Annotated in this window: 52 protein-coding genes, 5 tRNA genes and 1 pseudogene (1 of these 58 cut by a window edge); 11 read left to right on the forward strand and 47 right to left on the reverse strand. The window is 72.3% G+C overall.

Annotation, left to right across the window (positions count from 1 at the left end; all coding sequences use genetic code 11):
* From lepB (ACZ4VL_RS13025) to proS, 9 genes are all read right to left on the reverse strand, one after another.
* Window positions 1-138 carry the 5' end (the start) of a signal peptidase I gene (gene lepB / locus ACZ4VL_RS13025; protein WP_468199133.1) on the reverse strand. The gene continues 1005 nt to the left of window position 1, outside the view, so only the first 138 of its 1143 coding nucleotides appear in the window; it begins with the start codon at window positions 136-138; the stop codon falls past the left edge of the window.
* Window positions 131-904, reverse strand: a complete 774-nt coding sequence (lepB, locus tag ACZ4VL_RS13030) for a signal peptidase I (protein WP_468199135.1) — start codon at window positions 902-904, stop codon at window positions 131-133. The genes lepB (ACZ4VL_RS13025) and lepB (ACZ4VL_RS13030) overlap by 8 nt, the downstream gene beginning before the upstream one ends.
* A gap of 43 nt (window positions 905-947) precedes the next feature.
* On the reverse strand, window positions 948-1298 hold the full coding sequence (gene rplS / locus ACZ4VL_RS13035; RefSeq protein ID WP_468199137.1) for a 50S ribosomal protein L19: 351 nt from the start codon (window positions 1296-1298) through the stop codon (window positions 948-950).
* A 133-nt stretch (window positions 1299-1431) separates the two neighbouring features.
* Window positions 1432-2253: a tRNA (guanosine(37)-N1)-methyltransferase TrmD gene (trmD, locus tag ACZ4VL_RS13040; protein WP_468199140.1), complete on the reverse strand. Its 822-nt coding sequence runs from the start codon at window positions 2251-2253 to the stop codon at window positions 1432-1434.
* On the reverse strand, window positions 2253-2804 hold the full coding sequence (gene rimM / locus ACZ4VL_RS13045) for a ribosome maturation factor RimM (protein ID WP_404242056.1): 552 nt from the start codon (window positions 2802-2804) through the stop codon (window positions 2253-2255). The genes trmD and rimM overlap by 1 nt, the downstream gene beginning before the upstream one ends.
* A gap of 81 nt (window positions 2805-2885) precedes the next feature.
* Window positions 2886-3125 carry an RNA-binding protein gene (locus tag ACZ4VL_RS13050; protein ID WP_031107040.1) on the reverse strand — a complete coding sequence of 80 codons (240 nt, stop codon included), beginning with the start codon at window positions 3123-3125 and terminating at the stop codon, window positions 2886-2888.
* 2 nt (window positions 3126-3127) lie between these two features.
* A complete protein-coding gene (rpsP, locus tag ACZ4VL_RS13055; protein WP_179176226.1) occupies window positions 3128-3565 on the reverse strand; it encodes a 30S ribosomal protein S16 in 438 nt (145 codons plus the stop codon).
* 216 nt (window positions 3566-3781) lie between these two features.
* Entirely contained in the window at window positions 3782-4381 is a 600-nt protein-coding gene (locus ACZ4VL_RS13060) for a hypothetical protein (RefSeq protein WP_361095249.1), read from the reverse strand.
* Window positions 4382-4607: 226 nt separating this feature from the next.
* Window positions 4608-6020, reverse strand: a complete 1413-nt coding sequence (proS, locus tag ACZ4VL_RS13065) for a proline--tRNA ligase (RefSeq protein WP_468199144.1) — start codon at window positions 6018-6020, stop codon at window positions 4608-4610.
* A gap of 131 nt (window positions 6021-6151) precedes the next feature.
* Between proS and ACZ4VL_RS13070 the strand changes: the two genes are divergently transcribed.
* Window positions 6152-6832 (forward strand): SAM-dependent methyltransferase, encoded by a 681-nt coding sequence (locus ACZ4VL_RS13070; RefSeq protein WP_468199146.1) that lies wholly within the window; start codon window positions 6152-6154, stop codon window positions 6830-6832.
* 65 nt (window positions 6833-6897) lie between these two features.
* Here ACZ4VL_RS13070 and ftsH read toward each other — a convergent pair whose 3' ends face one another.
* The 6 genes from ftsH to nsdA all read right to left on the reverse strand — a co-directional run bounded on the left by ftsH (window position 6898) and on the right by nsdA (window position 16947).
* Complete coding sequence (ftsH, locus tag ACZ4VL_RS13075; protein ID WP_468199148.1) at window positions 6898-8835, reverse strand: ATP-dependent zinc metalloprotease FtsH; 1938 nt, start codon at window positions 8833-8835, stop codon at window positions 6898-6900.
* Between the two features lie 166 nt (window positions 8836-9001).
* Window positions 9002-10573 (reverse strand): signal recognition particle protein, encoded by a 1572-nt coding sequence (gene ffh / locus ACZ4VL_RS13080; RefSeq protein ID WP_468199151.1) that lies wholly within the window; start codon window positions 10571-10573, stop codon window positions 9002-9004.
* Between the two features lie 430 nt (window positions 10574-11003).
* Window positions 11004-13424 carry a [protein-PII] uridylyltransferase gene (locus ACZ4VL_RS13085; protein WP_468199153.1) on the reverse strand — a complete coding sequence of 807 codons (2421 nt, stop codon included), beginning with the start codon at window positions 13422-13424 and terminating at the stop codon, window positions 11004-11006.
* A 16-nt stretch (window positions 13425-13440) separates the two neighbouring features.
* Window positions 13441-13779, reverse strand: a complete 339-nt coding sequence (locus ACZ4VL_RS13090; RefSeq protein WP_468199155.1) for a P-II family nitrogen regulator — start codon at window positions 13777-13779, stop codon at window positions 13441-13443.
* Window positions 13776-15125: an ammonium transporter gene (locus tag ACZ4VL_RS13095; protein ID WP_468199158.1), complete on the reverse strand. Its 1350-nt coding sequence runs from the start codon at window positions 15123-15125 to the stop codon at window positions 13776-13778. The genes ACZ4VL_RS13090 and ACZ4VL_RS13095 overlap by 4 nt, the downstream gene beginning before the upstream one ends.
* Before the next feature lie 316 nt (window positions 15126-15441).
* A complete protein-coding gene (gene nsdA, locus ACZ4VL_RS13100) occupies window positions 15442-16947 on the reverse strand; it encodes a transcriptional repressor NsdA (RefSeq protein ID WP_468199160.1) in 1506 nt (501 codons plus the stop codon).
* A gap of 394 nt (window positions 16948-17341) precedes the next feature.
* Here nsdA and ACZ4VL_RS13105 point away from each other — a divergent pair, with 394 nt between their 5' ends.
* Window positions 17342-18010: a bifunctional DNA primase/polymerase gene (locus ACZ4VL_RS13105; protein ID WP_468199163.1), complete on the forward strand. Its 669-nt coding sequence runs from the start codon at window positions 17342-17344 to the stop codon at window positions 18008-18010.
* An 87-nt stretch (window positions 18011-18097) separates the two neighbouring features.
* On the opposite strand, the gene ftsY is transcribed toward ACZ4VL_RS13105, so the two are convergent.
* Complete coding sequence (gene ftsY / locus ACZ4VL_RS13110) at window positions 18098-19324, reverse strand: signal recognition particle-docking protein FtsY (RefSeq protein ID WP_468199165.1); 1227 nt, start codon at window positions 19322-19324, stop codon at window positions 18098-18100.
* A gap of 178 nt (window positions 19325-19502) precedes the next feature.
* On the opposite strand from ftsY, the gene ACZ4VL_RS13115 reads away from it, so the two are divergent.
* Window positions 19503-20984 carry a cytosine permease gene (locus ACZ4VL_RS13115; RefSeq protein WP_468199167.1) on the forward strand — a complete coding sequence of 494 codons (1482 nt, stop codon included), beginning with the start codon at window positions 19503-19505 and terminating at the stop codon, window positions 20982-20984.
* Between the two features lie 84 nt (window positions 20985-21068).
* A complete protein-coding gene (locus tag ACZ4VL_RS13120) occupies window positions 21069-22055 on the forward strand; it encodes an LLM class flavin-dependent oxidoreductase (RefSeq protein ID WP_468199170.1) in 987 nt (328 codons plus the stop codon).
* 49 nt (window positions 22056-22104) lie between these two features.
* Here ACZ4VL_RS13120 and ACZ4VL_RS13125 read toward each other — a convergent pair whose 3' ends face one another.
* The 4 genes from ACZ4VL_RS13125 to ACZ4VL_RS13140 all read right to left on the reverse strand — a co-directional run bounded on the left by ACZ4VL_RS13125 (window position 22105) and on the right by ACZ4VL_RS13140 (window position 28388).
* The gene (locus ACZ4VL_RS13125) at window positions 22105-23544 is read right to left on the reverse strand and encodes a sugar porter family MFS transporter (RefSeq protein ID WP_468199172.1); all 1440 of its coding nucleotides are present in this window, start codon (window positions 23542-23544) and stop codon (window positions 22105-22107) included.
* 231 nt (window positions 23545-23775) lie between these two features.
* Window positions 23776-27384, reverse strand: coding sequence for a chromosome segregation protein SMC (smc, locus tag ACZ4VL_RS13130; RefSeq protein ID WP_468199174.1), 3609 nt, complete (start codon window positions 27382-27384; stop codon window positions 23776-23778).
* Window positions 27385-27538: 154 nt separating this feature from the next.
* A complete protein-coding gene (locus ACZ4VL_RS13135; protein ID WP_030162422.1) occupies window positions 27539-27754 on the reverse strand; it encodes a hypothetical protein in 216 nt (71 codons plus the stop codon).
* A gap of 352 nt (window positions 27755-28106) precedes the next feature.
* Window positions 28107-28388 carry an acylphosphatase gene (locus ACZ4VL_RS13140; RefSeq protein ID WP_361095212.1) on the reverse strand — a complete coding sequence of 94 codons (282 nt, stop codon included), beginning with the start codon at window positions 28386-28388 and terminating at the stop codon, window positions 28107-28109.
* Between the two features lie 136 nt (window positions 28389-28524).
* Between ACZ4VL_RS13140 and ACZ4VL_RS13145 the strand changes: the two genes are divergently transcribed.
* Together ACZ4VL_RS13145 and ACZ4VL_RS13150 are read left to right on the forward strand one after the other, a co-directional pair.
* On the forward strand, window positions 28525-29550 hold the full coding sequence (locus ACZ4VL_RS13145; RefSeq protein WP_468199178.1) for a CAP domain-containing protein: 1026 nt from the start codon (window positions 28525-28527) through the stop codon (window positions 29548-29550).
* Window positions 29551-29659: 109 nt separating this feature from the next.
* On the forward strand, window positions 29660-30040 hold the full coding sequence (locus tag ACZ4VL_RS13150) for a winged helix-turn-helix transcriptional regulator (protein WP_468199180.1): 381 nt from the start codon (window positions 29660-29662) through the stop codon (window positions 30038-30040).
* On the opposite strand, the gene mutM is transcribed toward ACZ4VL_RS13150, so the two are convergent.
* The 9 genes from mutM to ACZ4VL_RS13195 all read right to left on the reverse strand — a co-directional run bounded on the left by mutM (window position 30013) and on the right by ACZ4VL_RS13195 (window position 39114).
* On the reverse strand, window positions 30013-30873 hold the full coding sequence (gene mutM, locus ACZ4VL_RS13155; RefSeq protein WP_468199182.1) for a bifunctional DNA-formamidopyrimidine glycosylase/DNA-(apurinic or apyrimidinic site) lyase: 861 nt from the start codon (window positions 30871-30873) through the stop codon (window positions 30013-30015). The two genes, ACZ4VL_RS13150 and mutM, sit on opposite strands and share 28 nt — an antisense overlap.
* Before the next feature lie 154 nt (window positions 30874-31027).
* Window positions 31028-31858, reverse strand: coding sequence for a ribonuclease III (rnc, locus tag ACZ4VL_RS13160; RefSeq protein WP_361095199.1), 831 nt, complete (start codon window positions 31856-31858; stop codon window positions 31028-31030).
* A 19-nt stretch (window positions 31859-31877) separates the two neighbouring features.
* Window positions 31878-32051, reverse strand: coding sequence for a 50S ribosomal protein L32 (gene rpmF / locus ACZ4VL_RS13165; protein ID WP_026165248.1), 174 nt, complete (start codon window positions 32049-32051; stop codon window positions 31878-31880).
* Window positions 32052-32053: 2 nt separating this feature from the next.
* On the reverse strand, window positions 32054-32722 hold the full coding sequence (locus ACZ4VL_RS13170; RefSeq protein ID WP_385849194.1) for a YceD family protein: 669 nt from the start codon (window positions 32720-32722) through the stop codon (window positions 32054-32056).
* A gap of 111 nt (window positions 32723-32833) precedes the next feature.
* Window positions 32834-33937 carry an ATP synthase subunit B family protein gene (locus ACZ4VL_RS13175; RefSeq protein WP_468199185.1) on the reverse strand — a complete coding sequence of 368 codons (1104 nt, stop codon included), beginning with the start codon at window positions 33935-33937 and terminating at the stop codon, window positions 32834-32836.
* Window positions 33938-34040: 103 nt separating this feature from the next.
* On the reverse strand, window positions 34041-34520 hold the full coding sequence (coaD, locus tag ACZ4VL_RS13180; protein ID WP_468199230.1) for a pantetheine-phosphate adenylyltransferase: 480 nt from the start codon (window positions 34518-34520) through the stop codon (window positions 34041-34043).
* A gap of 29 nt (window positions 34521-34549) precedes the next feature.
* Window positions 34550-35128 carry a 16S rRNA (guanine(966)-N(2))-methyltransferase RsmD gene (gene rsmD, locus ACZ4VL_RS13185; RefSeq protein WP_468199188.1) on the reverse strand — a complete coding sequence of 193 codons (579 nt, stop codon included), beginning with the start codon at window positions 35126-35128 and terminating at the stop codon, window positions 34550-34552.
* An 85-nt stretch (window positions 35129-35213) separates the two neighbouring features.
* On the reverse strand, window positions 35214-37427 hold the full coding sequence (recG, locus tag ACZ4VL_RS13190; RefSeq protein WP_468199190.1) for an ATP-dependent DNA helicase RecG: 2214 nt from the start codon (window positions 37425-37427) through the stop codon (window positions 35214-35216).
* A gap of 16 nt (window positions 37428-37443) precedes the next feature.
* Window positions 37444-39114 carry a DAK2 domain-containing protein gene (locus ACZ4VL_RS13195; protein ID WP_468199193.1) on the reverse strand — a complete coding sequence of 557 codons (1671 nt, stop codon included), beginning with the start codon at window positions 39112-39114 and terminating at the stop codon, window positions 37444-37446.
* Between the two features lie 241 nt (window positions 39115-39355).
* Between ACZ4VL_RS13195 and rpmB the strand changes: the two genes are divergently transcribed.
* Entirely contained in the window at window positions 39356-39541 is a 186-nt protein-coding gene (gene rpmB / locus ACZ4VL_RS13200; RefSeq protein WP_064070327.1) for a 50S ribosomal protein L28, read from the forward strand.
* Window positions 39542-39700: 159 nt separating this feature from the next.
* Here the strand turns inward: rpmB and thiD are convergent, their stop codons facing one another.
* On the reverse strand, window positions 39701-40504 hold the full coding sequence (thiD, locus tag ACZ4VL_RS13205) for a bifunctional hydroxymethylpyrimidine kinase/phosphomethylpyrimidine kinase (RefSeq protein ID WP_468199195.1): 804 nt from the start codon (window positions 40502-40504) through the stop codon (window positions 39701-39703).
* Window positions 40501-41484, reverse strand: coding sequence for a thiamine-phosphate kinase (locus ACZ4VL_RS13210; RefSeq protein WP_468199197.1), 984 nt, complete (start codon window positions 41482-41484; stop codon window positions 40501-40503). The genes thiD and ACZ4VL_RS13210 overlap by 4 nt, the downstream gene beginning before the upstream one ends.
* Before the next feature lie 245 nt (window positions 41485-41729).
* On the opposite strand from ACZ4VL_RS13210, the gene ACZ4VL_RS13215 reads away from it, so the two are divergent.
* Window positions 41730-41963 carry an Lrp/AsnC family transcriptional regulator gene (locus ACZ4VL_RS13215; protein ID WP_179172577.1) on the forward strand — a complete coding sequence of 78 codons (234 nt, stop codon included), beginning with the start codon at window positions 41730-41732 and terminating at the stop codon, window positions 41961-41963.
* Window positions 41964-42019: 56 nt separating this feature from the next.
* Window positions 42020-42484, forward strand: coding sequence for a DUF3515 family protein (locus ACZ4VL_RS13220; protein WP_468199199.1), 465 nt, complete (start codon window positions 42020-42022; stop codon window positions 42482-42484).
* Window positions 42485-42560: 76 nt separating this feature from the next.
* Here the strand turns inward: ACZ4VL_RS13220 and ACZ4VL_RS13225 are convergent, their stop codons facing one another.
* The 3 genes from ACZ4VL_RS13225 to ACZ4VL_RS13235 are packed head-to-tail and all read right to left on the reverse strand — an operon-like array spanning window position 42561 to window position 45517.
* On the reverse strand, window positions 42561-43718 hold the full coding sequence (locus ACZ4VL_RS13225; protein ID WP_468199201.1) for a D-alanine--D-alanine ligase family protein: 1158 nt from the start codon (window positions 43716-43718) through the stop codon (window positions 42561-42563).
* 39 nt (window positions 43719-43757) lie between these two features.
* Window positions 43758-44768: an NAD(P)H-dependent glycerol-3-phosphate dehydrogenase gene (locus tag ACZ4VL_RS13230; RefSeq protein ID WP_468199203.1), complete on the reverse strand. Its 1011-nt coding sequence runs from the start codon at window positions 44766-44768 to the stop codon at window positions 43758-43760.
* On the reverse strand, window positions 44765-45517 hold the full coding sequence (locus ACZ4VL_RS13235) for a lysophospholipid acyltransferase family protein (RefSeq protein WP_468199206.1): 753 nt from the start codon (window positions 45515-45517) through the stop codon (window positions 44765-44767). The genes ACZ4VL_RS13230 and ACZ4VL_RS13235 overlap by 4 nt, the downstream gene beginning before the upstream one ends.
* Before the next feature lie 170 nt (window positions 45518-45687).
* Between ACZ4VL_RS13235 and cofC the strand changes: the two are divergent.
* Window positions 45688-46368: pseudogene (gene cofC, locus ACZ4VL_RS13240) on the forward strand (2-phospho-L-lactate guanylyltransferase); the annotation flags it as partial.
* A 286-nt stretch (window positions 46369-46654) separates the two neighbouring features.
* On the opposite strand, the gene ACZ4VL_RS13245 reads toward cofC, so the two are convergent.
* The 4 genes from ACZ4VL_RS13245 to leuC all read right to left on the reverse strand — a co-directional run bounded on the left by ACZ4VL_RS13245 (window position 46655) and on the right by leuC (window position 49875).
* Entirely contained in the window at window positions 46655-47344 is a 690-nt protein-coding gene (locus ACZ4VL_RS13245) for an HU family DNA-binding protein (RefSeq protein ID WP_468199208.1), read from the reverse strand.
* Between the two features lie 144 nt (window positions 47345-47488).
* Complete coding sequence (locus tag ACZ4VL_RS13250) at window positions 47489-47716, reverse strand: SCO5555 family protein (RefSeq protein WP_361095164.1); 228 nt, start codon at window positions 47714-47716, stop codon at window positions 47489-47491.
* Window positions 47717-47853: 137 nt separating this feature from the next.
* Window positions 47854-48447 carry a 3-isopropylmalate dehydratase small subunit gene (gene leuD / locus ACZ4VL_RS13255; protein ID WP_468199211.1) on the reverse strand — a complete coding sequence of 198 codons (594 nt, stop codon included), beginning with the start codon at window positions 48445-48447 and terminating at the stop codon, window positions 47854-47856.
* A 3-nt stretch (window positions 48448-48450) separates the two neighbouring features.
* Window positions 48451-49875 carry a 3-isopropylmalate dehydratase large subunit gene (leuC, locus tag ACZ4VL_RS13260; RefSeq protein ID WP_468199213.1) on the reverse strand — a complete coding sequence of 475 codons (1425 nt, stop codon included), beginning with the start codon at window positions 49873-49875 and terminating at the stop codon, window positions 48451-48453.
* Window positions 49876-50059: 184 nt separating this feature from the next.
* On the opposite strand from leuC, the gene ndgR reads away from it, so the two are divergent.
* Window positions 50060-50776, forward strand: coding sequence for an IclR family transcriptional regulator NdgR (gene ndgR / locus ACZ4VL_RS13265; RefSeq protein WP_114054338.1), 717 nt, complete (start codon window positions 50060-50062; stop codon window positions 50774-50776).
* Window positions 50777-50940: 164 nt separating this feature from the next.
* On the opposite strand, the gene ACZ4VL_RS13270 is transcribed toward ndgR, so the two are convergent.
* The 9 genes from ACZ4VL_RS13270 to ACZ4VL_RS13310 all read right to left on the reverse strand — a co-directional run bounded on the left by ACZ4VL_RS13270 (window position 50941) and on the right by ACZ4VL_RS13310 (window position 55014).
* A tRNA-Glu gene (locus ACZ4VL_RS13270) sits at window positions 50941-51013 on the reverse strand.
* A 27-nt stretch (window positions 51014-51040) separates the two neighbouring features.
* Window positions 51041-51112 (reverse strand) — tRNA-Gln (locus ACZ4VL_RS13275).
* A 22-nt stretch (window positions 51113-51134) separates the two neighbouring features.
* A tRNA-Glu gene (locus ACZ4VL_RS13280) sits at window positions 51135-51207 on the reverse strand.
* Between the two features lie 61 nt (window positions 51208-51268).
* Window positions 51269-51341 (reverse strand) — tRNA-Glu (locus ACZ4VL_RS13285).
* 28 nt (window positions 51342-51369) lie between these two features.
* A tRNA-Gln gene (locus ACZ4VL_RS13290) sits at window positions 51370-51441 on the reverse strand.
* Between the two features lie 89 nt (window positions 51442-51530).
* Window positions 51531-52259, reverse strand: coding sequence for an HAD family hydrolase (locus ACZ4VL_RS13295; RefSeq protein ID WP_468199214.1), 729 nt, complete (start codon window positions 52257-52259; stop codon window positions 51531-51533).
* A 130-nt stretch (window positions 52260-52389) separates the two neighbouring features.
* A complete protein-coding gene (gene gltX / locus ACZ4VL_RS13300; RefSeq protein WP_468199215.1) occupies window positions 52390-53874 on the reverse strand; it encodes a glutamate--tRNA ligase in 1485 nt (494 codons plus the stop codon).
* A complete protein-coding gene (locus ACZ4VL_RS13305) occupies window positions 53867-54685 on the reverse strand; it encodes a fumarylacetoacetate hydrolase family protein (protein ID WP_404242086.1) in 819 nt (272 codons plus the stop codon). Before ACZ4VL_RS13305 ends, gltX begins: the two co-directional genes overlap by 8 nt.
* A gap of 143 nt (window positions 54686-54828) precedes the next feature.
* Window positions 54829-55014: a hypothetical protein gene (locus ACZ4VL_RS13310; protein ID WP_468199217.1), complete on the reverse strand. Its 186-nt coding sequence runs from the start codon at window positions 55012-55014 to the stop codon at window positions 54829-54831.
* Between the last annotated feature and the right edge of the window lie 187 nt (window positions 55015-55201).

The following is a 55201-nucleotide window of genomic DNA, read 5'->3' on the forward strand; positions in this document are numbered from 1 at the left end:
CTCGGCCCGCTCCCGCTCGGCGCGTTCCCAGTCGGCGCGCTCCTGCTCGGCGCGTACGGCGTCGTCGCGCAGCAGGTCGGCGGCGGTGACCCGGTCCGCGCGACCCCGCCCGCCGCGGGCCCGGCCGCGGCTACCCATGAGCGCCGCCCGCCGTACCGCCGCCGCGTGGGCCCGTCGCACCCCAGCGCGAAACCGGCCAGCCGATCCAGTCGGCCCGTCCGATCACCTTGTCCACAGGCACCATCCCTCCGCCGGGCTCACCCAGGTGGTCCCGCGAGTCCCGGGACTGGGAGCGGTGGTCGCCCATGACCCACAGGGTGCCCAGCGGCACCACGATCCGGAACGGTACCTTCGACGGCATGTCGCCGGGGTAAAGGTAGGGCTCGTCCACCGGCGCCCCGTTGACCGCGATCCGCCCCTCGGCGTCGCAGCACACCACGTCGTCGCCGCCGACCCCGATGACCCGCTTCACGAAGTCCGTCTCGGACGGCTCGCCGATCCCGAGGGCGGAAGCCGCCCCGCGGACCAGCCCCGCGACCGGGTCGCCCGCGGCCGGCTCCCGCACGAAGGAACCGGTGCCGTCGAAGACGACCACCTCCCCGCGCCGCGGCTGATCGCCGAAACGGTACGCCAGCTTGTTGACCAGCACCCGGTCCCCGACGCGGAGCGTCGGCTCCATCGACTTGCTCGGGATGAGGAAGGGCTGCACCACGAAATTGCTGAGCAGCAGCAGGAACACCGTGCACAGCACACCGAGCACCACGGCCCCGCGCCAGGTCGGCAGGGCCCGCAGGCCGCGCCCGGCGAGACTGCGTGCGGAACCCCGAAAAGCAGAACGCGGCCGCCCCTCCCCCGTACCGGGGGAAGAGTGGCCGCGTCGAGTGAGCTCTGCTTCGGTGTCCATTGGGGCGAGCCTATCCGGCCGCCCCCCGGATCCGGAGAGGAGATCAGCGGTCGCGCTTCTCCTTGATCTTCGCGGCCTTGCCGCGGAGCTCACGGAGGTAGTACAGCTTGGCGCGACGCACGTCACCGCGGGTGACGACCTCGATCTTCTCGAAGATCGGGGAGTTCACCGGGAAGGTGCGCTCGACACCGACGCTGAACGAGACCTTGCGAACGGTGAAGGTCTCGGAGACGCCGGCGCCCTGGCGGCGGATGACGACACCCTTGAACTGCTGGATACGGGAGCGGTTGCCCTCGATGACGCGGACGTGGACGTTGATGGTGTCACCCGGGCGGAAGGCCGGGACGTCCGAGCGCAGCGTGGCGGCGTTGACGCCGTCGAGCAGGTGAGACATGTTCTTCGTCTGCTTTCTTCGCACGACGCCACAGGTCGCCGGTGCGGGTTTTCGTAGAGAATTCGGGAGCTGCGCCACTCGCCGCACGACTGTCCCCCTGTGGCAGGGGCGCACGCGAGCACACAGCAGCCGCTTATTCTTCCACGGTCCGTGGCCTGCGCCAAAATCGGCCGTCGCCGGTCGGCTTCCAGCCCAGGGCGCCGAGCAGCTCCCGGTCCTTCTTGTCGTACGCGGACGCCTCGCAGCGCTCGATCAGGTCCGGGCGGTTCTGCGCGGTCCTGCGCAGCGCCTCGTCGCGCCGCCAGCGGGCGATCTTCCCGTGGTGGCCGCTGAGGAGCACGTCCGGGATGCCGCGGCCGCGCCACTCGGGCGGCTTGGTGTAGACCGGCCCTTCCAGCAGGTTCTCCATCTCGCCGGGGGCGAAGGAGTCGTCGCGGTGCGATTCGGCGTTGCCGAGGACACCGGGCAGCAGCCGGGCCACGGCCTCGGTGATCACGAGTACCGCGGCCTCGCCGCCGGCCAGGACGTAGTCGCCGATGGAGACCTCGTAGACCGGCATGCGCGTGGCGTACTCGTCCATGACGCGCCGGTCGATGCCCTCGTAGCGGGCGGGGGTGAAGATCAGCCAGGGCCGCTCGGAGAGCTCGACGGCCAGTTCCTGCGTGAACGGGCGGCCGCTGGGCGTGGGGACGACGATGACCGGCCCGTGGGCCCCGGCCTCGTACCCGTCGGCCAGGGCCTCGTCCAGGGCCTCGCCCCACGGCCCGGTCTTCATGACCATGCCGGGGCCGCCGCCGTACGGGGTGTCGTCGACCGTGTTGTGCCGGTCGTACGTCCAGTCGCGCAGGTCGTGGACGTGTACGTCGAGCTGCCCGCGGGCCCGCGCCTTGCCGACGAGGGAGACGTCCAGCGGCTCCAGGTACTCGGGGAAGATCGTGACGACGTCGAGCCGCATCAGGCTTCTTCCCCATTGTCGCGCGAGGAGACGATCTCGGCGCGGTCGTCGATCAGCCCGGGCGGCGGGGTGATGACGCAGCGCTGCTCCTCCAGGTCGATCTCGGCGACGATCTCCTCGACGAAGGGGATCATCACCTCGGAGCCGTCCGGCCGCTCGACGATGAAGAGGTCCTGCGAGGGCAGGTGGCTGATCTCGGTGATCCTGCCGATCTCGGTGCCGTCCTCCAGGACGACGTCCAGGTCCATCAGCTGGTGGTCGTAGTACTCGTCGGGCTCCTCGGGGAGCTCCGCCGGGTCCACCTCGGCGATCAGCAGCGTGTTGCGCAGCGCCTCGGCGCCGTTGCGGTCCTTGACCCCCTCGAAGCGCAGCAGGAGGCGCCCGCTGTGCACCCGGCCCGTCTCGATGGTGAGCGGGCCCGTGGAGGCCGGCTCCGTCAGCAGCACGGCACCGGGCGCGAGCCGCAGCTCCGGCTCGTCGGTCCGCACCTCGACGGTGACCTCACCCTTGATCCCGTGGGCGCGGCCGATCCGCGCGACTACCAGCTGCACTGTCTGTCTCTCCTGTCCAGACGACGACGGGCCGGGGTGGGCACGCATGCCCTCCCCGGCCCGTGCCGGTGATTCAACTGCTCAGCGGACGTGGTCCACGTCGACGAGGTCGACGCGGATGCCGCGGCCGCCGATGGCGCCCACGACGGTGCGCAGGGCACGTGCGGTGCGGCCGTTGCGGCCGATCACCTTGCCGAGGTCGTCCGGGTGGACGCGGACCTCGAGCACCTGCCCGCGCCGCAGGTTGCGCGAGGCGACCTGCACGTCGTCGGGGTTGTCCACAATGCCCTTTACGAGGTGCTCAAGAGCCTCCTCGAGCATGCTCAGGCCTCGGTCGACTCGGCGGCGGCCTCAGCCTCGTCCGCCTTCTTGTCGGCCTTCTTCTTCTGCGTGATGGCCTCGCCCTTGGTCTCGCCGATGCCCTCGAGGGCCTTGGCGAACTCCTCGAAGGAGCGGCGCTTGTCTTCCTTGGTGGCCGGCTGCAGCAGCGGCGCCGGGGCCGGCAGGCCCTTGTGCTTCTGCCAGTCGCCGGTCAGCTTCAGGATGGCGAGCACGGCGTCGGTCGGCTGGGCGCCGACGGACAGCCAGTACTGCGCGCGCTCGGCGTTGACCTCGATGCGCGAGGGGTTGTAGGTCGGCTGGTAGATGCCGATCTCCTCGATCGCGCGGCCGTCCCGGCGGGTGCGGGCGTCGGCGACGACGATGCGGTAGTGCGGAGAGCGGATCTTGCCGAGGCGCTTGAGCTTGATCTTGACTGCCACTGGAGTGGTGTCTCCTGAACTTGACGTGGTTGGGCACTTTGAGATGCCACGTGGGGTTGCGGTACTCGGATGCCCGATGGACGCGTCAGCCGGAGGAGAGAGGGATCCTATGCGACTGTCGAGTACAGCTTGTCATTGTGCCACATGCCGACGGCGCCTCCTCCCCGGGGCCGGTGATCAGTGGCACACCGCCCCACGGCGCCGTACGCCGCCGGCTCAGGACGCGGCGGCGGTGACGGCGACCTCGGGGATGCGGAAGGGCTTCATGCAGCCGCCGCACACGATCGGCGCCTGGGCCAGCACGGAAGGAACCACCCGCACGTTGCGCCCGCAGTCGCAGACCGCCTTGACGCGCACGCCGCCGCCCGAGGAGCCGTGCCGCGCGGCCGGCCCGCGGAAGCTGCGCTTGGTGTCCGCGGCCGTCGCGACCGTATGCGCCTTGAGCGCGCGCTGCAGCCGCTCGATGGTCGGCCGGTAGCGCTTCTTCGCCTCGGCGTTGAGCGTGACCAGGGAGAAGCCGCTGCTCGGGTGCGGCTCGTCGGAGTGGTCCAGCCCCATCTCCTCGGCGATCGCGAGGAATCTGCGGTTGTGGTAGCGGCCGGCCCGGGAGGTGTCGCGCACTCCGCGGGCGGCGGCGATGCCGTGGACTGCCTCGTGCAGCAGTCGCTCGAAGGAGAGTTCGGCGCCGCAGGCGGACGAGGACTCTCCGATCAGGGACTCGGGGGCGGCAAGATCGGGCAGCTCGGGGTGGTGCCGCTGAATGTCGGCCCACGCCTGCGCCAGCTCTGCGGCGAGAACAGGTGGTGTCGTGCTCACGTCGTGACAACGAGCCGAGGGGCCCCGGTGTTCCGATTCCGGGCCATTCCAAATTTTTTGCACGTACCAGTCAGTTCAGCCTGATGCGTCCCGACGAGGACGGGTGCGCCGATCCCAGGAGGAGTCGGTACGTAACGACGACCGACAGACGTCAGCCCCGGCGCGCGGCTCGTGCCGCACGCCGGGGCGCGTCGAGTGTCACCCTGCGTCGATCACCGGTCGGCGGTCAGTACGACCGCGCGACGATGGCGAGCGTACCGGGGGCGTCGTCCGACTCCGGAACCGACCCGTCCTCGGCGATCAGGCAGCGCACGGTCACGGCCTGCTCGCCCAGCTTGGCCTCGCCCTCCGGGCCCAGCACGTCCCACGGGATCCGCGCCCAGCCGCCGGCGACCGCGGCCTCGCCGGCCTCCTCGATGGTGGCCACGTCGGTCGTACGCGACTCCCGGCGCTCGCGGGACTCCCGCAGCAGCTGCGCCTGGTCCTCCTCCAGCACCTTGGGCAGCAGGTCCGCCAGGGCGTCGATCTGCACCGGCTCCTTGCCGCCCGGGATCCGGCGGGCCAGCATCGCCGTGCCGGCCTCCAGGTCGCGGGGGCCGATCTCGATGCGCACCGGGACGCCCTTGAGCTCCCAGTCGACGGCGCGGCGGCCGAACGGGACGTCGACGCGGTCGTCGACCTGGACCCGCAGGCCGACGGCCTTCAGACGGTCGCCGAGCTCGCGCACCTTGGCCACGGCCTCGTCGCCCTTGATCGCCATGACGACGACCTGGACGTGGGCCAGGCGCGGCGGGACCCGCAGGCCGTTGTCGTCGCCGTGCGACATGATCAGACCGCCGACCATGCGGGTGGAGACGCCCCACGAGGTCTGCCAGACCAGCTCCTGCTTGCCCTCCTTGGACAGGTAGGAGGTGTTGAACGCCTTGGCGAAGTTCTGGCCGAGCTCGTGGCTGGTGCCCATCTGGAGGGCCTTGCCGTCGCCCATCATGCCCTCGAGGGTGAGGGTGTTGATGGCGCCGGCGAAGCGCTCCTTGGGGGTCTTGCGGCCGAGCACGACGTCGATGCCGAGCACGTTGGTCATGAAGTCGCCGTACACGTTCCGGTGGATGTGCGCGGCGTAGTCGCGGGCGTCCTCGTACGTGGCGTGGGCGGTGTGGCCCTCCTGCCAGAGGAACTCACTCGTACGGAGGAACACGCGGGGGCGCATCTCCCAGCGGACCACGTTGGCCCACTGGTTGATCAGCAGGGGCAGGTCGCGGTAGCTCTGCACCCACTTCGAGAAGTAGTCGTTGATGATCGTCTCGGAGGTGGGGCGGACGACGACCGGCTCCTCCAGCTCCTTGCCACCGCCGTGGGTGACGACCGCGAGCTCGGGGGCGAAGCCCTCGACGTGCTCGGCCTCCTTGGTCAGGTAGGCCTGCGGGATGAACATCGGGAAGTACGCGTTCTGGGCGCCCGATTCCTTGATCCGGGCGTCCATCTCCTGCTGCATCCGCTCCCACAGCCCGTAGCCGTACGGTCGGATGACCATCGTGCCGCGCACTGGGCCGTTGTCGGCCAGTTCGGCCTTGTTGATCAGATCCTGGTACCAGCGGGGGAAATCCTCCGCCTGGGGGGTGAGAACGGGAGCCTTTGCCATGGCGCGAATGGTACGGCGCCGGGTGCTCGATCCGTGAATCGGGTGGCGCACTCCTCTGGACGCGGGGGCGAATGGGGAGTTCTCTGGCAACGGGGGCAAGGGGGCGACAAGGAATCAGGAGCGCTCTTTCGATGACACCGACGCCGACGCCGACACTCGCCGCCCGGGACTGGGCGGAGATCCAGGAGCGGATGCTCGTACCGCTGTACGAGGCGGTCTTCGACCGGCTGGAGATCGGGCCGGGCGACCGGCTGCTCGGCCTGGACTGCGGAGCCGGGCTGGCCCTGCTGCTGGCCGAGGGGCGGGGAGCGGCCACCACGGGCGTGGAGGCGGATCCGTCCCGGCGGGCCCTGGCGCGCGAACGGCTGCTGGAGGTGGCGGCGGCCCCGCCGGCGGTGGCCGGCCGGCCGTACGACGTGCTGCTCGGCTTCTCGACGTCGGCGGCGTCCCTGGCCGCCGCCCTGCCGGCGGTCCGGCGCGGCGGGGCGGTCGTCCTGGCCGGCTGGGGCCCGGCGGAGCGCTGCACCGTGCCGGCCGTGCACGGGTGCGGCCCGGCCCCGCAGGACCTGGACGCGCTGGTGGCGGAGGCCGGGCTGGTGCCCGACGGGTCGGGCCGGGTGTTCTGCCCCTTCGGGTACGCCGATTTGGACAGTGCGGTGCGCGGCCTGCTCTCGACCGGCCTGTACGACCGCTCGTGCGACCCGGCGCAGGTGGAGAAGGAGCTCACCGAGGCGCTTCACCCGTACGAGCGGGCGGACGGCGCCGTCTGGCTGCCGAACATCTTCCGCTACGTGATCGCCCGGGTGCCCTGACGCAGGAACGGGCCCGGGAGCGGGCACGGGCCGCCCGGACGGCCCCGGCGACGGGGCCCCGGGGGTCACTTCGCCAGGCGCGGGATGCCGGCGGTGGCGTACGCGGCGGCCTCGTCCAGGGTCTCGTTCTCCAGCAGGGCCTCGGCGAGGGCGTCGAGCTTCGGCCGGTGTTCGCGCAGCAGGCGGCAGGCCTCCATGTAGCACTCGTCCACGATCCGGCGCATCTCCACGTCCACCGCGTCGAGCGTGGACGGGGCCGCGACCAGGCCGTACGGGCTCTGCGGGTCGGACGGGATCGCGGTGAGCCGGCCGATGCGCTCGCTCATGCCCCACCGGCCGACCATGCCGCGGACGATGCCGGTGACCTGCTCCAGGTCGTTTTCGGACCCGGTGGTGATCACGTCGTACACGGTGTGCTCGGCCGCCATGCCGCCCAGCGCGCCGATGATCCGGCCGCGCAGGTACTCCTCGGTGTAGGCGTACCGGTCCGCCTCGGGCGTGGACAGGGTGACGCCGAGGGCCCGTCCGCGCGGCACGATCGTGATCTTGCGGACCGGGTCGGCGCCCGGTTGGAGCATGCCGAGCAGGGCGTGCCCGCTCTCGTGGTACGCGGTGCGGCGGCGCTCCTCCTGCGGCATGACGAGCGGCCGTTCCGCGCCGAGCTGCACCTTCTCCAGGGCCTCGGACAGGTCGGCCCGGGTGACCGCGTCGCGCCCCCGTTTGACCGCCAGCAGCGCGCCCTCGTTGGCGAGGTTGGCGAGCTCGGCGCCGGTCATGCCGGGGGTCGTGGCGGCCACGTGCTCCAGGTCCACGTCGGGGGCGAGCGGGATCTCGCGGGTGTGGATCCGCAGGATCGCCTCCCGGCCGCTCTTGTCGGGCGGGGAGACGGTGACCGTGCGGTCGAAGCGGCCGGGGCGGGTGAGGGCCGGGTCCAGGACGTCGGCCCGGTTGGTCGCGGCGATCACGACGACGCCCTCGGAGCCGGAGAAGCCGTCCATCTCGGTCAGGATCTGGTTGAGGGTCTGCTCTCGTTCGTCGTGGCCGCCGATGCCGCCCCCGGCGCCGCGGGCCCGGCCGATGGTGTCGATCTCGTCGATGAAGATGATCGCGGGCGCGACCTTGCGCGCCTCCGCGAACAGCTCCCTGACCCGGGATGCGCCGACGCCGACGATCATCTCGATGAACTCGGAGGCCGACGCGGAGAAGAACGGCACGCCGGCCTCGCCGGCGACCGCGCGGGCCAGCAGGGTCTTGCCCGTGCCGGGCAGGCCCGAGAGGAGGACGCCGCCGGGCATCCGGGCGCCCATCCTGCGGTAGCGCTGGGGGTCCTTCAGGAAGTCGACGACGTCGCTCAGCTCGCCCGCGACCTCGTCGATGCCCGCCACGTCCTCGAAGGTGGTGCGCTTCGCGCCCTCCTCCAGCTCCACGGGCCGGGGCGGCGCCTTGCGGCCCAGCGCGCCGAGGCCGCCGCCCATCGCCGAGCCCATCCGGCGGGCGATGAACACCCACAGCAGGATCAGCAGCAGCATCGGGGCGAGCGAGAGCAGCAGGTTGGCCAGGAAGCTGCGCTGGACGACGACCGGGGAGGCCGTCACGGTCACGTTCTGCCGGGTGAGATCGGCCCACAGGTCGTCCTCGGCGAAGGCCGGCCGCTGGGTGACGAACTTGGTGTAGTCGCCCTTCTCCTCGCCGCCGCCCTGCGGAAGCGGCTGCTTCGCCTTCAGCTCGCCCTGGATGGCGTCGCCCTTGGAGTAGATCTTCGAGACGTTCCCGGCGGCGACCTGCTTGCTGAACTCGGTGTACGAGATCGTCGGCTCGTCGGGCTCGTTGAAGAACGACAGCACCAGGTTGGTCACCAGGAACACGACGAGGGCGGCCAGGACCAGCCCGCGCCAGCCACCGCCGGGCATGCGTTTCCTCGGCTGCGGGCCGGGCGGCGCGCCCTCCGACCGCCAGGGGGTGTCGGCCCGGTCGCGGGGCGGTGCGGGAGTGGGGCTGGGCACCAATGGCCTCCTTACTGCCGTCCTCCCGGCCGACCATAAGGGATATTCCGGACGGTGGCTTCCGGACGTCCACGGCACCGCGCGCGGACGCGGACGGGCCCCGGCCGCATCCCGCGGCCGGGGCCCGTACGACAGCGCTCGACTCGTCGTCGGGCTGCTCGTCGCGCTACTTCATGAACTTCTTGAACTCGTCCGGCAGGTCGAAGTCCTGCCCCGACTGGCCCCCGGCCGGCAGGCCGAACGGGCTGCCGGCGGCGCCGGGCACACCGCCCTGCGCGGCCTGCTCGCGCCGCGTGGCGGCCTCCAGCTCCTCCTGCTTGCGCTTCATCGGGTTGCCGCTCTTGCGCTTGCCCTTGGCCTGCTTGGGCTGCTTCTTCTGGCGGCCGGGGCCGCCGCCCATCCCCGGGATGCCCGGCATACCGGGCATGCCGCCGCCCTGGGCCATGCGGGACATCATCTTGCGGGCGTCGAAGAACCGCTCCACCAGGTTCTTGACCGCGCTCACCTCGACACCGGAGCCCTTGGCGATACGGGCGCGGCGCGAGCCGTTGATGATCGTCGGGTCCTGGCGCTCGGCCGGGGTCATCGACTTGATGATCGCGGCGGTGCGGTCGACGTCGCGCTCGTCGATGTTGTTGATCTGGTCCTTGATCTGGCCCATGCCCGGCAGCATGCCGAGGAGCTTGGAGATGGAGCCCATCTTGCGGACCTGCTCCATCTGGGCCAGGAAGTCGTCGAGCGTGAACTCCTTGGGACCCTTGGCGAGCTTGGCCGCCATCTTCTCGGCCTCGGCCTGCGAGAAGGTCTTCTCGGCCTGCTCGATGAGGGTGAGCATGTCACCCATGTCGAGGATCCGGCCCGCCATGCGGTCCGGGTGGAACGCGTCGAAGTCGTCGAGCTTCTCGCCGTTCGAGGCGAACATGATCTGCTTGCCGGTGACGTGCGCGATGGAGAGCGCGGCACCACCGCGGGCGTCGCCGTCGAGCTTGGAGAGCACGACGCCGTCGAAGCCGACGCCGTCGCGGAAGGCCTCGGCGGTGTTGACCGCGTCCTGACCGATCATCGCGTCGACGACGAAGAGGATCTCGTCGGGCGAGACCGCGTCCCGGATGTCCGCGGCCTGCTGCATCATCTCGGCGTCGATGCCGAGGCGACCGGCGGTGTCGACGATGACGATGTCGTGCTGCTTGGTGCGCGCGTACTCGATGGAGTCCTTCGCGACCTGGATCGGGTCGCCGACGCCGTTGCCGGGCTGCGGGCCGTAGAAGCCGACGCCGGCGCGCTCGGCGACGATGCCCAGCTGGTTGACCGCGTTGGGGCGCTGGAGGTCGCAGGCGACGAGCAGCGGGGTGTGGCCCTGGCCCTTCAGCCAGAAGCCGAGCTTCCCGGCGAGGGTGGTCTTACCGGCACCCTGGAGACCCGCGAGCATGATCACGGTGGGGGCGGTCTTGGCGAACCGCAGGCGGCGGGTTTCGCCACCGAGGATCGAGACCAGCTCGTCGTTGACGATCTTGAGGACCTGCTGGCCCGGGTTGAGCGCCTTGGAGACCTCGGCCCCCAGCGCCCTTTCCTTGACGTTCTTGATGAACGACCGGACGACCGGAAGGGCGACGTCCGCCTCGAGGAGCGCGATACGGATCTCCCGGGCCGCGGAGTCGACGTCCGCCTCGGACAGGCGCCCCTTGCCTCGCAGGGTCTTGAAAGTACTCGCCAGGCGGTCGGAGAGGGTATCGAACACGGCGCTCGCTGGTCCTTGGGGTCGGGGACGTTGAGAATCGCCATCCAGGGTATCCGGCCGCGCAGACAAATAGGCCCCGCCTGCCGGATGAGGCAGGCAGGGCCGTGAACCCCGCACGTACGGGGAGCAGGCATTGCACACCGCGGCGCCTCGGGCGCGCTCGGGGTCATCCCCGCCGGTTCACCTCCGCCGGCGGGGAGCACACCCCTACAACGAGCGGCCGAAGGTCGAAGTGCGGGCGGCGCGGCAATTCCAGCCCCGCCGGCGTTTGAGGCGCGGGGTCCGGGGGCGGAGCCCCCGAAGCTCCGGCCCCGCCTGCGTTCGGGGCGCCGGGGGCCGGGGGCGGGGTCCCCGGTTTCGGGAAGGGGCGGGGCTGGGGAACGGCTCCGCGCAGCGGTGGGCGCCGGCGGGCGGCCGGGCGGCGGTGCGGCTATGACAGGGCGGTGGCGAGGGCGTCGGCCACGGCGGCCGCGCCGCCGGGGTCGAGGGGCTTGCCCTCGACCGTGGTGACGTACAGCGAGTCCACGGCGTTCGCGCCCAGCGTCGAGACGTGCGCGCTGCGGACCCGGACGCCCGCCCCCTCCAGCGCCCGCCCGATCCGGTGCAGCAGCCCCACCCCGTCGGGCGCCCGCACCTCCAGGACGGTGGCGAGCGAGGACACGTCCGGGACCACGGTGACCCGCGGCGGCGGCGGGACCACCCCGCGCCGCCGCGGGTACGCCGCCTCCCGGTCGGCGAGCTTCGCGGAGACGTCGAGGGAGCCGTCCAGGGCCCGGACCAGGTCGGCGCGGAGCCGGGCGGCCTCGGGCAGGCGCCCGTACTCGGCGGCCACCCGCCACCGGAGCACGAGGACCTCCCCGAGGTGCTCGGGGAGTTCCAGCGCGCGCAGGTCGGCGGCGCGGACGGTGAGCCGGTGCAGGGCGAGGACCCCGGCCACCGCGGGGAGCACGCCCGGCTGGTCGGGGACGGCGACGGCGAGTTCCACCCCGACGGCGTCCTCCTCGTGCCGGGTGTGCAGGGCCAGGACGGGTTCCCCGGTGCGCAGGGCCTCCACCGCGAGCCGTTCCTCCTCGGCGGAGGGCGCCGGGTCGGGCTGTCCGGGGACGGGGGCCCCGCCGAGGACGGCGGCGACCCGCCGGACCAGGTCGGCGACCAGGGAGGCACGCCAGGCCGACCAGGCGGCGGGGCCGGTGGCGAGCGCGTCGGCCTCGGTGAGGGCGTGCAGGAGTTCCAGCGTGCCGGGGGTGCCGACGGCTTCGGCGACGGAGCGGACCGTCGCTGGGTCGTCGAGGTCGCGCCGGGTGGCGGTCTCGGCCAGCAGCAGGTGGTGGCGGACCAGGGTGGCCAGGACGTCGGCGTCGGCGTCGGCGAAGCCGAGGCGAAGGGCCGTGTCGCGGGCGATGGTCTCGCCGACGACGGAGTGGTCGCCGGGCCAGCCCTTGCCGACGTCGTGCAGCAGGGCGGCCATCAGCAGCAGGTCGGGGCGGCCGACGCGGCGGGTCATGGCGGAGGCCCGGACGGCGGTCTCCACCAGGTGCCGGTCGACGGTCCAGGTGTGGACGGGGTTGCGCTGCGGGCGGCAGCGGACCCGCTCCCAGTCGGGCAGGAGCGCGGAGACGATGCCCTCGGCCTCCAGGGCCTCCCAGACCCCGACGGTGGGCTCCCCCGCCCCGAGCAGGGTGAGGAGCTGTTCGCGGGCCTCGGCGGGCCAGGGCACCGGTAGCGGCCGGCTCTGGGCGGCGAGGCGGCGTACGGCGTGCGGTGAGACGGGCAGTCCGGCCTGGGCGGCGGCGGCGCCGAGGCGCAGGGCGAGGACGGGGTCGCGTTCGGGCCGGGCGGCGCGGGCGAGGACGGCCTCGCCGTCGGACTCGACGACGCCCTCGGCGAGCGGGGCGCGTTCGGCGGCGGGGCCGCGGTTGCCGAGGAGTCCGCGCAGCCGGGGCCGGGCGGCGCGGGCGCGCAGGACGCGGCCGACCTCGCGCCAGGTGACGTCGGCGGCGTAGGCGACGGTCCGGGCGGCCTCGTAGACCTCGCGGAGCAGCGCGTCCGCGTCGAGCAGGCCGAGCCGGGCGGCGACCTGGTCCTGTTCCTGGAGGGCGAGCCGGTCGCCGGCGCGCCCGGTGACGAGGTGGAGGGCGTCGCGGGCGTCGAGGAGCCGGCGGCGGGCTTCGGCGAGGCCCTCGCGGGGTGCGTCGGCGACCCAGGAGGCGGCGACGGCGCGCAGGGCGGTGATGTCCCGGAGGCCGCCGCGGGCCTCCTTGAGGTCGGGTTCGAGGAGGAAGCGGAGTTCGCCGGCCCGGTCGGCGCGTTCGCGGCACATGGCGTGCAGGTGGGGCAGGCGTTTGGGGGCGTGGTTGCGCCAGTCGGCGAGGACGGAGGTGCGCAGGCCGGTGAGGAGGCCGAGGTCGCCGGCGACGGCGCGGGCGTCGAGGAGTCCGAGGTGGACCTTGAGGTCCTCGGCGGCGGTCCTGCGGGCCTCGCCGGGGGTGCGGACGGAGTGGTCCAGGGAGAGGCCGAGGTCCCAGACGGGGTACCAGATGCGGTCGGCGAGGCGGGCCAGGTCGGCGGGGGCGGCCTTGCCGTCGTGGAGGAGGAGCAGGTCGAGGTCGCTGCGCGGGGAGAGTTCGCCGCGCCCGTAGCCGCCGACGGCGACGAGGGCGGCGCCGCGTACGCCTGTCTCCCGCGCGGCGGTGGTGAACAGGGCGTTCAGCCAGTCGTCGGTCAGCCCGGCCAGCGCGGAACGCCGCGAGGGCCCGGACCGCGACTCCTGCTGGAGGAGTCGCAGCCGGGCCGCGGCGTAGCCGCTGGGTCCCGGGTCGGAGGTGTCCGTGGTCTCGTCGACGCTCGTCACCCAGGGTCTCCCGTCGTTAGAGCGCTTCGGCGCCGCGCTCGCCGGTGCGGACGCGGATCAGGGCGTCCACCTGGACGCTCCACACCTTGCCGTCACCGATCTTGCCGGTACGGGCGCCCTGCACCAGGATTTCCATGACCGGCTCGGCGTCGTCGTCCTCGACGACGACCTCGATGCGGATCTTGGGCACGAGGTCCACGGTGTACTCGGCACCGCGGTAGACCTCGGTGTGGCCGCGCTGGCGGCCGTAGCCGCTGGCTTCGGAGACGGTCAGGCCCTGCACTCCGTACCGCTGGAGGGCGTCCTTGATCTCGTCCAGCCGGTGCGGCTTGACGATCGCGGTGATCAGCTTCATGCGTCAACCTTCTTGCTCGCGGCGGCAGCGGGGGCGGCGGCGGGGGCGGTGCTCCGGGCGGAGGTGCCGCCGCCGGCCCCGCTGAAGTCGTAGGCGGTCTCGGCGTGCTCGACCTGGTCGATGCCGGAGACCTCGTCGTCCTCGGTGACCCGCATCCCCATCGTCTTGTCGAGGAGGAGGGCGAGCACGGCGGATGCGACGAGAGAGTAGGCGAGGACGGAGAAGACGCCCACTGCCTGCTTGCCGAGCTGTTCCGGGCCGCCGCCGTAGAAGAGGCCGGCCGCGTCGGACTGGACACCGCCGGTGGCGAAGAAGCCGACGAGGAGCGAGCCGACGATGCCGCCGACGAGGTGGACGCCGACGACGTCGAGGGAGTCGTCGTAGCCGAACTTGTACTTGAGGCCGACGGCCATGGCGCACAGCAGGCCGGCGATGGCGCCGATGGCGAGCGCGCCGAGCGGGGAGCAGGAGCCGCCGGCGGGGGTGATGGCGACGAGGCCGGCGACCGCGCCGGAGGCGGCGCCGAGGGTGGTGAAGGAGCCGTGGCGCAGCTTCTCGTAGCCGAGCCAGGCGAGCATCGCGGCTGCGGTGGCGACCTGGGTGTTGAGGAACATCACGGCGCCGACGCCGTCGTCGTTGCCGAGCCAGGAGCCGGCGTTGAAGCCGAACCAGCCGAACCACAGCAGGCCGGCGCCGAGCATGACGAGGGGGAGGCTGTGCGGGCGCATCGGGTCCCGCTTGAAGCCGACGCGCTTGCCGATGACGAGGATGACGGCGAAGGCGGCGGCGCCCGCGTTGATGTGGACGGCGGTGCCGCCCGCGAAGTCGATCACGCCGAGGTCGAAGAGCCAGCCGCCGGGGGCCCAGACCCAGTGGGCGACGGGGAAGTAGACGACGGTGACCCACAGGGCCGTGAACAGGGCCCAGGCGCTGAACTTGACGCGGTCGGCGAGGGCGCCGCTGATCAGGGCGGGGGTGATGACGGCGAACATGAGCTGGAAGACGGCGAAGACGTAGACCGGGATGGTGTAGCCGTCCCAGAGCTCGGTGATGCCGATGCCGCTGAGGCCGAGGTAGTCGGGGGACCAGCCGATGACTCCGCCGGTGTCGGCGCCGAAGGCGATGCTGAAGCCGTAGAGCACCCACAGGACCGTGACGATCCCGAGGCTGATGAAGCTCATCATCAGCATGTTGAGGCTGCTCTTGACGCGGACCATGCCGCCGTAGAAGAAGGCGAGTCCCGGGGTCATCAGCATGACCAGGGCGGAGCAGATGAGCATGAACCCGGTGTTCGCGGCGGAGAGCGTCGGGGCGTCTGCCGCGAGGGTCGTGATGGCTGATGCCATCGGCGTCTCCTCGTCGTCGGTACGTTCGCGTGCGGGCGATCGTGGAACGTTCAGCGGCGCAGGGTGCGGGCCGGGGTGGGCCCGGGACCTGGCTGGCCGGTTAATGGCCATGAGATTCGCGCAGGCCGGTTTCCGGCGGCGCCGCTCGATGTTTCGCGACCGTGACGAAGAGGTCGGACGTGTTACGCGTCCATGAACGGATGGTTCAAGGGGACCGGCCGCGGCAGCACCCGGGAGTCCTGGCTGGGGGAGCCTGATCGGGCTTCACGGGGTGTCTGCCGCGGCCGGGGCCTCGGGGGGCGGCCGGGCGGGGCCGTCAGACGGCCTCCGCGGCCTCGGGGAGCCGGGCGGCGAGGTGGTCGGTGAGCTGGACGACCTCGGAGACGTCGCCGTACTCACGGGCGGCGGTGTCGACGGTCTTCCGCAGCCGGGTGTTCACCCTTTCGGACCGGATCTTTCCGGCCACTTCGAGGGCGCGGTCGACGAAGGCGACGGCCTGCTCGGGCTGGCGCTGGAGCAGGTGCACGGTGGCCATGCCGACGAGGTTGAGGGCGTAGGAGCGCTGGTGCACCTCGTCCTTGCCGAAGAGTTCGACGGCCCGTTCCATGACGGGTTCGGCGAGGGAGGCGTACATGGGGCTGCGGCCGGCGACGTAGGCGAGGTCGCGGTAGGAGTGGGAGTTCTCGCCGTTGAGCTCGGCCTCGGTGAAGAAGCGGATCCAGTCGGGCTCGGGCTGGTCGCCGAAGGCGATGTCGCCGAAGGTGTCCTCGGCCATGCGGACGGCCCGCTTGCAGCGGCTGGGCTGGCCCATGTTGGCGTAGGCGCGGGCCTCCATCGCATACAGCATGGCCTGGGTGCGGGGGCCGGCGCAGTCGCGGCTGCCGTACTGGGCGAGGTGGATGAGCTCCAGGGCGTCCTCGGGGCGGCCGAGGTGGATCATCTGGCGGCTCATGTTGGAGAGGATGTACGAGCCGAGCGGCTTGTCGCCGGCCTCCTTGGCGGCGTGCAGCGCGAGGACGAAGTACTTCTGCGCGGTGGGGTGCAGCCCGACGTCGTAGCTCATCCAGCCGGCGAGTTCGGCGAGTTCGGCGGCTACCTTGAACAGCCTCTTCATGACGGGCGCCGGGTGGGTCTCCTGGAGCAGGTCGGTGACCTCGTGCAGCTGGCCCACGACGGCCTTGCGGCGCAGTCCGCCGCCGCACTGGGCGTCCCACTGGCGGAACATCACGGTGGTGGATTCGAGGAGGTCGAGTTCCGGTTCGGAGAGCCGCGGCGGGCGGTGGCCGCTCAGCGCACCGCCGGGGCCGGGCTCGCGGACGGCCGGGTCGGCGGCCGGGACCGGGACCAGCCAGCGCTGCATCGGCTCGATCAGGGCGGGGCCCGCGGAGAGGGTCAGGGAGGTCCCGAGGAAGCCTCGGCGGGCGAGCATGAGGTCGCTGCGGGAGAACTCGCCGAGCAGTTCGACGGTCTGCGGGCCGGCCCAGGGCAGGTCCACGCCGGAGACGGACGGGGTCTGGTGGGCGGTGCGCAGGCCGAGCTGCTCGATGGCGACGACCGAGCCGAACCGTTCGGAGAACAGCTCGGACAGGATGCGCGGCACGGGCTCGCGGGGCTGTTCGCCGTCGAGCCAGCGGCGCACCCGGGAGGTGTCCGTGCTGATGTGGTGGGCGCCCATCTGCCGGGCGCGCCGGTTCACCTGCCGGGCGAGTTCGCCCTTGGACCAGCCGCTGCGCACGAACCACGAGGTCAGTTGTTCGTTGCGGGCGGCTGGGCCCGGGAGGTCCGGTTCTCCGCTCGTTCCGCTTGCGCCGTTGCCGCTCACTGGAACGCCCCCATCCGCTCAGTCCGTTCTCACGAAACCCTGGCCGTGGCGGCGGGCGCCGCCGGGGACCTTCACAGGTCCTTCACGCCTTGCCTCCGGCATAACCACATTCGGGTCAGCCTTTCGGGTTCGTGCACCGAAAGTAATCCTACGATCACCCCCAGGGCGAGGCCGATCGTCGAAACGCCACCATTCGCCACCCCTGTGCTTGGAGAAGCCACCCGCCAGGCGCGATTCACTTGGCAGCGAGCCAAAAATGATCGGTTGGACGGGAGTGCGCTCGGGGCGCGCGCGGCGAGGAGTGCGCCGGGTGGATCGCCGGAAGCCGGGCCCGACCCGTACCCGCCGACGTCGTAACCACCGGCGCATCCAACCCGTTGGAGGGGGCATGGGCATGGGCTTCACGATCGGCAGCAGCCGCAGCACCAAGGAGTTCCGCTCCGGTACCCGGCGCCGGGGGCGGACGTCGGAGTGCACGGCGGTGGCGGAGTACACCGGGCTGTGGGGCTGGGACGTGGTCCCCGGCGCCCGGGCCGCGGCCCCCGCCCGCAACTGCTCCTGCGGCCACGCGGCCTGCCCCGCGCCGGGCGCGCACCCGCTGCCGCTCGCCCCCACCGTCAAGGCGGGCGCCACCCTGGACGAGGTCACGGCGACCTGGGGCGAGTACCCGGGGGCGGCGGTCCTGCTGCCGGTGGGCCGCGGCTTCGACGTCATCGAGGTGTCGCAGGAGGCCGGGCGGCGGGCGCTGGTCCGGCTGGAGCGGATGGGCCTGCCGCTCGGGCCGGTCACCGCGACCCCGGACGGCCGGGCCCAGTTCTTCGTGGCCCCGGGCGCTGCGGCCGAGCTGCCGCAGCTGCTCTACCGGATGGGCTGGGACGACGCCGACCTCGACCTGCGCGCCCTCGGGTCGGGGGCCTTCGTGACCGCCCCGCCGTCCGACCACGCCGGTCTCGGCCCCGTCGGCTGGCTGCGCCCGCCCGCGCTCGACTCCGCGGGCGGCCCCCCGCAGGCCCGGCTCCTGCTGGGCACGCTCGCGTACATCTGCCACCGGCTGCGGCGGTAGCGCCCGCGGCGGTACGCCGGCGCCCCCGCGTTCCGGGCGGAACGCGGGGGCGCCGGCGCGAGGTGCGTACGGGGCGCGTACGGGGGCTCAGTCGCCGATCAGGGCGTCGACGAAGGCCTCCGGCTCGAAGGGGGCCAGGTCGTCCGGGCCCTCGCCGAGCCCGACGAGCTTGACGGGGACGCCGAGCTCGCGCTGCACGGCGACGACGATGCCGCCCTTGGCGGTGCCGTCGAGCTTGGTGAGCACGATGCCGGTGATGTCCACGACCTCGGCGAAGACGCGGGCCTGGGTGAGGCCGTTCTGCCCGGTGGTCGCGTCGAGGACGAGCAGCACCTCGTCCAGCGGGCCGTGCTTCTCCACGACGCGCTTGACCTTGCCGAGCTCGTCCATGAGGCCGGTCTTGGTGTGCAGGCGGCCCGCGGTGTCGATGAGCACCACGTCGGCGCCCTCGGCGATGCCCTCCTTGACCGCGTCGAAGGCGATCGAGGCCGGGTCGCCGCCCTCGGGGCCGCGCACGGTGCGCGCGCCGACCCGCTCGCCCCAGGTCTGCAGCTGGTCCGCGGCGGCGGCGCGGAAGGTGTCCGCGGCGCCGAGCACGACGCTGCGGCCGTCGGCGACGAGCACGCGGGCGAGCTTGCCGGTGGTGGTGGTCTTGCCGGTGCCGTTGACGCCGACGACCATCACGACGCCGGGGGTGTCGGCGCCGCTCTCGGTCTTCACGGCGCGGTCGAGGTCGGTGCCGACCAGGGTCAGCAGCTCCTCGCGCAGCAGGGTGCGCAGGTCGGCCGGGGTGCGGGTGCCGAGTACCCGGACCCGCTCGCGGAGCCGGTCGACCAGTTCCTGGGTGGGGACGACACCGACGTCGGCGATGAGGAGCGTCTCCTCGATCTCCTCCCAGGTGTCCTCGTCGAGGTGCTCGCGCGACAGCAGCGTGAGCAGACCCTTGCCGAGGGAGTTCTGCGAGCGCGCGAGCCGGGCGCGGAGCCGGACCAGGCGGCCGGCGGTGGGCTCGGGCACCTCGATCTCGGGGGCGGGGGGAGCGGTCTGGGCCGGGACGACCGGCGCCTCGGGGGCCGCAGGGGCCGCCGCCTCCGCCTCGGGGAGTACGACCTCCTCGATCGTGCGGCGCGGCTCTTCCGCCGTCGTGGCGGCGTCCTCCCCCACCTGCGGTTCGGCGGGCGGGGCAGTGATGGTCGGCGTGCTCGGCGGCGCCGTGGGCGGCAGCTGCTTCTTCTTGCGGCTGCCGACCACCAGCCCGCCGGCCACGACGACCGCGACCAGGGCGATGAGTACAGCAATGATGAGGATGTCCATAACGCGTTTCAGTATGCGCGACCCGGTCCCCGGGGCCGGGGCATCCCGCCGCGGGCCGCGGCAGCGGCGGGCCGGGTCCGGACCGTCCCGCTCTCCGGCCTTGCGCCGTGGTTTGTACCTTTCAGGCGGTAACGGCGATGATGGGTGACTCTCTGCACATCACCCCATCGGAGCACGTATGCCTGCCGATTCCCCCGACGGCGCGATAGAGACCCGCGGCCTGGAGCCCGTACCCGACGACGAGCGCACCGGACGGGTCCGCGAGCTCGTCCCCACCTGGGTCGCCGCCAACATCAGCGTGCTGCTGCTGACCATGGGCGCCGGGCTGGTGATCTCCAACGGGCTGAACATCTGGCAGGTGCTGGCCGTCGCGGTGACCGCACCGGTCGTCTCGTACGGGCTCGTGGGCCTGATCTCCATAGCCGGCCGGCGCGGCGGCGCGCCCGGCATGGCGCTGTCACGGGCGGTGTTCGGGCAGCGCGGCAACCTCTTCCCCGGGGCGCTGATCTGGATCGCCCGCTGGGGCTGGGAGACGATCAACGCGGTCAGCGGCGCATTCGCGCTGCTGACGGTGCTGGACCTGTTGTTCGGCGTGCAGAAGAACACCGCCCTGGTCATGGTCACCCTGCTGCTGTTCGTCGGCTGCACCTTCCTGGTCTCCGGGCTCGGCATCGGCGCGCTGCGCGTGTGCTCGACCTGGTCGACGTACCTGTTCGGGGCGTTCAGCCTCCTGGTGCTGGGCTGGCTGGTCGCCGAGACGGACTGGTCCGCGGTGTTCGACAAGCCGGCCGGCTCCACCGCGATGATGGTCGCCGGCATCGGCACGATCGCCGCGGGCGGCATCAGCTGGGTGCCGTCGGGCCCGGACTTCACCCGCTACCTGCCGCACACGGCGTCGACGCGGGGCGTGGTCGGTGCCACCGTCGGCGGGGCGGCCGTCGTCGTCATCCCGATGGCGCTGATGGGCGCGGTGATGGCGGTCGGGACCCCGGACCTGGCCTCCGCACAGGACCCGGTCTCCTTCATCGGCCGCCTGCTGCCCGCCTGGATCGCGGTCCCGTACCTGCTGATCGCGCTGGTCGGCATGCTGCTGATCAACTCGATGTCGATGTACTCGGCCGGCTTCACCGCGCAGACGCTCGGCATCAAGGTGCCGCGTGCGGCCGCGGTCAGCGTGAACGCGGCCATCAGCCTGGTCTTCGGCTTCCTGCTGATGGTCGTCGCCACCAGCTTCTTCGGCTCGTTCATCTCCTTCCTGACGCTGCTGGCGGTGGCCTTCTCGGCGTGGATCGGCGTCTTCGGCGTGGACATGCTGCGCCGCACGTCCTACGACGGGGCCGCCCTGCTGGACACCTCCCCCACCAGCGCCTACTGGTACCGGGGCGGGTACGCCTGGCAGGCCATGGCGGCGTGGGGCGCGGCCCTCGCGGTGGGCCTGCTGTTCACCCGGGTCGACTGGTTCGCCGGGCCGCTGGCCGGCACCTGGGTCGGGGCGAACGGCCTGGGATGGGTGGCCGGCATCCTCACCTCCGGGGCGCTGTACGCGGTCCTGCCGCGCACGGCGCGGACGGAGCCGGCGGGCCCGGTGGCGGGCCCGGCGAACGGGCAGCCGGAGGCGGGGGCCGGGCGGCCCGAGCAGCCGGCGTCCCTGTCCGGCTGACGCGCCCCCTGTCCAACTGACGTCCCGTCAGCTACCGTCCCCCTTCGCCCGCCCACCCGCATCCGGCGAAGGGGGACTTTCCTCATGCCCGTCACCGTGGCCCGGTTCAACCTCGTCGATCCGAACAGCACCCCCGAGACCCTGTCCGCCCGCTACCGGGCGGCCCTGGAGATGGCGCGGTACGCGGACGACCGAGGCGTCGACACCGTCCAGACCGAGGAGCACCACGGCACCGGCAACAACTGGCTGCCCTCGCCGTTCGCGTTCGCGGGCGCGGTCCTCGGCGCCACCCGCCGGATCTCCGTCACCGTCTCGGCGGTCATCGGCCCGCTGCACGACCCGCTGCGGCTGGCCGAGGACATCGCCGTCCTGGACCTGCTGAGCGGCGGCCGGCTCGTCACGGTCGCGGGCATCGGCTACCGGCCCGAGGAGTACGAGCAGCACGGCGTCGACTGGGGGCGGCGCGGCCGGCTCCAGGACGAGCTGCTCGAAACGCTGCTGGCGGCGTGGACGGGCGAGCCGTTCGCCTTCCGCGGCCGCACCGTGCGGGTGACCCCGGCGCCCTTCACCCGGCCGCACCCGCTGCTGCTGGTCGGGGGCAGTTCGCGGGCCGCCGCGCGCCGGGCGGCCCGGCTCGGGCTGCCGTTCTTCCCGAGCGCGCACCTGCCGGAGCTCCAGGCGTACTACACGGAGCGGCTGGCGGAGTACGGCACGGAGGGCTTCTGCCTGATGCCGGCGGCCGAGACGCCGCTGCTGCACGTCGCCGAGGACCCGGACCGGGTGTGGGCCGAGTACGGCGGCTGCTTCCTGCACGAGGCGGGCACGTACGCGTCCTGGCAGTCGAAGGAGATCCGCAGCGCCGTGCGCTCGCACGCGCGGACCGTGGACGAGCTGCGCGCGGAGGGCGTGTACCGGGTGCTGACCCCGGACGAGACGGTCGCGTACGCCCGGGCGGCGGGCGGGGTGGGGAACCTGGTGCTGCATCCGCTGTGCGGCGGGATGCCGCCGGACGAGGGCTGGCGCAGCCTGCACCTGCTGTGCGAACGGGTGCTGCCCCGACTCAAGGACTGAGCCGGGGCAGCACCCGTGCGAGAGGAGTGGGGGTTGTTGGCGGGGGTGGTTACCCCATCTCCTCCAACGCCTTGCCCTTCGTCTCCGGCACCCACTTGAGGACGAACGGAATCGAGAGCAGGGCGAAGCCGGTGTAGATCATGTAGGCGCCGGACAGGTTCCAGTCCGACAGCGTCGGGAAGGTGACGGTGACGAGCCAGTTGGCGACCCACTGGGCGGCCGCGGCGACGCCGAGCGCGGCGGCACGGATCCGGTTGGGGAACATCTCGCCGAGGAGCACCCAGACCACCACGCCCCAGGAGAGGGCGAAGAAGAGCACGAAGCAGTGCGCGGCGACGAGGGCGACGGTGCCCTGGGTCTCGGGGATGGAGATCTCGCCGCCGGTCTCGGTCTTGAACGAGAACGCCCAGGCGGCCGCACCGAGGGAGAGGGCCATGCCGGCGGAGCCGATCAGGGCGAGGGGACGGCGGCCGATCCGGTCGACGAAGACCATCGCGATCACGGTGCCGATGATGTTGATGATCGACGTGGTGAACGAGTAGAAGAACGAGCTGCTCGGGTCGATGCCGACCGACTGCCACAGCGAGGAGCTGTAGTAGAAGATCACGTTGATGCCGACGAGCTGCTGGAAGACCGACAGGCCGATGCCGACCCAGACGATGGGCAGCAGGCCGAAGCGGCCGCCGAGCAGGTCCTTGAAGGTGGACTTGTGCTCGGAGCGCATGGCGCGGTCGATCTCGGCCACGCGCACGTCGGTGTCGATGCCGGAGCCCTCGACCTCGGTGAGGACCTTCTTGGCCTGCTCGGTGCGACCCACCGAGATCAGGAACCGCGGGGACTCGGGGATGGCGAAGGACAGCAGGCCGTAGAGCAGGGCCGGGATGACCATCACGCCCAGCATCCACTGCCAGGCCTCCAGCCCGCCGAGCTCCCCGCGCTGCTCGCCGCCGGCCATGTTGAGGATGCCCCAGTTGACGAGCTGGGAGATGGCGATGCCGATGACGATGGCGGCCTGCTGGAAGGAGGCCAGCCGGCCCCGGTACGCCGCCGGGGAGACCTCGGCGATGTAGGCCGGGCCGATGACCGAGGCCATGCCGATGGCGAAACCGCCGATGACCCGCCACATGGCCAGGTCCCACAGGGCGAACGGCAGGGCGGAGCCGATCGCGCTGGCGGCGAACAGGACCGACGCGATCTGCATGCACCGGATGCGGCCGATCCGGTCGGCGATCCGGCCCGCGGTGGCCGCGCCGATCGCGCAGCCGATCAGTGCGGCGGCGATCACCTGTGCCAGCGCCTCGGACCCGATGTCGAACCGGCTCCGGATCGCCTCGACCGCGCCGTTGATCACGGCACTGTCGTAGCCGAAGAGGAAGCCGCCCATCGCGGCGGCGGCGGTGATGAAGACGACGTGCCCGAGGTGGTCGGGGTGGGCGGCGCGCCCGCTGCTCGCGGGCGGCGGCGGCGCTGCGCTCCTGCTGCTGCTCAAGGTGTGCTCCTGCGTGCCCGGCTGCGGTGGCGGACGGGGTGGGTGGGGTGGTGCTTCCAGTGGCGCACAGCCGAAGATCCGGCACCACTCGAATGGATATGGCGGCGGAGCGAGCTTATGTGTTCAGTTCTTGAAGTCAATAGGGCGAGAGCAATGCCATGAAGCGAACGTAGTGACGCATGGCACCACCGGCTTCTGGCCGAGGTCTTCATTTCTTGAAGTGAGAGGAGGTCAGCGGAGCCGCTGGCTGATCACTTTGGAGACTCCGTCGCCCTGCATGGATACGCCGTAGAGGGCATCGGCGACCTCCATCGTCCGCTTCTGGTGCGTGATGACGATCAGCTGCGAGCTCTCCTGGAGCTCCTGCATGATGCGGATCAGCCGCTGGAGGTTGGTGTCGTCCAGCGCCGCTTCGACCTCGTCCATCACGTAGAACGGGCTCGGCCGGGCCTTGAAGATGGACACCAGCAGGGCGACGGCCGTCAGCGACCGCTCACCGCCCGACAGCAGCGACAGCCGCTTGACCTTCTTGCCTGGCGGCCGGGCCTCCACGTCGACACCGGTGGTCAGCATGTTGTCGGGGTCCGTGAGGACGAGCCGGCCCTCACCGCCGGGGAACAGCCGCGCGAAGACCCCCTCGAACTCCCGGGCGGTGTCCCGGTAGGCCTCCGTGAAGACCTGCTCGACGCGCTCGTCGACCTCCCGTACCACCTGGAGCAGGTCGGCGCGGGTCTTGCGGAGGTCCTCGAGCTGCTCGCTGAGGAACCGGTGGCGCTCCTCCAGGGCCGCGAACTCCTCCAGCGCGAGCGGGTTGACCTTGCCGAGCTGCTGGTAGGCGCGCTCGGCGGCCTTCAGCCGCTTCTCCTGCTGCGCCCGGACGTACGGTCCGGGCCGGTTGCGGGGGTGCTCCGGGTCGGCGGGGAGCTCCTCGCCCTCGGCGGGCGGGCTCGGCGGCACCGGCTGGTCGGGCCCGTACTCGGCGACGAGGGCGGCGGCCTCGACCCCGAACTCCTCCAGGGCGCGGCCCTCCACCTGTTCGATGCGCAGCCGCTTCTCGGCCCCGAGGACCTCGCCGCGGTGCACGGAGTCGGTGAGCTTGTCCAGCTCGCCCTTGAGGTCGCGGCCGCGGTTGCGGGCCTCGGCGAGCTCCCGCTCGCGCAGGGCCTTGGCCTGCTCGGCGACCGCGCGCTCCTGCTCGGCGCGGCCGAGGGAGACGTCGAGGTGGGCGAGGAGCTGGCGGGCGCCGTCGGCGACGGCCCGCGCCACGGTGGCCTCGTACTGCATCCGCCGGCGGCGGCGCTCGGCCCGCGCCCGGGCCTCGCGCTCGGCGCGGGCGCCGCGGTCGAGGGCGTCGGCCCGGCCGGCCAGGCCCTTGACCCGCTCCTCGTGGGTACGCAGTTGGAGGCGGGCCTCCATCTCGGTCTGCCGGGCGTTGGCCCCGTCGGCGGCGAGCCGGTCCCGCACGGCGGTGTCCGGCTCCTGCGCGGCCTCGTCCCCGGCGGGGTCGTTCTCCTCGGCGGCGGCGAGCCGCTCGGCGCACTCCGCCACCTCGGCCAGGGCCTGCTCCAGCGCGTCCTGCGCCTTGGCCGCGGCGGTCGCCGTGCGCTCGGCCTCACCGGCGGCGCCCTTCGCCTGCCCGGCGAGCCGGCCGAGCTGCTGGGCCACCCCGGCCCGGGCCTGCTCCGCGGCGCGGCGGCGCTCACCGGCCTCCTCGACGCGGGCGGCGAGTTCGCGGCGACGCTCCCGGGCGGCCTCCTGGGCCTCGCCGAGCTCCTCGCACTGCCCGTCCAGCCGGTCCAGCTCGGCGCCCGCCTCGTCGACCGCGGCCTGCACCTCGATCAGGCTGGGGGCGGCCGCGGAACCGCCGTGCGCGTGGTGCGCCCCGAGCACGTCGCCGTCGAGGGTCACGGCCACCGCGTCGGGGTGCGCCGCGACGAGCGCCTCGGCCTCCTCCAGGGTCCCGACGACGACGTACTCCCGCAGCACCCGCGCCACGGCCCGCACCAGCCCGGGCTCCCCGCGCACCACCTCCGCCACGGGCGTCGCGGCCGCACCGGGTAGGCCGCCACCGGGCACATCCGGCGCAGCCGGCCCACCCGGCGCAGCGGCCGGAACGGCCGCGTCCGGGTCCGGGGTGATCAGGAAGGCCGCTCGGCCCGCGTCCGCCGTGCGGAGGTGGCGGATGGCTCCGGCGGCCGCGGTCGGCGAGGCCACGGCCACCGCGTCCGCGGCGGCGCCGAGGGCGGCGGCGACCGCGGCCTCGTGCCCCGGCGTGACCGTCAGCCGCTCCGCGGCCGGGCCGAGGAGCCCGGTCAGCCGTTCCTTGGCGGCGAGGACCGCCCCGGTGCCGTCCTTGCGGCGCAGCCCGAGCGCCAGCGCGTCCCGGCGGGCCGCGACCGCGACCCGGGAGCGCTCGGCGGCCGTGGCCGCGTCCCGCGCGGCCGTCAGGTCGGTCTCCGCCGCGGCCAGCTCGGCCCGCGCGGCCTCGTAGTCGCCGTCGGCCCCGGGGTCGTCGAGGCCGCCGACCTCCTCGGCCAGGGCCTCGTACTCCGCCTGCGCGGCGCCCGCCCGCAGCTGAGCCTCGTCGCGGGCCGCCACCAGCCGCTCGATCTCCGCCTGGGCCGCCCCGGCCCGGGAGCGGGCCGCACCCAGCCGCCCGGTCAGCCGGGCCAGGGTCTCGCGCCGGTCGGCGAGGGCCCGGGCCGCGTCCCGCAGCCGCCGCTCCTCCGCGGCGAGGGCCCGCTCCAGCTCGGCGCGGTGCTCGACCGTGTCCTCCAGGGCACGGGAGGCCGCCTCCAGGGCCGCCGTCAGCTCCGCCTCCTGCTCGCGGATGCGGGCCGCCTCGCGTTCCATGTCCTCGGGGTCACGGCCCCGCCGCTCGTCCTCGGGCGCAGCGGTGGCCGACTTGACCCGCGCCTCGGCCAGGGAGGCCGTACCGCGCACCCGTTCGGCCAGCTGCGACAGCTCGTACCAGGTCTGCTGGGCCCGCTGGAGCCGCGGCGCGAGCCGACGCACCGTTTCCTCCAGCTCCGCCTCCCGCCGCTGCGCCTCGGCGAGCTGGGCCTCGGCGGCCTCCTTGCGCTCCTTCAGCGCCGCCTCGTCGGCGATCTCCGCCGCCAGGGCGGTGCGCAGGGTGACGAGGTCGTCGGCGAGCAGCCGCAGCCGGGCGTCGCGCAGGTCGGCCTGGATCACGGCCGCCCGCCGGGCCACCGCGGCCTGCCGGCCCAGTGGCTTGAGCTGGCGGCGCAGCTCGTCGGTGAGGTCCTGGACGCGTGCCAGGTTGGCCTGCATCGCGTCCAGTTTCCGCAAGGCCTTCTCCTTGCGCTTGCGGTGCTTGAGGACGCCGGCCGCCTCCTCGATGAAGGCGCGGCGCCCGCCCGGGTCGGCGTGCAGGACGGAGTCCAGCTGGCCCTGGCCGACGATGACGTGCATCTCGCGGCCGATGCCGGAGTCGGAGAGCAGCTCCTGGATGTCGAGCAGCCGGCAGGTGTCGCCGTTGATCTGGTACTCGCTGCTGCCGCCGCGGAACATGATCCGGGTGATGGTGACCTCGGCGTAGTCGATCGGCAGGGCGCCGTCGGAGTTGTCGACGGTCAGCGAGACCTCGGCGCGTCCGAGCGGCGGCCGGCCGGTCGTCCCGGCGAAGATGACGTCCTCCATCTTCCCGCCGCGCAGGGACTTGGCGCCCTGCTCCCCCATCACCCAGGACAGTGCGTCCACCACGTTGGACTTGCCGGAGCCGTTGGGGCCCACCACACAGGTGATGCCGGGCTCGAAGCGCAGGGTGGTGGCGGACGCGAAGGACTTGAAGCCTCGCAGGGTCAGGGACTTGAGGTGCACGCCGCCGGACTCTACCTCGCGCTTTCGGTTTCACCCATGAAGGTGCAGGGCACAAGTGACGTCAAGGAATTCGGCTCCGCAAAAGGAAGAAGGGACGCCGAAGCGTCCCTTGCAGATCGTGCGGGGCTGGAGTCGAGCGACGAGTGAGCGCGGATCAGGTGAGCGCAGGCTCCGCCTGGGGTACGTCGATGTCGATGCGGTCCAGCAGCGAGTCTCCGTGCTGAGCGGCGGCCGCGTTCAGCGCGTCGTTTTCGGACTGAATCCGTACGAGCTCGGACTCGAGGTCCTGGACGCGCTGCTGAAGCCGTCGCATCTCGGCGAGGAGTCGCGGGTCGGAGCCGCCGACGTAACCGAGAAGCGCCTTTGCCATGATGGATGGTCCTCCACACTGAGTGACCGACCGAAGCGGTGTGGGTCGTGAGGGAATCGCACCCGCGGATGTCCGACAGCGACGGCCAGTCACTGCGCTTACTGCTTACTCCATCACTGCCAAACAGCTCAGGTGCGCGGGGCTTCCAGCGTCTCACCAAAAAGTTTGACGGTCAACACGATCACGCCCCGTATCGGCGGGCCGCCCGGCTCTCCCAAGGGCCGCGGAGATCGTCTGCTCCTCCGAGCCTTCCACGGTTCGACGCCCCCGGCAACGCGCCGGGGACGAATGCGCAGATCCGGCCCTGCGTGCGAGGTCCGGAGATGTGATCAGTGCATGATCATCCGAGCGCTCACCTGATCGCGAAGTCGTCGTAGCCGCCGCGCGGAGTCCCCCAGATTTCCGTCACTCCGTCGACCCTCCCGGGCGTGTCGGCGGAGCGCAGCCAGTCGAGCAGCCGGTGGCAATTCTCACGTTGACCTTCGGCCACCACCTGCACTCGCCCGTCGTCGAGGTTGAGCGCGAAGCCGACGAGCCCGCCGATCTCCAGCGCATTGGCCCTGGTGAACCAGCGGAAGCCCACTCGCTGCACACGACCGCGCACCCAGGCGGTCAGACGGACGTCTTCGTTCATGCGTGAACGCTAACCGGGAGGGCGATCACGAAGGGCATCGCCCCCGGGCACCGCCGACGGTACAGTCGCGCAGCAATGAACTCACCCATTTGGGTGCACAAAGGTTGATCTTGGACTTATGAGGAAGGCAGGACCGATGGGACGCCACCGACTCCCCGCGGCGCCGCACCGTGTCGACAGGCACCGCACCGCCGTGCGCGCCGGCCTGCTGGGCGCCTCCGTCGCCGTGGTCCTGGCCACGGCGGCCGTCACCACCGGCGTGGTCCCGGTGGGCTCCTCCTTCCCGTACGTGGGGGTCGCCCCGGCCGGCTCCGCCACCGACCGCCCGCAGGCGAAGCCCGCGCCCACCACCCGGCCCACCGCCCCGGTCGAGCACCAGGTCGGCGGGCTCGCCAACCTGTCGGGCCGCGCCTCCTCCGCCTCCGGGCCGGCCACCGCCTCTCCCTCCGGGTCCCCTTCGTCCTCCCCCTCCCCGTCGGTCTCGGCGAGCGCTGCCGCCTCGCCCTCCCCGTCCGCCGCGGCGGACGCGCCGGAGAAGGCCGTGGCCGCCCCCGAGCCGGCCGCCCCGAAGCCGGTCCTGCCCGAGCCGGAGCCGGTGGCGCCCAAGCCGGTGCCGGTCGCGCCCAAGCCGATCGCCCCGAAGCCCGTGCCGGTCGCCCCGAAGCCGATCGCCCCGAAGCCCGTGCCGGTCGCCCCGAAGCCGATCGCCCCGAAGCCCGTGCCGGTCGCCCCGAAGCCGGTCGCGCCCGAGCCGCCCACCGCCGCGCCCACGCCCGACGACGGCCACTCAGCCGAGGAGGCCGCGGTGGTCACCCTGGTCAACCAGGCGCGCGCGCAGGCGGGCTGCGGTCCGGTGCGGGCCAACCCGCCGCTCGCGGCGCTCGCCGCGGCCTTCAGCAAGGACATGGCCGTCCGCGGCTTCTTCGACCACACCGACCCCGACGGCAACACGCCGTGGGACCGCGCCACCGACGCGGGCATCTCCGGTCTCGGCGGCGAGAACATAGCCCGCGGCCAGGGCGACGCCCAGGCCGCGATGAACGCATGGATGAACAGCCCCGGCCACAAGGCCAACATCCTCAACTGCGAGTTCCGCACCCTCGGCGTGGGCGTCCACGTCGCGGCCGGCGGCCCCTGGTGGACCCAGGACTTCGGCTACTGACCCGGCCCGACCCCCGGTGCCGCCACCGGCACCAGCACCGGGGGGGCGCACACTCACCGCACGACAGCGCTGTCTGTCCGCAAGCGCTGTGCGCGGTTAAGCTGCCCGCATGGAGACGACAGCACTGCCGTTCGACGCCTTCGCCCGGGCCTGCCCGTCCCGGGAGACGCTGGAGCACGTCACCGGCCGCTGGGGCAGCCTCACCGTGGGCGCCCTGCGCGACGGCTCCTGCCGTTTCAACGAGCTGCGCCGCAAGGTGGACGGCGTCAGCGAGAAGATGCTCTCGCAGACCCTCCAGGCACTGGAGCGCGACGGCATCGTCCATCGCGAGGCGCAGGCGACGAACCCGCCGCGCGTCGACTACGAGCTGACCCCGCTCGGGGTCGAGGTGGCGGACCGGCTGCTCGCCCTCATCCATTTCCTGGAGGGCAGCATGCCGCAGGTCCTGGCCGCCCGGGAGTCCTACGACACCACGCGCGGCGGCCGCTGACAGCGCGGGCAGAAGTAGCTGGACCGGTTCATCCAGGGGCGGCGGCGCACCGGGGTGCCGCAGCGCCGGCAGGGCTCGTCCTCGCGCCCGTAGGCGTCGAGCGAGCGGTCGAAGTAGCCCGACTCGCCGTTCACGTTGACGTAGAGGCTGTCGAAGCTGGTGCCGCCGACCTCGAGGGCCGCGTTCATCACGTCCCGGACGTGGCCGAGGAGTTCCGTGCTCCGCGGGCGCGTGAGGGTGGCGGTCGGACGCTCGTAGTGCAGCCGGGCCCGCCACAGCGCCTCGTCGGCGTAGATGTTGCCGACGCCGCTGATCAGGGACTGGTCGAGCAGGGCCCGCTTGACGGTGGTCCGCCTCGCCCGCAGCGCACGGTGGTAGGCGTCCTCGTCGAAGAGCGGGTCCAGCGGGTCCCGGGCGATGTGCGCGATGACGTCGGGCAGCCCGTCGAGCGTGGTGTCGTGCAGCGAGAGCCCGCCGAAGGTGCGCTGGTCGACGAAGCGGAGCTCCGTGCCGGTGTCGTCCTTGAAGCGCAGGCGGATGCGCAGGTGCTTTTCGTCGGGGGCGCCCTCGGGCTGCACCAGCAGCTGTCCGCTCATGCCGAGGTGGCCGAGGACGGACAGCTCCCGCCCCTCCAGGGGGAGCCACAGGTACTTCCCGCGCCGCTGCGGCACACCGATGGTCTGGCCCGCCAGCCGCGCCGCGAAGTCGGCTCCGCCGGCCGGGTGCCGGCGCACGGCGCGCGGGTGCAGCACCTCGACGGCGTCGACGGTCCGCCCGGCCACCCAGCGCTCCAGGCCCCGCCGCACCACTTCGACCTCGGGCAACTCGGGCACGGTGTTCCTCCGGTGGGGTACGGCTGTTCGGGGCTCCGCCGCGAGCCTACCGGCCTGCCGCCCGCGCCCGGCCCCCTGCCCGGAAACGCAGAACCGCCCGCCCCTGCACGGGCAGGGGCGGGCGGGAGGATCCGCGGGGGATCGGAAGGAAGGGTCAGACCTTCGGCGTGGGACCGGCGGGGGTCGGCGACCCGCCTTCCCCGGCCCCGGCCGGAGCGCCGTCGGAAGCGGCGGCCTCCGCCGCCTTCCGCTCGTCCGCCGCGGCGCGGATGCCGCGCCACGCGGACTCGGCCGCCTGCTGTTCCGCTTCCTTCTTGCTGCGGCCGGTGCCGGTGCCGTACGAGACACCACCGACGCGGGCGGCAGCAGTGAAGGTCTTCTCGTGGTCCGGACCGGTCTCGGTGACCAGGTACTCGGGCACGCCAAGGCCTTCGGCGGCCGTCAGCTCCTGGAGACTGGTCTTCCAGTCCAGGCCGGCCCCGAGGTTGGAGGACTTCTCGATCAGCGGGTCGAAGAGCCGGTGCACCAGCTCCGAGGCCGCGTCGAGGCCCTTGTCGAGGTAGACCGCGCCGATCACCGCTTCCAGGGTGTCGGCGAGGATGGAGGCCTTGTCCCGGCCGCCCGTGCCCTCTTCGCCCCGGCCGAGCCGGATGAAGGAGCCGAGGTCGAGGCCGCGCCCCACTTCCGCCAGAGCACGCGAGTTCACCACTGCGGCCCGCAGTTTGGCCAGCTGGCCTTCCGGCAGGTCGGGGTGGGTGTTGTACAGCGTGTCCGTGACCACCAGTCCGAGAACGGAGTCCCCGAGGAACTCCAGACGCTCGTTCGTGGGCAGGCCGCCGTTCTCGTACGCGTACGAGCGGTGGGTCAGGGCACGCACCAGAAGGGCGGACTCGAGTCGATACCCGAGCCGCCCTTCCAGAAGCGTGTGGGACGAGGCCGCGTTCTTACTGTCTGCCTGCTCTTCAGCGTTGGACAGCTCAGACATTGCGCCTCTCACCAGCCGCTCAGACCTCGAGGACCTGGCGCTTGTTGTAGGTGCCGCAGCTCGGGCACGCGATGTGCTGCTGCTTCGGCTCCTGGCAACGCTCACACGAAACCAGGGTGGGGACCGCAGCCTTCCACTGCGACCGGCGGTGGCGCGTGTTGCTGCGCGACATCTTCCGCTTCGGAACAGCCACGGCTACTTCTCCTGCTTCTCGGCGGCGCTCTGAACGTCGTCAGATGCAGTGCCGCTCATGTTGTCCTTCTCGCCGTCCTGATCGGTCCCGACGAGTTCCTGCAAAGCCGCCCAACGGATGTCGACGGCGTCGTGGTGGTGCTCCGGGTCGTCGTTCAGGCTGGCACCGCACTGCGGGCACAGTCCGAGACAGTCCTCCCGGCACACCGGCTGCAGCGGCAGTGCGAGCACCACCGCGTCACGCAGCACGGGTTCGAGGTCGAACAAGCCGTCCTCGAGGTAGAGCGTGTCCTCGTCGTCCTCGGCGTCGTCGGCCGGCTCCGCCTTGGGGCGGCCCCGGTCGTCGGCGTCAGGGTACGAGAACATCTCCTGGAAGTCCGCGTCGATCTCGCGACCGACGGGCTCCAGACACCTTACGCACTCCCCCTCGGCCGATGCACGGACGGTGCCTGTGACGAGCACCCCTTCCATGACCGACTCCAGACGGAGTTCCAGCTCCAGCGGAGCGCCTTCCGGCACTTCGATGACGCCGGCGATACCGAGGTCCGCCGGAGCCGCGATCTCGCGGGACAGCCGCTGCATGGCACCAGGACGCCGACCCAGCTCGTGCGTGTCGAACACGAGGGGGTTGCGGTGGTCGAGGCGGGTGTTCAGGGCCGTTCCTGCTTTCACAGATCGCTGAAGATCAAGAATTCCGCCGCTCAAGGGCAGCAGGGATCGCGACGCATACGCGCGACCGAACAGCCAGGATACCCGGCGCTCCGCCCTGAGCCCAATCCGGGTTCAGCGACCCTGTTCGTACCCGCGGAGCTGGTCCAGGTTGATCATGCCCGTGTCGAAGAAGCTGGTCTCGTCGAGCGCGCCCTGCTGCGGGCGTCCCGTCCCTGCCGCCGCCCCCTGCTGCCCGTAGGCCGCGTACGGGTCGGACTGGCCGCCGTAGGCCGCCGCGTACGGGTCCGGCTGGGCCGGGGGCTGCTGCTGGTACCCGTACGGGTCCCCGTAGGACGGCGCGGCGTAGGCCCCTGCGGTGGGGTCGCCGCCCGGAGCGGGATAGCCGTCCTGCGGGCCGGGCTGCTGCCCGTAGCCGTACGCGTCGTAGGCGGGCTCCGCCGCGGCCTGCGCCGGGATCAGGGGGGCCGGGGCCCGGAGGGGCTGCTCCGGCTCGGCCAGGCCCGCCAGGAAGTCGGCGTCGCTGGTCGACCGGGACTGCGGCACGCCCGCGGCGTCCTGGGCGGCGACGTGGGCGCCCAGGTCGTCCGAGGGCACCTGGCCCAGGAGCTTCTGCCGGCCGCGGCCGACCGCCTCCAGGGTCTTGCTGAGCACCGCCTCGAAGGTCGCCAGCTTGGTGTCCACGTACGTGTCCGCCTGCCGGCGCTGGGTCTCCGGGTCGGCGCTGGGCTCGGGGGCGTCCGCATCCGGGTAGCCGTGCTCGTCCAGCCCGGGCCCGCGGCCGAGCAGCTTCTCGCGGCCGCGGTCCACCGAGCCGATGGTCTTGGTGAGCACGACCTCGAAGTTCGCGAGCTTGCTGTCGACGTAGTCGTCGGCCTGCGCGCGGACCTCCGCGGCCTCCTGGTGCGCCTCGGCGAGGATCCGGTCCGCCTCCTCCCGGGAGCGGCGCGCGACCTCGGTGTCGGAGATCAGCGTGCCGCGCTGGTGGTGGGCGGACTCGATGATCCGTTCCGCCTCGCGCCGGGCCTCCTCGACCATCTGCTCGCGGCCGCCGATGAGCTCCTGCGCCTGCGCCAGCGAGCCGGGGAGCGCCTGGCGCACCTCGTCGAGCAGGGCGAGCAGCTCGGCGCGGTTGATCACGCAGGAGGCCGACATGGGCATGGAGCGGGCGCTACCGACGGCCGCGACGATCTCGTCGAGCTTCTTCTGCACGTCCATGGGGGCTCGCAGTTCCTCGGCCTCGGGCAGGTCCCGAGACGGACGGGACGACTGTAAGCCCACGGGGGCGGCGCCGGACACCGGCTGAGGCCCCGTCAGCCGGTCAGCGTTCGGCGAGCCTCGCGGTCAGTGCCGCGTGCACGTGCGGGGGGAGCAGGTGGGAGACGTCTCCGCCCCATGTCGCGACCTCCTTGACCAGGGAGGACGACAGGAAGCTGTAGGTGGGGTTGGTGGGCACGAACAGGGTCTCGACGCCGGTGAGTCCGATGTTCATCTGCGCCATCTGCAGCTCGTAGTCGAAGTCGCTGACGGCGCGCAGCCCCTTGACGATGGCGGGGATGTCGCGCTGCTTGCAGAAGTCGACGAGCAGTCCGTGGAAGGACTCGACCTCGACGTTGCCGTACGCGGCGGTCGCCTCGCGGAGCAGCTCGATCCGCTCCTCGACGGTGAACAGCCCCTTCTTCGACTGGTTGATCATGACGGCGACGTGGACGACGTCGTACAGCCGGGAGGCCCGGCCGATGATGTCGAGGTGTCCGTTGGTGACGGGGTCGAAGGACCCCGGACAGACGGCGCGGCGCAACTTGGTCCCCTTGCTCTCAGGAGCGGTCATCATGACTCTTCGCTGGTGAAGACGGCGCGGCCGTACCACAGGGTGCCTTCGCCGTACTTGCGGGAGCGGAGCGGCTCGAATCCCTCGGGCCACGGGAACGCGCCGCTCCTGGTGCCGCGCTCCACGGTGACGAGCGCGTCGTCCGTGATCCAGCCGTTGGCGCGGAGTGTGAGCAGGATCTCGCCGAGATCGCCGTGGCCCACGGCGTACGGCGGGTCCAGGAAGACCACGTCGTACGGCTCCCCGCCGGCGGGGACGGCCACGATCTGCTCAGCCTTGCCCGCGCGGAACTCGGCGCCGGGCAGGCCCAGGCTCTTGATGTTGTCCCGGATCACCTTGCCGGCCCTGGCGTCGGCCTCGACGAGCAGGGCGTGCTCCGCGCCGCGGGAGAGGGCCTCCAGGCCGACGGCGCCGGAGCCGGCGTACAGGTCGAGCACCCGGGCCCCTCCGACGCCGTGCAGCGACTCCCAGGTGGAGAACAGGCCTTCGCGCATCCGGTCCGAGGTCGGCCGGGTACCGGTACCGGGCGGCACGGCCAGCCGTCGCCCGCCGGCGGTGCCGGCGATCACGCGGGTCATCTGGGGTCCTTCACTACGGCGATCACAGCGCCTCCACGATATGCCGTGCCTCCCGGCAGTTCCGCCCGGCCCTCGCCCGGCCCGCTCAGCCCTTCTCCAGGTACTGCTCGCGCTCGGCGTCGAGCAGGGCCTCCAGGGCGCCCCGGAGACCGGGGAGCCCCTCCAGTTCCGGGTCGGCGGCGACCACGCGGGTGGCCTCCTCGCGGGCCTGGGCGATGACCTCCTCGTCCTCGATGACCGCGAGCATCCGCAGGGAGGACCGCACGCCCGACTGGGCCTGGCCGAGCACGTCGCCCTCGCGGCGCTGTTCGAGGTCGATCCGGGAGAGCTCGAAGCCGTCGAGCGTGGCGGCGACGGCGGCCAGCCGGGCCCGGGCGGGGCTCGCCTCGTGCATCTCGCTGACCAGCAGGCACAGGCCGGGGGCGGAGCCGCGGCCGACGCGGCCGCGGAGCTGGTGGAGCTGGGAGACGCCGAACCGGTCCGCGTCCATGATCACCATGGCGGTGGAGTTCGGGACGTTCACGCCGACCTCGATGACGGTGGTGGCCACCAGCACCTGGACCTCGCCGGCGGCGAAGCGCCGCATGACGTCGTCCTTGTCGGCGGGGTCCATCCGGCCGTGGAGCACCTCGACGGACAGCCCGGCCAGGGGGCCGCGGGCCAGCTGGTCGGCGACCTCCAGGACGGCTAGCGGCGGCCGCTTCTCGCTGTCGTCCTCCGGGGACGGCTTCTTCTTGCGCTGGTCGGCCTGGTCGATGTCGTCGCCGATGCGGGGGCAGACCACGTACGCCTGGTGGCCCGCCTCGACCTCCTCGCGGACCCGCTCCCAGGCCCGGGTGAGGAAGTGCGGCTTGTCCTTGGCGGGGACGACGTGGGTGGCGATCGGGGAGCGGCCCGCGGGCAGCTGGTCGAGGACGGAGGTCTCCAGGTCCCCGAAGACGGTCATCGCGACCGTGCGCGGGATCGGGGTCGCGGTCATCACCAGCAGGTGCGGCGGTTGCTTGCCCTTGGAGCGCAGCGCGTCCCGCTGCTCCACGCCGAAGCGGTGCTGTTCGTCGACGACGACCAGACCGAGGTCGTGGAACTGGACCTTGTCCTCGATGAGGGCGTGGGTGCCGATGACGATGCCGGCCTCGCCCGTGACCAGGTCGAGCAGGGCCTGCCGGCGCGCGGGTGTGCCCATGGAGCCGGTGAGCAGGACGACCTTGGTGCCCTGCTCGGAGCCGCCGAGCATGCCGCCCTCGGCGAGTTCGCCCATCATCTCGGTGATCGAGCGGTGGTGCTGCTGGGCGAGGACCTCGGTGGGCGCGAGCATCGCGGCCTGCCCGCCGCTGTCGACGACGGCGAGCATCGCCCGCAGCGCGACCATCGTTTTCCCGGAGCCGACCTCGCCCTGGAGGAGGCGGTGCATGGGGTGTTCGGTGGCCAGGTCGGCGAAGATCTCGCGGGAGACGGTCTGCTGGCCCTCGGTGAGGGTGAACGGCAGCTTGGCGTCGAAGGAGTCGAGCAGACCGCCGGGGGCGGGGCGCCGGGGGACGGCCGGCAGCTGGGAGTCCGCGTGCCGGCGGCGGGCCAGGGCGGTCTGCAGGACGAAGGCCTCGTCCCACTTCAGGCGCTGCCGGGCGTCCTCGATGTCGGCCTTGGTGCCCGGCCGGTGGATCTTCAGCAGGGCCTCGTGGAGCGGGACCAGGCCGCGGCCCTCGCGCAGGGCGGGCGGCAGCGGGTCCACGGCCTCCGCCGCCCGCGGCAGGACGGCGTCGACGGCCTTGGCGATCTTCCAGGACTCCAGTTGCTTGCAGGCCGGGTAGATCGGGATGAGCTTGCCGGCGAAGGCCGCGGCCGCGTCGGACTCGCCCGCGTCGGCGCCGAGCGGCTCGTAGGCGGGGTGGGCCAGCTGGAGCTTGCGGTTGAACAGCGAGACCTTGCCCGCGAACATGGCGCGCCGGCCGGGCAGCAGCTCCTTGTGCGGCTTGTGCACGCCCGCGCCGAAGAACACCAGCTGGAGCCTGCCGTTGCCGTCGGTGATGGTCACTTCCAGGCGCTTGCCGCGACCGCCGTTGAAGGTCAGGATCCGGGCGTCGGCGACCTGGGCGACGACGGTGACGTGCTCGTCGAGCTGGTCGGTGAGCCCGTCCAGCGAGGTCAGCTCGCCGCGCTCGGCGTACCGCCTCGGGTAGTGGTGGAGCAGGTCCAGGGCCGTGTGCAGGCCGAGCTGCTCGGCCAGCACCTTGGCGGTGGCGGGGCCGAGCGTCTTCTTGAGGTCTTCGTCGAGCGCGGGCACCTGTTCATTGCACACCATGGCGCCGACAAGACGGCTATTCGACCCCGATCAGCAGGGGTGCCGAGTGGCGGCCGCCCCGGTAGACGACGGTGTCCACGGCCAGGTGCCCGTGCTGGACGTACGCCTCCAGCCGTGCGGCGAGGGCGTCCGGCGCCTGCGGCCCGAGGACGAGGGTGACGAGTTCGCCGCCGGAGCCGAGCATCCGCTCCAGGACCGCCTCGGCGGTGTCGGCGAGGCCGGAGCCGATGACGGCGACGTCGCCGTCGATGAGCCCGAGCACGTCGCCGGCCTGGCAGATCCCGGCGGAGGTGAAGGACTGCCGTTCGGCGACGGCGAGTTCCGCGTAGCGGGTGGCGCCGGCGGCCGCGGTCATGGCGACCACGTCCTCGTCGAAGGTGGCCTCCGGGTCGTGGACGGCGAGCGCTGCCAGGCCCTGGACCGCGGACCGGGTGGGGATCACCGCGACCCGCACGCCGTCGGCGCGGGCCCGCTCGGCCGCGGCGGCCGCGACCGCGCGCTGGTCGGCCCCGCCGGGCAGCAGCACCACCTCGCGGGCGTGGGCCCGTCGGACGGCGTCGACGAGCTCGCCGGGGTCGGGGGCCCGTCCGGGCGGGGTGAGCACGGTGGTCGCGCCGGCCTCGGCGCACAGGCCGGCCAGGCCCTCGCCGGGGACCACGGCGACCACGGCCCGCTGGGCGCGCTCGACGCGCGCCGCCCGGCGCCGCTCGTCGCCGAAGTGGGTGATGCGGATCCGGTAGGGCCGTCCGGCGACGACGCCGGCCTCCACGGCGGCTCCGGGGTCGTCGACGTGGACGTGCACGTTCCACAGCCGGTCGCCGCCGACCACGACGAGGGAGTCACCGAGGCCGTCGAGTCGCCCGCGCAGCGCCGCCACCGCCTCCTCGGCGGCCTCCAGCAGGTAGACCACCTCGTACGCGGGCCCGCCCGGCTCGTCGTGGGCGTCGCAGGGCCGCTGCTGCTGCGGTACGGACGCGGGTGCGGGCCCGGCGGCCCGGCCGCGGGGCGTCTCCGCGGCCGGCGGCTCCTGCCCGGACAGCGCCTGCCACAGCGCCCCGAGCACCGCGACCAGCCCGCAGCCCCCGGCGTCGACCACCCCGGCCCGGCCCAGCTCGGCCAGCTGCCGGGGGGTGTCGTCGAGGGCCGCGCGCGCCCCGTCGTAGGCGGCCCGGGCCACGTCCGCGACGCTCCCGGCGGCCGCGCCGGCGGCTTCCGCGGCGGTCTCGGCGGCCCGCGCCGCCGCGGCGGCCACGGTGAGCATGGTCCCCTCGACGGGGTGTGCGACCGCCTCGTACGCCTCCTGCGCGGCCCTGGTCAGGGCCTGGGCCAGCAGCCGGTCCGGCCCCCGCCCCGCGGGCTCGTCGTCCAGGACGTCGGCCACCCCGCGCAGCAGCTGGGCCAGGATGGTCCCGGAGTTGCCGCGGGCGCCTATGAGCGCGCCGTGCGCCCAGGCCCGTACGGCCTGGCCGAGGGAGGCGGCGGTGCCGGCGGCGTCCAGGGCGCGGTCGGCCGACTCGGCGGTCAGGTAGAGGTTGGTGCCGGTGTCCGCGTCCGCGACCGGGTAGACGTTGATCGCGTCGATGTCCTCGCGGGCCCGGTCCAGCGCGGCCAGGGCCAGCGAGCTCCAGGTGCGCACCGCTGCGGCGTCGAGCTCGTCGGGGGGCTGCGGCTGCGGCTCGTGCGGCACCGGGCGTTCCTCCTTGTGCGGGCCAGGGTTCACCGCAGGGTAACGAAGCGTCTCCGGCAGTCGGGGACCGCGGGGCGGGCCCGGCGGCGGCCATGGTAGTTTTCTTGGACGGCAGCAGTCGTTGTATGCTGCTCCGGTTGCCCGATGAGAATCGGGTTTATCCCCCGGCAAACCACTTCAGATTTCTGATCCGGTGCGCCGGATTTCACTGTAAGTGCATCTGAAGTCTTTGGAGTGACCTGTGGCTGCCAACTGCGACGTTTGCGGCAAGGGGCCGGGCTTCGGCAACAACATCTCGCACTCGCACCGCCGTACGTCCCGTCGCTGGAACCCGAACATCCAGCGCGTGCGTGCCGTGGTCAGTGGGACGCCGAAGCGCCTCAACGCCTGCACCTCGTGCATCAAGGCCGGCAAGGTCTCGCGCTGACGCGTCCCGTCGTCGTAGCGCAGCCCTTTCCGGTTGCTCGGAAGGCCGGTCCACCTAGTGGACCGGCCTTTTGCCTTGCCCGGCCGTGTGCCGTCCGGGGAGCCCGCCGCATCACGTGATGCGGCGGGCTTCCGTACGTCGCGGGGCCGGCGGGCGGTCTCAGCTGCGCCACTGCCAGGCGTGGTCGACCGGGCCGATGCCGCCGCCGAGTGCGAAGCCGGCCGCGATGGCACCGGTCACGTACTCCTTGGCCTCCATGACGGCCTGCGGCACGTCCTGTCCCTTGGCGAGTCCGGCCGCGATCGCGGCGGCGAGGGTGCAGCCGGTGCCGTGGGTGTGCAGGTTGTCGTGGCGCGGGGCCCGCAGCCACAGCTGCGTGTCGCCGTCGGTCAGCAGGTCGGCTGCCTCGCCGCCGTGGGCGGCCAGGTGCCCGCCCTTGATCAGGGCCCACTCGGGCCCGAGGGCGAGGACGGCGCCGGCGGCCCGCCGCATGTCGTCCTCGCTCTCCACGACCAGGCCGGTGAGCTGCGCCACCTCGTCCAGGTTGGGTGTGGCCACGGTGGCCCGCGGCAGCAGCTCCCGTCGTACGGCGTCCAGGGCCGAGGGGGCGAGCAGCGCGTCCCCGTGCTTGGAGACCCCGACGGGGTCCACGACGGCGGGGGCGTCCGTACCGGCCAGCAGTTCGGCGACGGTTTCCACCAGGGCGGCGGAGGAGAGCATCCCGGTCTTCACCGCCCGGACGCCGATGTCGTCGACGACGGCCCGGTACTGGGCGGTGACGGCCTCGGCGGGCAGTTCCCATACCCCGTGCACCCCGAGGGAGTTCTGCGCGGTCACGGCGGTCACGACGCTCATCCCGTGCGCGCCGAGGGCAAGCATGGTCTTGAGGTCGGCCTGGATGCCGGCGCCACCACCGGAGTCCGATCCGGCAACGGTCAGGCAGAGCGGTGGCGCGTCGCTCATCGGGGCATCTCCTCGGAGGACGGGTCGGAGCCGAAGTGGTCCCAGCCGCCGGTGCTGGTCCAGGGCGCCCCGTCCACGGTCACCTGGGGCAGCGCGGACCGGTTCAGCACCTCCCCGATGACCTTCCAGCGGGCGGGCAGCTTCACGTCGGGCGGGAAGGTCGCCACGATGGCGTGGTCCTCTCCCCCGGTGAGCACCCACTGCAAGGGGTCGACGCCGACCGCCTGCCCGATGTCGTGCATCTGCGTCGGGATGTCGACGGCCGCCGAACGCAGGTCGATCCGCACCTTGCTGGCCTCCGCGATGTGCCCGAGGTCGGCGATCAGGCCGTCGCTCACGTCGGTCATCGCGGTCGCGCCGAGCCCGGCCGCCGCGGGGCCCGCGTGGTACGGCGGCTCGGGGCGCCGGTGCGCCTCGACGAAGGCCCGCGGGGAGCGGAAGCCGCGCTTGAGGACCGCGTAGCCGGCCGCGGACCAGCCGAGCCAGCCGGTGACGGCGACGACGTCGCCGGGCTGGGCGCCGGAGCGCAGCACCGGCTCGTGGTTGCGCAGGTCACCGAGGGCGGTGATGGAGACGGTGATGGTGTCGCCGCGGACGACGTCCCCGCCGACCACGGCCGCTCCGGCGACCTGGCATTCGTCGCGCAGGCCGTCCATCAGCTCGGTGGGCCAGGTGACCGGCAGCTCGGCCGGGACGACCAGGCCGAGCAGGAGCGCGGTCGGTACCGCGCCCATGGCGGCGATGTCGGCGAGGTTCTGCGCGGCGGCCTTGCGTCCGACGTCGTAGGCCGTGGACCAGTCGCGCCGGAAGTGCCGGCCCTCCAGCAGGATGTCCGTGCTCGCCACGACCCTGCGGTCGGGGGCCGACACCACCGCGGCGTCGTCGCCCGGCCCGAGCCGGACCGCCGGGGTGGTGGTGAGCCGTGAGGTGAGCTCCCGAATGAGCCCGAACTCCCCCAGCTCGCCCACAGTGCCCTTCATCGCTGTGCCCCTTCTTGCCCAGTCCGCTTGCGGTCGCGCCCCGTCACAGCTCTGGGTACCGTCAACTGATACGTCAACTTCTGCTCTTCGTACGCCCCGCTGTGCGTGGCACCGATCACCCGGGTCTCCCCGTGGTGCACGGCGACGCGGTACCGTGGCGTCCCTTCTTCCCCGGGCCCGCCCGCTGTCCACGGGCCCATCCTGAGGTTAGGGGAATCGATCCTCGTGGCCGCTCTGGAGGTTCCGTGGTACAGGCGTACATCCTCATCCAGACCGAGGTGGGCAAGGCGTCGTTCGTCGCCGAGTCCATCAGCCAGATCCCGGGGGTGATCCAGGCGGAGGACGTGACGGGCCCGTACGACGTGATCGTGCGCGCCCAGGCGGACACCGTCGACGATCTCGGCCGGATGGTGGTCGCCCGCGTCCAGCAGGTGGAGGGCATCACCCGCACCCTGACCTGCCCGGTGGTCCATCTGTAGCCCCCGTCTACTCTTGGCCGGTGATGTCACTGCACCGCCGGCCGCTCCGTGTCCGTGTGCCCGCTCTGTCCGCCCTGGTCGCGGCAGCCGCCCTCGCGGGCTGCTCCCCGGGCGGCAGCGCGGCCCGGGTGGACCCGCCGCCGACACCGCCCGCCGACGTCGCCGGGTTCTGTGCGGCGCTGCACGAGGAGCTTCCGGAGACGGTGGCCGGTCTGGAACGGACTCCCACCGACCCGGAGTCCGGTCTGACCGCCGCGTGGGGCGGCTCGGCGATCGTACTGCGGTGCGGTATCCCCAAGCCCGCCAAGATGGCCGATCCCAAGCAGGAAGGCGTCCACGTGAACAAGGTGGCCTGGCTGCTGGAGAAGCTCGACGACGGCTCCTTCCGGTTCACCACCGGGATGCGGCTGGCGTACACGGAAGTGCGGGTCGACAAGGAGCACGCCGTGGACGCGGGGATGCTGGTCGGGCTGTCCGACGCCGTGGCCAAGACCGTTCCTGAGGGGATCTCCTCGTACTGACACACCGACCGCCCGCCGGGAATCCCGGCGGGCGGTTTCGCGTGTGCGGGCGGGCGTGCCGTGCCGCGGGCCGCGGCTAGCGCAGCCCGGTGGAGCGGCGCAGGGCCGCCTGGATCAGCCGGTCCACCAGCTCCGGGTAGGAGATGCCCGTCTCCTGCCACATCCGCGGATACATGGAGATCGGCGTGAAACCGGGCATGGTGTTGATCTCGTTGATGACGAAGGTGCCGTCCTCGGTGAGGAAGAAGTCGGCGCGCACCAGGCCCTCGCAGGAGGCGGCCTCGAAGGCCTCGACCGCGAGCCGCTGCACCTCGGCGGTCTGCTCCGGGGTGAGCGGGGCGGGCACGATGCCCGCGGCGGAGTCGATGTACTTCGCCTCGAAGTCGTAGAAGTCGTGGCTGGAGACCGGCGGGATCTCCGCGGGCGCGCTCGCGCGCGGCCCGTCCTCGAACTCCAGCACGCCGCACTCGATCTCGCGGCCGCGCAGCAGCGCCTCCACGATGACCTTCGGGTCGTGGCGGCGGGCCTCGATGATCGCCGCGTCCAGCCCGGAGGCGTCGTCGACCTTGGTGATGCCGATGGAGGACCCGGCCCGGGCGGGCTTGACGAACAGCGGCCAGCCGTGCTCGCCGGCGAAGTCCAGGATCCGGGCCTTGGCGGCCTCCGCGTCGGCCTCCCACTCGCGGGGGCGGACGGTCAGGTACGGGCCGACGGGCAGGCCGAAGGAGGTGAAGACGCGCTTCATGTACTCCTTGTCCTGGCCGACGGCCGAGGCCAGGACGCCCGAGCCGACGTACGGGACGCCGGAGAGCTCCAGCAGGCCCTGCAGGGTGCCGTCCTCGCCGTACGGGCCGTGCAGCATCGGGAAGACGACGTCGACCTCGCCCAGCGCCTTGGGAACGGCGCCCGGCTCGGTGTAGACGACCTCGCGGCTGGCCGGGTCGACGGAGAGCACGACGCCGCCCTCGTCGGACTCGGCGAGCTCCGCGACGCTCGGGAGCTTGCGGTCGGCGATGGCCATCCGCTCGGGCTCGTCGGCGGTCAGCGCCCATCGCCCGTCCGTGGTGATGCCGATGGGCAGCACCTCGTACTTGGAGCGGTCGATGGCACGCAGCACGGCGCCCGCCGTGACGACCGAGATGGCGTGTTCCGAGCTGCGGCCGCCGAACACGACGGCCACGCGGGGCTTGCGGCCCTGCTGCTCAGGGGTCTGGGGGAGGTTCTCGCTGCTCATATCGCCACGAGGGTACCCGTTCAAACGTCCGGAAAGGTGTCAGCGACGTTCCGGTTTGGCACTGCGCGCCATGAGGTCCTTCAGTGCGACCAGCGGCGGCTTGCCGTGGTGGACGATCTCCACGACCGTGTCGGTGATCGGCATGTCGACCCCGTGGCGGCGGGCCAGATCGGCCACCGACTGGCAGGACTTGACACCCTCGGCGGTCTGCTTGGTGACCGCGATGGTCTCCTCCAGGGTCATCCCGCGGCCGAGGTTGGTGCCGAAGGTGTGGTTCCTGGAAAGCGGCGAGGAGCAGGTGGCGACCAGGTCGCCGAGGCCCGCGAGACCGGAGAAGGTCAGCGGGTCGGCGCCCATGGCGACGCCCAGCCGGGTGGCCTCGGCCAGGCCGCGGGTGATGAGGGAGCCCTTGGTGTTGTCGCCGAGGCCCATGCCGTCCGCGATGCCGACGGCGAGGCCGATGACGTTCTTCACGGCGCCGCCGAGCTCGCAGCCGACGACGTCGGTGCTCGTGTACGGCCGGAAGTACGGGGTGTGGCAGGCGGCCTGGAGGCGCTGCGCGACGGCCCCGTCGGAGCAGGCGACGACCGCGGCGGCGGGCTGCCGGGCGACGATCTCGCGGGCCAGGTTGGGGCCGGTGACGACGGCGACCCGCTCGGCGGGGACCTTGGCCACCTCCTCGATGACCTCGCTCATCCGCTTGGCCGTGCCCAGTTCGATGCCCTTCATCAGCGAGACGAGGACGGTGTCGGGCGCCAGCAGCGGGGCCCACTCGGCGAGGTTGCCGCGCAGGGTCTGGGACGGGATCGACAGGACGGTGAAGTCGGCGCCGCGGGCGGCCTCGGCCGGGTCGGTGGTGGCGCGCAGGTTCGCCGGGAGCTCGACGCCGGGGAAGTAGTCCGGGTTGGTGCGGCCGGTGTTGATGGCGTCGGCGACCCCGGGGCGGCGGGCCCACAGGGTGACCTCGCAGCCGGCGTCGGCGAGCACCATGCCGAAGGCGGTGCCCCAGGAGCCCGCCGAGAAGACGGCTGCCTTGACGGGACGCGTCACTTGGTGCCCTCCCCCGCGGCCTTGCGCCGCTGTTCCGCCCTGGCCTTGCGGTGGTCGTACGGCTGGTCGGGCGCCTTCTCGCCGCGCAGCTCCTCCAGGAGGGCCGTGATGGCCGCCATGATGGCCTCGGTGGCCTCCTTGAGGACCTCCGGGGTGGGTTCCAGGTCGTAGTACGCGGAGAGGTCCACGGGCGGCCCGGCGAGCACCTGGAGGGTCTTGCGGGGGAACAGGCGGACCTTGTTCTCCTTGGCGTACGGCGGCATGGCCAGGTTGGCGCCCCACTGGGCGACCGGGACGACCGGAGCCCTGGTCATCAGGGCGACGCGGGCGGCGCCGGTCTTGCCGGCCATCGGCCACACGTCGGGGTCGCGGGTGAGGGTGCCCTCCGGGTAGAAGGCCACGCATTCGCCGCGCTCGATGGCCTCCACGGCGGCCCGGAAGGCGTCCAGGGCGTTGGTGGTCTCGCGGTAGACGGGGATCTGCCCGGATCCGTGCAGGATGGCGCCGACGAACGGCACCTTGAAGAGCGCCGCCTTGGCCAGGAAACGGGGCACGCGCCCGGTGTTGTACTGGTAATGCGCGTAGGAGAGCGGGTCCAGGTACGAGTTGTGGTTGACGGCGGTGATGAATCCGCCGTCGGCCGGAATGTGCTCCATTCCCTGCCAGTCCCGCTTGAAGAGCACCACCAGCGGCGGTTTTGCGATGACCGCCGCCAGGCGGTACCAGAAGCCGATTCTGCGGCGGGACACTCGGACACCTTCCTCTGGGCTCGTGGACCGGTGCACGGCTTCGGCACCTCGTCGGCCGCAAGTGTGGCCTTTGGCCCGGTCCCTGTCGAGAACACCGTACGCCCCGCTCAGCCCGCCGGAGCCCCCGGTCGGTCGGCGGCGGCGACAATGGACCGATGCATGACCGGCTCATGACCCGGCCATGGCTCGCGGGGGTGCCGCCGGGCACCGGAGGGAAGGGGACCGCCACGAACGCCGCCTGGAGCCTGGTGATCCCGCTGAAGCCCTTGGCCGTGGCCAAGAGCCGCCTCGCGGCCGCCGTGGGCCGCTCGCGGCCGGGGCTGGCCCTGGCGTTCGCGCAGGACACCGTGGCGGGGGCGCTGGCCTGCCCGGCGGTGGCGGATGTGGTGGTCGTCACGGACGACGCCCGGGCGGGGGCGGAACTGGCCCGGCTGGGGGCGCGGATCGTGCCGGACGCGCCGGGCGCGGGCCTCAACGCGGCCCTGGTCCACGGGGCGCGGGAGATACGCGCGGCCCGGCCCCGGGCGGCGCTCGCCGCGATGAACGCGGATCTTCCCGCACTGCGTCCACCGGAATTGCTACGCGTGCTCGAAGCGGCATCCGCATTTCCCCGGGCATTTCTCGCGGATGCCGCGGGAATCGGCACCACCCTGCTTTCCGCCGGTCCGGAGACGGAATTGGCACCCTCGTTCGGAGGCCCGTCACGGGCCCGGCATTCCGCTTCGGGGGCGGCGGAAATCGCCCTGTCGGGGGTGGACAGCGTCCGCCGCGACGTGGACACGGGGGCGGATCTGCGCCGGGCGCTCTCCCTGGGCGTCGGTCCCCACACCGCCCGATACAGTGCCGGTATGCAGGCGACCGCGTACACGTACGACCCCCAGACCCGCAGCGGCAGTGTGCTGCTGGACGACGGCACGCCGGTGCCGTTCGACGCCCCGGCGTTCGACGCGGGCGGGCTGCGGCTGCTGCGCCCCGGCCAGCGGGTCCGGATCGAGACCGCAGGAGCGGGCACGAGCCTGCGCATCACCCTGGTCACTTTGCAGACGTTCTGACGAAGCACCTCTCTGACCAGCGATGAAGCACCGCGGGCCGGCTCCCCTGGGGGAAGCCGGCCCGGCGTGTGAGACGTGTGCTGCCCTACTTCTTGCGGGCGGTGGTCTTCTTCGCGGCGGTGGTGGTCTTCTTCGCAGCGGTCGAGCGCGCCGTGGCCTTCTTGGCCGGGGCCTTCTTCGCGACGGCCTTGGTGGCCGGGGCGGTCTTCTTGGCGGTGGCCGTCTTCTTCGCGGGCGTCGCCTTCTTCGCCGCGGCGGTGGTCTTCTTCGCAGCGGGCGTCGCCTTCTTGGCGGCGGCGGTGGTCTTCTTCGCGGCGGCGGTGGTCTTCTTGGTCGCGGTGGTCTTCTTCGCGGCGGCCGCCGTCGTCTTCTTCACGGCCGCCTTCTTCGCGGCGGTGGTCTTCTTGGCCGCGGCCTTCTTGACCGTGGCGGAAGCGCCGCCGGTCAGGCTGCCCTTGGGCGCCTTCTTCACGGCCACCTCGTCGCCCTTGGGGAGCTTCTTGGTGCCGCTGACCAGGTCCTTGAAGCCCTGACCCGCACGGAACCGGGGAACGGAGGTCTTCTTGACCCGGACGCGCTCGCCCGTCTGCGGGTTGCGGGCATAGCGGGCCGGCCGGTCGACCTTCTCGAACGAGCCGAAGCCCGTGACCGAGACCCGGTCGCCTGCGACGACCGCGCGGACCATGGCGTCCAGTACCGCGTCGACAGCGTCGGCGGCCTGCTGGCGGCCGCCCAGCTTGTCGGCAATCGCTTCTACGAGCTGCGCCTTGTTCACGTCTTCCCCTTCGGAGACATCGCCAGAACGAATGTGTTCAAGCTTATTTCGCACGTTAGGCGGATATATACCGCAAATCAAACACGAAACGGGCTAATCACCCTAGTGCCGCAACGGAAGTGCCCGTTGCGGAGTTCCTTCGCATCAGTCGCCTTCAGGGAATCGACCCTCGTCGAGGTCCTTCATCAACCTGTCCAGGCGCCTTGCCGCATCGGCGAGATCATGCTTCGCCGCGGCTGTGACGACCAACAGCTTCCGGGACAGCGCCATCCTTACGCCCTCCGGGACTTGCAGTGTGCGCACCCGTGTGTGTGCTTCTTTCAATCGGTCCGCGACTTGTCGGTAGAGCTCCAGTTGACTGTCGCGTTCCATGCACAGATTGTGCCATCTGGGGCGAGTTGTCGCCTCACGGGGCCTCAACACACGACTGTGCCCCCCGCCGTCGGGCGGGGGGCACAGTCGCGTCCACGTGATCATCAGGAAGTGAATAACCCCTGATCAGGCTGTAATCAGGCGCGAATCGTACGCGGCTTGTAGGCGGGCCGGGCGCTTTCGTACGCGGCGATGTCGGCTTCGTTCTGAAGGGTGAGGGAGATGTCGTCCAGACCTTCCAGGAGACGCCACCGGGCGTTGTCGTCGAGTTCGAACTCCGCCTCGATTCCTGCCGCGCGGACCTGGCGGGCGACCAGGTCGACGGTCACCTCGGCGGCCGGGTCGGACTCGGTCAGCTCCCACAGGCGGTCGACGGTCTCCTGCGGGAGGACCACGGTCAGCAGCCCGTTCTTCAGCGAGTTGCCGCGGAAGATGTCCGCGAAGCGGGAGGAGATGACCGCTTTGAAGCCGAAGTTCTGCAGGGCCCAGACGGCGTGCTCGCGGGAGGAACCCGTGCCGAAGTCGGGGCCGGCGACCAGCACCGTGGCACCCACGCGCTCGGGGCGGTTGGTGACGAACTCGGGGTCCTTGCGCCAGGCCTCGAAGAGCCCGTCCTCGAACCCGTCGCGGGTGATCTTCTTCAGCCAGTGGGCCGGGATGATCTGGTCGGTGTCGACGTTGCTGCGGCGCAGCGGCACGGCCCGGCCGGTGTGGGTGGTGAAGGCTTCCATGGTTCAGACTCCGGCGGTGGCGTGGACGTCGGACAGGTCGGCGGGCGAGGCCAGGTGGCCCAGCACCGCGGTGGCGGCGGCCACCTGCGGGGAGACCAGGTGCGTACGGCCGCCCTTGCCCTGCCGCCCCTCGAAGTTGCGGTTGGAGGTGGACGCGGAGCGCTCACCGGGGGCCAGTTGGTCGGGGTTCATGCCCAGGCACATGGAGCACCCGGCGTGCCGCCACTCGGCGCCGGCCTCCTTGAAGACCTGGTCCAGGCCCTCCTCGACGGCCTGGAGGGCCACGCGGACCGAGCCGGGGACGACCAGCATCCGTACGCCGTCGGCGACTTTGCGGCCCTTGATGACGTCGGCGACGGCGCGCAGGTCCTCGATCCGGCCGTTGGTGCAGGAGCCTACGAAGACGGTGTCCACCTTGATGTCCCGCAGCGGCTGCCCGGCCGTCAACCCCATGTACTCCAGGGCCTTTTCGGCGGCGAGGCGCTCCGAGGCGTCCTCGTACGAAGCCGGGTCGGGGACGCTGGCCGACAGCGGGGCGCCCTGGCCCGGGTTGGTGCCCCAGGTGACGAACGGCGACAGGGCGGCGCCGTCGATGACGACCTCGGCGTCGAAGACGGCGTCCTCGTCGGTGCGCAGGGTCTTCCAGTAGGCGACGGCCGCGTCCCAGTCCTCGCCGGTCGGGGCGTGGTCGCGGCCCGCGAGGTAGTCGAAGGTGGTCCGGTCGGGGGCGATCATGCCCGCGCGGGCGCCGGCCTCGATCGACATGTTGCAGATGGTCATGCGGGCTTCCATCGACAGCTTCTCGATGGCCTCGCCGCGGTACTCGATGACGTAGCCCTGCCCGCCGCCGGTGCCGATCTTGGCGATGATCGCCAGGATCAGGTCCTTGGCGGTCACGCCCTCGGCCAGCTCGCCCGTGACGGTGATGGCCATCGTCCTGGGCCGGGCCAGGGGCAGCGTCTGGGTGGCCAGGACGTGCTCGACCTGGCTGGTGCCGATGCCGAAGGCGAGGGCGCCGAAGGCGCCGTGCGTGGACGTGTGCGAGTCGCCGCAGACCACGGTGGTGCCCGGCTGGGTCAGGCCGAGCTGCGGTCCCACGACGTGGACGACGCCCTGCTCGACGTCGCCGAGCGGGTGCAGCCGTACGCCGAACTCGGCGCAGTTCTTGCGCAGCGTCTCCAGCTGGGCCCGGGAGACCGGGTCCGCGATCGGCTTGTCGATGTCGAGGGTGGGGGTGTTGTGGTCCTCGGTCGCGATGGTGAGGTCGAGACGGCGGACCTTGCGGCCGGCCTGGCGCAGGCCCTCGAAGGCCTGGGGGCTGGTCACCTCGTGCAGCAGGTGCAGATCGATGAAGAGGAGGTCGGGCTCGCCCTCGGCGCGCCGGACGACGTGGTCGTCCCAGACCTTCTCCGCGAGTGTCCTACCCATCGCTTTCCCTCCGGCCGGCCGGTGCGGCCGGCGCTTCATAGAGATGTGGTGCGCCGATCGCCGGTACCCCACGTGCCGGACGACGGCCTCGGACCCAGTGGTTCGTGGACCCGCACATACAGACTCGCTGGTTCTTGGAAAAATTGAACTTGCGTTTCACAGTGTGAGACGTGAATATCGTTTCATGGACAACTCTAGCGGCGTCGGCGTTCTCGACAAGGCAGCTCTGGTTTTGAGCGCACTGGAGTCCGGTCCGGCCACCCTCGCCGGGCTGGTCGCGGCGACAGGGCTCGCACGACCCACGGCACATCGCCTGGCCGTGGCACTGGAACACCACCGGATGGTGGCGAGGGACATGCAGGGCCGGTTCATCCTCGGACCGCGGCTGGCGGAGCTCGCCGCCGCGGCCGGCGAGGACCGTCTGCTGGCCACGGCGGGACCGGTACTCACCCACCTCCGTGACGTGACCGGGGAGAGCGCGCAGCTCTACCGCCGGCAGGGAGACATGCGCATCTGCGTGGCGGCCGCGGAGCGGCTGTCCGGTCTGCGGGACACGGTGCCGGTCGGCTCCACGCTCCCGATGAAGGCCGGCTCGGCCGCGCAGATCCTCATGGCCTGGGAGGAGCCCGAGCGGCTGCACCGCGGGCTGCAGGGCGCGCGCTTCACGGCGACGGCCCTCTCGGGCGTGCGTCGGCGCGGCTGGGCGCAGTCGATCGGCGAGCGCGAGCCCGGTGTGGCGTCCGTCTCGGCGCCGGTGCGCGGGCCGTCGAACCGCGTGGTGGCCGCCGTGTCGGTCTCCGGGCCGATCGAGCGGCTGACCCGCCACCCCGGCCGGATGCACGCCCAGGCCGTCATCGACGCCGCGGCGCGCCTGACCGAGGCCCTGCGCCGCGCCGGCTGACCTCCCGACCCCTTCCCCTTCCCCCGGGCCCGGGGGCGCGTACGACGCCGCACACGTCCGAACACGCGCCTCCGGGCCCGTCCTTGTGCACCGCACGCCGGGCGGGCCCGCACGGAACGACGAAGAGGCCCTCCGCGATGAACGCGGAGGGCCTCTCCTGTGCGTACCCCCGACCGGATTCGAACCGGCGCTACCGCCTTGAGAGGGCGGCGTGCTAGGCCGCTACACAACGGGGGCGTGCCATACAGCGTGTGCTGTACTGCGCTGGGCTACCAGGACTCGAACCTAGAACAAAGGAACCAGAAACCTTCGTGTTGCCAATTACACCATAGCCCAAGGTGGTCTAAACCAACCTGAGTACCCCCGACCGGATTCGAACCGGCGCTACCGCCTTGAGAGGGCGGCGTGCTAGGCCGCTACACAACGGGGGCCCTAGCGATCCTGCATCAAGATGTCCGGGAGCTACCCAGGACCCCTCGCGGGAAGGATCTGTACCCCCGACCGGATTCGAACCGGCGCTACCGCCTTGAGAGGGCGGCGTGCTAGGCCGCTACACAACGGGGGCAAAGCACTGCGATTACTGCTGCACTGCGCTGGGGTACCAGGACTCGAACCTAGAATAAGGGAACCAGAAACCCTCGTGTTGCCAATTACACCATACCCCACCAGAAGTCAATCCCTTGCGGGGATTTTCCTTCGGGCTGCTCCTCCGGCTCCCGGCCTTTCGGCCCGCCCCGGCGGCGCAGAAAGAACATTACCGGATGGCTGACCGTGCTCCAAAACGGGTATCCCCGGCCAGCACCTCCGCGAGCTGCGCAAGCCCCTCGATCCGGTGCACGCCGGCCGGTCCGGGCCCCCTCTCGCCGTCGCGGTCGAGCCACACCGCGGCCAGTCCGGCGTCGCGGGCGCCCCGGGCGTCGATCTCCGGCTGGTCGCCCACGTAGGCCACCTCGTCGGGCGGCAGCCCCAGCGCGTCGCAGGCGGCGCGGAAGGCGGCCTCCTCGGGCTTGCTGACCCCCAGCTCCGCGGCGCACACCAGCACCTCGAAGCGCTCGCGCAGGCCGAGGGTGCGCAGTTTGGGGTCCTGGTTGGCGCTGGAGGAGTTGGAGAGCACGCCGTGCCGGTACTGGCCCGCCAGGGCGTCCAGGGCGGGCACGACGTCCGGGAACACGGTCCAGGCGGCCTTGTAGTGCTCCACGTACCGGTCGAACCAGGCGTCGGCCTCCGCGTCGCCCAGCGCGGGCTCGTCGAGGAAGTCCCGCACCCGGTCCCTGCGCTGCCCCTGGAAGGTCACCTCGCCGGCCGCGAAGCGGTCCCAGTGCCTGGTGGTGGCCTCCCGCCACCGGGCGAGCGCCTGCTCGGGGGTCCCGTAGCGCCCGTCCAGGCCCTCCTCGGCGAGCCTGCGGGCCAGCCCGGCGGTGTCCGCACCCGTGTAGTCGAACAGGGTGTCGTCGATGTCCCACAGCACGGCGCGGATCGGCATACCGCCGAGGCTACGCCGACTCCCCCGCCCGCGACGGCCGGACGGTGAAGTCCGTCACGGAGAACGCCGCAGGGGGCGGCCTCCGGACGAACCGGGGACCGCCCCCTGCGGGACGACGGGCGCGTACCGCCTACGCGGCGGCGGCCAGCTTCGCCAGGGCCGCGTCGATGCGGGCCAGCGAGCGCTCCTTGCCCAGGATCTGCAGGGACTCGAAGAGCGGCAGGCCGACCGTGCGGCCGGTGACGGCGACGCGGACCGGGGCCTGGGCCTTGCCGAGCTTGAGGCCGTGGGCCTCGCCGGCGGTCAGGACGGCCTGCTTGAGGGACTCGGGGTCGCTCCAGTCCGCCGCGTCCAGGTGGCCGCGGGCGGTGGTCAGGAGGGCCGCCGGCTCGCCCTTCATGGCCTTGTCCCAGGACGCCTGGTCCTCGACCGGCTCCTTGCGGAAGAGGAAGTCCACGTTGGCCGTGATGTCCGACAGGACGGTCACGCGGGTCTGGGCGTACGGCGCGATGGCCGCCCAGGCCTCGGCGTCGAACTCATCGGGCTCCCAGTTGGCGAACGGGGCCTGCAGCCACGGGGCGCAGGCGTCCGCGAAGGCCTTCTCGTCCAGCCGGCGGATGTGGTCGGCGTTGATCGCCTCGGCCTTCTTCAGGTCGAAGCGCGCCGGGTTCGCGTTCACGTCGGGGATGTCGAACTTCGCCACCATCTCCTCGATCGAGAAGACGTCCTGGTCCTTGGAGAAGGACCAGCCGAGCAGCGACAGGTAGTTCAGCAGGCCCTCGGGGAGGAAGCCGCGCTCGCGGTACAGGTTGAGCGAGGACTCGGGGTCGCGCTTGGAGAGCTTCTTGTTGCCCTCGCCCATGACGTACGGCAGGTGGCCGAACTGCGGGACGCCCTTGGCGACACCCAGCTCCATGAGCGCCTTGTACAGGGCGATCTGGCGCGGGGTGGAGGACAGCAGGTCCTCGCCGCGGAGCACGTGGGTGATCTCCATCAGCGCGTCGTCGACGGGGTTGACGAGCGTGTAGAGCGGGGCGCCGTTGGCGCGCAGGATGCCGAAGTCCGGCACGTTCTCCGGGGTGAAGGTCAGCTCGCCGCGGACCAGGTCGGTGAAGGTGATCGGCTCGTCGGGCATCCGGAAGCGGACGATCGAGGAGCGGTGCTCGCCCTGGTACGCCTCCAGCTGCACGGCGGTCAGCTCGCGGCAGTGGCCGTCGTAGCCGGACGGCTTGCCGGCGGCGCGGGCGGCCGCGCGGCGGGCGTCGAGCTCCTCGGTGGTGCAGTAGCAGTCGTACGCGTAGCCGCCGTCCTTCAGCTTCTTCGCGACGTCGGCGTAGATGTCCATCCGCTGCGACTGGCGGTACGGGGCGTGCGGGCCGCCCACCTCGGGGCCTTCGTCCCAGGTGAAGCCGAGCCAGCGCAGCGAGTCGAGGAGCTGGTCGTACGACTCCTCGGAGTCGCGGGCCGCGTCGGTGTCCTCGATGCGGAAGACGAACGTGCCGCCGTGGTGGCGGGCGAACGCCCAGTTGAAGAGGGCGGTGCGGACCAGGCCCACGTGGGGGTTGCCGGTCGGCGAGGGACAGAACCGTACGCGTACGGGAGATGCGCTAGCCACGCTTGATCACCTTGTTGGTGAGAGTGCCGATGCCTTCGATGGTGACGGCGACCTCGTCGCCGACGTTGAGGGGGCCGACTCCGGCCGGGGTCCCCGTGAGGATGACGTCGCCGGGCAGCAGCGTCATGGCCTCGGTGATGTGGACGACCAGGTCCTCGACGGAGCGGATCATGTCGCGGGTGCTGCCGAGCTGGCGCTGCTCGCCGTTGACGGTGCACTGGACGGCCAGGCCCTCGGCGATCGCCGCCGGGTCCAGGCCGGTCTCGATCCAGGGGCCGAGCGGGCAGGCGCTGTCGAAGCCCTTGGCCCGGGCCCACTGCTGCTCGCGCTGCTGCACGTCGCGCGCCGTGACGTCGTTGGCGCAGGTGTAGCCGAGGATGACGTCCTTGACGCGCTCGCGGGGGACCTCGCGGCACATGCGGCCGATCACCACGGCGAGCTCCGCCTCGTGGTGGAGGTCCTGGGAGAAGGACGGGTACGCGATCGGGTCGCCCGGGCCGACCACCGAGGTGGAGGGCTTGAAGAAGGTGATGGGGGCCTCGGGACGGCCTTGGTCGTCGAAGACGGTGTGCCCGAGCTCCGCGGCGTGCTCCGCGTAGTTGCGGCCGACGGCCACGACCTTGTTCGGGAGCACGGGCGGCAGCAGCCGGACCTTGCTCAGCGGGACCTTCGTGCCGGAGAGCTCGAAGTCCGCGAACGGGATGCCCTTGATGATGTCGAGGACGAGCTCACCCTCGGCGCCGGGGGCGGTGCCGCCCTCGACCGCGCCGAACGCGACGTTGCCGTCGATCGAGAACCTGGCGATGCGCACGCCTTGCGCCTGCCCCTCTTGTGTTTCCGCTGGCTGGAGTCTGCGGACTCCAGGCTAACGCGGCGGGCGGCAGGGCTCCGCGTTCCTGCCGGCGCCCTGCGACGGCGCGCCGCTGCCGCCCGTTCCTCCGCTGCTGCTGCGCCCTACTCGGCGACGGTCGCGGCCGGGGCGTGCATCAGCACGGTGCGGCGCGGGTTGGCGGTCTGGGTGGGCAGCTCGACGGCGTGCTCCGGAGCCTGGGGCTGCTGCAGGTCCTCGGCGTCCTTCAGGTGCGCGAGGGTGGTGCGGCGCGGGTTGGCTATGTTGCGGAACATCATCGTCGTCTTCATCGGAGTTTCGGGCCCTCGGCTCGGTTGTCGGTGGGGTTGTCGGTTCCGTCAACCCTGTAAAGGGCAAGGCTAAACATCCGATTCGCGGCCTGAACCGGGAAGTATTGGGCTCGACCATGTGAGTTTGCTCACCAGCGACCCGGCAATACGGACATAACAGACGGTCATTTCAGGGCGGCGAAACGGA

Source organism: Streptomyces sp. NPDC029014, assembly GCF_055564695.1.

What these genes read in the sequence shown, in the direction of transcription:
- lepB (WP_468199135.1), bottom strand. Translation starts at nt 904, where the DNA reads ATGGACACCGAAGCAGAGCTCACTCGACGCGGCCACTCTTCCCCCGGT.
- rplS (WP_468199137.1), bottom strand. Translation starts at nt 1,298, where the DNA reads ATGTCTCACCTGCTCGACGGCGTCAACGCCGCCACGCTGCGCTCGGAC.
- trmD (WP_468199140.1), bottom strand. Translation starts at nt 2,253, where the DNA reads ATGCGGCTCGACGTCGTCACGATCTTCCCCGAGTACCTGGAGCCGCTG.
- ACZ4VL_RS13050 (WP_031107040.1), bottom strand. Translation starts at nt 3,125, where the DNA reads ATGCTCGAGGAGGCTCTTGAGCACCTCGTAAAGGGCATTGTGGACAAC.
- proS (WP_468199144.1), bottom strand. Translation starts at nt 6,020, where the DNA reads ATGGCAAAGGCTCCCGTTCTCACCCCCCAGGCGGAGGATTTCCCCCGC.
- ACZ4VL_RS13070 (WP_468199146.1), top strand. Translation starts at nt 6,152, where the DNA reads ATGACACCGACGCCGACGCCGACACTCGCCGCCCGGGACTGGGCGGAG.
- ACZ4VL_RS13090 (WP_468199155.1), bottom strand. Translation starts at nt 13,779, where the DNA reads ATGAAGCTGATCACCGCGATCGTCAAGCCGCACCGGCTGGACGAGATC.
- ACZ4VL_RS13095 (WP_468199158.1), bottom strand. Translation starts at nt 15,125, where the DNA reads ATGGCATCAGCCATCACGACCCTCGCGGCAGACGCCCCGACGCTCTCC.
- ACZ4VL_RS13105 (WP_468199163.1), top strand. Translation starts at nt 17,342, where the DNA reads ATGGGCTTCACGATCGGCAGCAGCCGCAGCACCAAGGAGTTCCGCTCC.
- ftsY (WP_468199165.1), bottom strand. Translation starts at nt 19,324, where the DNA reads ATGGACATCCTCATCATTGCTGTACTCATCGCCCTGGTCGCGGTCGTC.
- ACZ4VL_RS13115 (WP_468199167.1), top strand. Translation starts at nt 19,503, where the DNA reads ATGCCTGCCGATTCCCCCGACGGCGCGATAGAGACCCGCGGCCTGGAG.
- ACZ4VL_RS13120 (WP_468199170.1), top strand. Translation starts at nt 21,069, where the DNA reads ATGCCCGTCACCGTGGCCCGGTTCAACCTCGTCGATCCGAACAGCACC.
- ACZ4VL_RS13135 (WP_030162422.1), bottom strand. Translation starts at nt 27,754, where the DNA reads ATGGCAAAGGCGCTTCTCGGTTACGTCGGCGGCTCCGACCCGCGACTC.
- ACZ4VL_RS13140 (WP_361095212.1), bottom strand. Translation starts at nt 28,388, where the DNA reads ATGAACGAAGACGTCCGTCTGACCGCCTGGGTGCGCGGTCGTGTGCAG.
- ACZ4VL_RS13145 (WP_468199178.1), top strand. Translation starts at nt 28,525, where the DNA reads ATGGGACGCCACCGACTCCCCGCGGCGCCGCACCGTGTCGACAGGCAC.
- ACZ4VL_RS13150 (WP_468199180.1), top strand. Translation starts at nt 29,660, where the DNA reads ATGGAGACGACAGCACTGCCGTTCGACGCCTTCGCCCGGGCCTGCCCG.
- rnc (WP_361095199.1), bottom strand. Translation starts at nt 31,858, where the DNA reads ATGTCTGAGCTGTCCAACGCTGAAGAGCAGGCAGACAGTAAGAACGCG.
- ACZ4VL_RS13175 (WP_468199185.1), bottom strand. Translation starts at nt 33,937, where the DNA reads ATGGACGTGCAGAAGAAGCTCGACGAGATCGTCGCGGCCGTCGGTAGC.
- rsmD (WP_468199188.1), bottom strand. Translation starts at nt 35,128, where the DNA reads ATGACCCGCGTGATCGCCGGCACCGCCGGCGGGCGACGGCTGGCCGTG.
- recG (WP_468199190.1), bottom strand. Translation starts at nt 37,427, where the DNA reads ATGGTGTGCAATGAACAGGTGCCCGCGCTCGACGAAGACCTCAAGAAG.
- thiD (WP_468199195.1), bottom strand. Translation starts at nt 40,504, where the DNA reads ATGAGCGACGCGCCACCGCTCTGCCTGACCGTTGCCGGATCGGACTCC.
- ACZ4VL_RS13210 (WP_468199197.1), bottom strand. Translation starts at nt 41,484, where the DNA reads ATGAAGGGCACTGTGGGCGAGCTGGGGGAGTTCGGGCTCATTCGGGAG.
- ACZ4VL_RS13225 (WP_468199201.1), bottom strand. Translation starts at nt 43,718, where the DNA reads ATGAGCAGCGAGAACCTCCCCCAGACCCCTGAGCAGCAGGGCCGCAAG.
- ACZ4VL_RS13250 (WP_361095164.1), bottom strand. Translation starts at nt 47,716, where the DNA reads ATGGAACGCGACAGTCAACTGGAGCTCTACCGACAAGTCGCGGACCGA.
- leuD (WP_468199211.1), bottom strand. Translation starts at nt 48,447, where the DNA reads ATGGAAGCCTTCACCACCCACACCGGCCGGGCCGTGCCGCTGCGCCGC.
- leuC (WP_468199213.1), bottom strand. Translation starts at nt 49,875, where the DNA reads ATGGGTAGGACACTCGCGGAGAAGGTCTGGGACGACCACGTCGTCCGG.
- ndgR (WP_114054338.1), top strand. Translation starts at nt 50,060, where the DNA reads ATGGACAACTCTAGCGGCGTCGGCGTTCTCGACAAGGCAGCTCTGGTT.
- ACZ4VL_RS13295 (WP_468199214.1), bottom strand. Translation starts at nt 52,259, where the DNA reads ATGCCGATCCGCGCCGTGCTGTGGGACATCGACGACACCCTGTTCGAC.
- ACZ4VL_RS13310 (WP_468199217.1), bottom strand. Translation starts at nt 55,014, where the DNA reads ATGAAGACGACGATGATGTTCCGCAACATAGCCAACCCGCGCCGCACC.